The sequence below is a fragment of the Roseibium sp. R5 genome (genome assembly GCF_055755305.1).
The window spans coordinates 2,791,864-2,849,534 of sequence record NZ_CM146910.1 but is presented as its reverse complement, the minus strand read 5'-3'; the positions used below and the strand labels follow the sequence as shown (position 1 = coordinate 2,849,534).

Genomic DNA, 57,671 nt, shown 5'->3' with positions numbered 1-57,671 from the left:
GGCCCGCATTGATGTCGCGGTTCCGGGCAGACACGATACCAACGGTGACCGTGCCACCAAGGCCGAACGGGTTGCCGATCGCCATGACCCAGTCGCCGACACGGATACCGTCAGAATCGCCGAAACCGACCTCTTTCAGCGGGGTTTCCGGCTCCACCTTGAGAACGGCGATATCCGTTTTCTCATCAGTTCCAATTACTTCGGCACGCAGCTTGGTGCCGTCGTTGAAGTTTGCCGTGACTTCGTCGGCACCTTCGATCACGTGGTTGTTTGTGATGATGATCCCGGCTTCACCGTCCAGAACAAAACCAGAGCCGAGGGACTGGACACGGCGAGGCTGGTCATCGTCGCGGTTCTGGCGGTTGAAGAATTCTTCAAAAAACTCCTGAAAAGGAGAGCCCTCGGGAACCTGCGGCATCGGAACAGACCGCTGTCCCTGAACTGTTTGAGCCGTAGAAATGTTTACCACGGCATCTGCCAGGTTCTCGGCGAGGTCTGCGACACTTTCAGGTCCATGGCCGTCATGCGCATGAGAGCCTTGGAACGGGGTTACCGCAATCAAACCGCCGAGCATAATGCCCGCCGTTGCACAGACAACGCGCGGCATGCCTTGGCGTAATAGTTTCAGAGCCATAGGGCTTTATCCTCCATACCAGCCATCGTGACTGTCGTGAGAGTGCGAACGGGACTGGGCGATACCCAGGACTTAGCAGACAATATAGAACGGGCGGGAGGTTTTGGCCCCTCCCGCCCTTAAACTTTTCGCTATCCGCGGATGATCCACACAAGAAATACGCCAATAACGGCCGCGCCTAGTCCCGCGGCGCGAAGCGTTTGGTCCGGTGTTTCCAGAGCACTGCGCATGACATTTTTCATGCCACCTGGCGCAATTGCGTACAGAACTCCTTCCAACACCAGGACCAAACCGATCGCCGTTAAAAGCTCATTCATTGCGCGGCGAGCGAGGGTGACCGGATATCTTCCACATCGTCAGATCCACCACCGCCGGCCGGAGCATTCACGCCGGTCGGATCCTTGAAGAACCGGAAGAAGCTGGAATCCGGAGACAGGACCAAGCTCGTATCGCCAGACTGCAGCCCGGCTTCATATGCCTGCATGGACCGATAAAAAGCGAAGAACTCAGGATCTGCGCCGAAGGCTTCAGCAAAAATCCGGTTCCGCTCCGCATCGCCATCACCGCGAATGATTTCTGAATCACGGTTGGCTTCTGCGACAAGAACGGTTGCATCACGGTCGGCACGAGACCGGATACGGCGGGATTGCTCTTCACCCTGCGCGCGGATCTCTGTCGCTTCCCGCTGACGCTCGGTCTGCATCCGTGCGAAAATCGCCTGCGAGTTCGCATCCGGAAGGTCCGCACGGCGGATCTTCACGTCGACAACTTCAATGCCAAGCTCAGACGCCGCCTGGGAAACTTCCTGACGGATCTGCTCCATGAGGCCAGACCGGTCATCCCGGACGATGGCTTCGAAGGATGCCTTACCCAACTCGGAACGGAGTGAGGACTGAAGGAAGGTCGACAAACGCTGGTTCGCCGTCGTGATGTTGTTCACGCGCTGATAGAACAGGACCGGGTTTGAAATCCGGTAGCGTGCGAAGGCATCCACGACGAGACGCTTCAGGTCAGCTGCAATCACTTCCTGCGGGCTCATGTTCAGATCAAGGATCCGCTTGTCGAGGTAAACCACGTTCTGCACGAACGGGTATTTCAACTGCGGGCCCGGCTCCTGGATCACACGGTCGACACGTCCGAGCTGCAGGACCAGTGCCTGTTGCGTCGGATTGACAATGAAGATTGAGGTGTACAGCAGGAAGCCGATAACAACGACAACAATACCAAAAATACCGCTACGCATGATCAGTTCCCTCCCGTACGGGTGGACTGGCCGGCGCCACGACCGTTGAGGTCGTTCAACGGCAGGAACGGCAGGACGCCAGATCCAGCAGAGTTGCTGTCGATGATGATCTTGTTGTTATCACCCAAGACTCTCTCCAGGGTTTCCAGGTACAGACGTTCGCGCGTCACATCAGGCGCATTTCTGTACTCTTCATAGATTTTGGTGAAACGCTGTGATTGACCGGTCGCTTCGGCAATTGCCTGCTCTTTGTAGGCATTCGCACGTTCCAGAATACGGGCCGCTTCACCGCGCGCTTCCGGAACCATCCGGTTGGCGTAGGCTTGCGCTTCGTTCTGGATCCGCTCCTGGTCCGCACGTGCGGCCTGAACGTCACGAAATGAGTCGATAACCTGCTGAGGCGGGTCAACCTTCTGCATTTGCACTTCGGTGATCTCGATACCAGCCTGATAGGAGTCCAGAGTGCTTTGCATCAAGGTGGAAACATCATTCTGAATGGTCACGCGGTTCTGCGTCAGGATCGCGTCAATGTTGGACTCGCCAACGACCTCACGCATCGCGCTTTCCGCAACTGCCTTTACAGTGCCTTCCGGGTTCTGAATGTTGAACAGGAAGTTTGTGATGCCATCACGGGTGTTCTTGATACGCCACTGCACCTTGAAGCCGACGTCAACGATGTTTTCGTCACCAGTCAGCATGAGGCTCTCTTCCGGAACATCGCGGGAGCGGACTGCGCCGGTGTTCGTGAAGAGCTCTTCAACACCAACGGTGGTTTCGCGCTGCTGCTCGACCTGCGGCTTGTAAACCTCACCGATCGGATATGGCCAATTATAGTGGAAACCGGTGCCTGTCTGGTCTGTAACCTTACCAAGCACAAGCTCAACACCGACCTCACCGCGACCTTCGTCAACGATGTAGACACCGGTTGCGAGCCAACCAAGGACACCAAGGCCAATAACAATCAGAATGCCCAGGATGCCGAGACCACCGCCGCCACCTGGCAGGACGTTTTTCATGCGGTCCTGGGTGCGTTTCAGGAGTTCTTCAAGGTCAGGCGGATTGCCACCGCCGCCGCCACCGCCCCGATTGGGACCACCGCCCCACGGACCGTTGTTGTTTCCTCCACCGCCGCCCCATGGGCCGCCGTTGTTTCCACCACCCCAGGGGCCACCACCGCCACCTGACTGATTGCTCCAAGGCATCAAGACTTCCTTCTGTGAACTCCAGCCACGATATCCGCGGCTGGATTTGGGCTTTCGCCCGTTCTGACTCAACGTAGGTTATAGGGAGGTTACCTTGTGCTTTCAACGCAGCACCCGGCTTCCCACCATATGAACAACGTGATCTTCCCGGACCGCAGGTGGGCTATTTGCCGTCGATTTTCAAGCCCCATTAGGTATTGAACCGGACTTGAAAGGTCATCAGGCGATTCTAAAGCGCTGCGATCATGTCGATGTGGGGAATATCGTCTTCCAAATAGACTTCGGAAACCGTCTGAAACCCAAGGGATGCATAGAATTTTTCCAGATGAGCCTGCGCGGAAAGGTGCACTTCCCCAGTTGGCGCAATTTGCCGCGCCTTTTCCATGCCCGCCAGCATCAAGTCGCGGCCAAGACCAAGGCCGCGATGGGACTGCGCCACAACGACACGGCCAATCCGGATCGCGTCATCGCCGCTCGATGACAATCGGATTGCGCCCGCGAGAGCGCCGGTTTCCGCATCCCGCAGGAAATAATGCTCGGTGTCCGGGTCTTTGCCGTCAATTTCCGGAAAAAGGCAGTCCTGTTCCAGCATGAACACATCCTGCCGAAGCTTTAAGAGATCATGCACGTCCCTTGGGCTCAAAGCGTCAAATACGTTCCAGGCGCCGTTAAGCTTATTCTTCAAAATTGTCTCCACAGATCGCGTGAGTGCTCATTTGCGCCGATAGGTTACAAATGTGAACGGTGCACTGTCTTTTTCCGTTTGCTCTCCGGATACGCGGGCAGTTTCCGACCAGATAGCAGTATCAATCTCAGGGAACCGCGTATCTCCGATGGGGTCGGCAGCGACTTCTGTGATTTCCAGACGATCAGCCAGGTCCATCGCTTGAGCATAAATCTGACCACCACCGATGATTGCAATCTCATCTACAGACGTGTCTGCGGCAATTTCACGCGCGCGGTCCATCGCGCTTTCAAGAGAGGTCGCCGCTTCTGCACCATCGGGCTTATACTCAGGATCTCGCGATATCACGATGTGCGGACGGCCGGGCAAAGGTTTCCCGCCAAAAGACAAAAATGTCTTCCGGCCCATGATGACCGGTTTGCCCAAGGTCATGGCTTTGAAGCGCTTAAGATCGGATGACAACCGCCAGGGCATATCATTGTCGGCGCCAATGATCCCGTTTTTGGCCACAGCAGCAATAACGACAATTTCAGACAAAACCCACTCCCGCTCGATTCTCATGATCAACCGGCTCGTAACACGTGTACCAGCCGGAAAACGAGCGCTTTTTCATACGCAGCGCATTTGTACGGCACGGGCTTGACCTTCCTGCAACTGGAAGCCCCATAGTCCCACCCTATTATTCCGAAGACGACCGGCCCTGCGTTCTAAGCCCGACAGGCCCGGTCCCATCCTCGCTGACACTTTTATGGCCGTGAAGACACCATGAATAGAAGACAGTTCCTACAATCAGCATCGTCTGCTGCAGCGCTATTGAGCATGCCGCGATTTACAATGGCAGCCAGCGGTAATGGCTTTATTCAGCTTGAAGCCGTCAAAGGGCAAGGCAGGCTTTACGGCGAAGATGGCGGCCTGTCCGATCTCTGGCTCTATAATGGAAAGCTTCCCGGCCCTGAAATCCGGGTTAAACGCGGGGAGCGGGTCAAGGTTCGCTTCAAGAACCGCCTTGACGAACCGACCTCAGTCCACTGGCATGGTATCCGGATCGACAATGCCATGGATGGCGTTTCCGGGCTCACACAGCCAGCTGTCCAGCCAGGTGAGACCTTCGACTACGATTTTGTCGCACCGGATGCTGGAACATACTGGTATCACGCCCATCACATGAGCTGGAACCAGGTGCCACGCGGGTTGGCCGGTCCTCTCATTATCGAAGAGGACGACAATCCCTTCGCGCCGGATGCCGACATCATCCTTTCGCTGTCCGATTGGCGATTGGACGACAATGGCCTGCTTGATACGGCGAGCTTCGGTGCCCGGCATGATTTCTCTCATGCTGGACGGCTTGGCAACTGGTTGACCATCAACGGCACATCGCTGCCCGATATTCCGGTCACGAAAGGCCGCTGGCATCGTATCCGCCTGATCAACACTTCAGCCTCTCGTGTCCTTGATCTGGCCCCGTCCCGTTTTGGCGCCAAGGTCATCGCACTGGACGGTCAAGGCTTCGACACAGCCAGAGACATTGACGGCGTCATACAGCTCGCGCCCGCCCAGCGCATGGATCTTGTGATGAAGCCAGCAAGCGCCGGCCCGATCCCGTTTGAAATGATGACAGGCCAGCCTTTCACCTTTGCCAATTTCGTTGTGTCCGGTGAGAAAGCAGAGCCGGAGGAACTGAGAGTTCCAGCGCCCAACTCTCTTCCAGAACCCGATCTTGCAAACGCCCGGTCTTTCCCGCTCGTCATGGCGGGCGGCGCCATGGGCCGGATGCAATCGGCCACAATGAAGGGTCAAGAAATGTCCATGCGGGAGTTGGTACAGGCCGGAAACTTCTGGGCATTCAACGGCCAGGCGGGCATGGGCGACAAACCGCTTTTCTCAGCAAAACGCGGTGAGACAATCATATTGGAAAGCACCAACAACACCGCCTTCCCCCACGCGATCCATCTGCACGGCCATCATTTCCGGGTTCTGGAGCGAAACGGCGAGAAGCTGGCTCACCCAGACTGGCGCGACACGTTTACAACCCAGCGTGGCGAAACCGTGAAGTTTGCATTGGTCGCCGACAATCCCGGCAAATGGCTGGTTCACTGCCACATGCTTGGACATGCGGCCTCCGGCATGATGGACTGGTTCGAGGTAGCATAAGTCCGCCTCTGCAGTGGACCACGGTGCGAGACGGGTGGCGCGAGTGGGCTTGTTGCGGCTATGTTGGCCGCAGATCGATACTTGCACATCCTGATTGACTGCTTCTGTGACCACATCAATTTCAGTTTTCGCTGTGACCCGCAGCAGTTCAGCTCTAGCCCGGTGCTCTTTTGACTGACCCGGATCAAACGCAGATTTTTCCGGCGGCGATGACAGACGATATTGTCGCTTCATCCCGCGACGGTATCATCACCATTGATCCCCATGGGGTACTGACATCGTTCAATCCCGGTGCTGAAGCAATCATTGGGCTCACGGCAACCGACGTGGTTGGACTGACGGTTGCCGAGGTCTTCCTGCCGCTGGAAGATCTCGACGCCTTCACAGACTGTGTGCTTGAGGCTGTCCGGCAGCCGGACAAGGAACACGTTGCAACGATCAGCCTGGAACGGCCGGAGGGTGTGCTCCACCTCAGTGTCCGGACGGTTTTGCTTCACCGGAAAGGCTCCGATGAACGCATTGGTGTCCTGGTGATGCTTGCAGATGAAAGTGAGCGGGTGGAGCTTTTGACCCGAACGGCTGACCGCGAACGCGAGCGCGCATCAACGGGACGTTTCATCGTCGCGATCCTTACAATTTTCAGCGTGTTCACCCTTCTCCTGGAGCCGATTCAGAAACTCGCACGAGCCCATTTCTACGATCTTGGTCCGGTGATCGCGCTCCTGACACTCGTCATCATCGCGTTTTTCCTTGACCGCTGGTCCTCTCCGGAAAGCCGGACCCTGAAGCTCAATCTGCGCCCGGAACGGCGCTACGTGGTTGAGAGTATTGTCTGGTCGCTGGGTTTCTGTGTCCTGATGACGCTCGGCAAACTGATCTTCATTTCACTCGCCCGCGAGGATGGTGCCACGCCACCTGAGCTCTTCAGTTTCCTGGTTCTGGACGATGGAACCCGGGTCCGGGAGCCCGGGCTGTTTCTCATCGCTTTGGCAATCTATCTAGTTTCGGTGCTGTTTCAGCAATTTGCGATCCGCTGCGCCATCCAGGCACCGCTGCAGAGTTTTCTTACCGGCGTGATCGGCCCGGCGGGCTGGGTGGCCAATCTGGTATCGACACTTCTGTTCGCGGTTCTTCATGCCCACCTAAACCCGCTCGTGTCGCTCGCTGTCATAGCCCCGTCGCTTCTATGGGGCTGGTTGTTCATGCGCTCCGGCAGTGTCGTCCCTTCAATCATTTCCCACGCCATCATCGGTGTTTACGCGATCTTCATCTTGGGGATATTCGCTGGTCTGGACCAGGTATGAGCCGCAATCGGAATTTTTCATGATCAAGAACGCAGTAAAGGCCGGAAAACGGCCAAAGGTTTTGATCGTGAATGCCTATGTCGATCCGTGGCGGTCTGCGGCCCCGATGCGCTTGTTTATTCCGCGCGCGATGGCACCCTATTATCTTGCTGGAAGACTGGATCAAACCCGCGCGAACGTACGCGTCTATGACGAGGTCTATCACGGGGCGCTGCTCAATCCCCGTTTGTTTGACTGGCCGGATATGGTCATTCTGACCGGGTTGACGGCTGCCTTCGACCGGGCCCGGCAATTGTCTGCCTATTTCAGAAATGCCCGGCCGGATGTCACGGTCGCAATTGGCGGACCGATTGCCCGCGCACTGCCCGCCTTGTGTGCCGACGTCTTTGACTATGTCTGTCAGGGCGATGTCGAGACCTTCGATGATTTAATTTGCGAGACACTCGGGGCGGATTGCCGGGCAGAAAACCCTGCCCCCCGCTTTGATCTTGCAGGCTGGTCGTATGGCCTTGGATTTGTCGAGACAACGAAGAACTGCAATTTCAAGTGCGCCTTTTGCTCCCTCACCGGCGAAGGACGCGCCTATCAGTCTTATTCATCGGCCGAGATCACCAGCCAGCTCGAGGCTGGCGGCAAGACTTCCATGCTGATGGTGCTGGACAACAATTTCTACGGCAACAACCGCGCGGATTTCGTGCGCCGGACAGAGCTCCTCGGTGACCACTGGCGGCGCGGCAGATACCGCGGCTGGGGCGCGTTGGTCACAGGAGATTTCTTCAAGAACCCGGAGAACCTGGCCATCATCGCCGCCAATGGCTGTAAAGCGCTGTTTTCAGGCGTTGAATCGCTCGATCCGGCGGTCCTGAAAGCCTACAATAAAAAGCACAGTCTCTCGTCGGATCCGAGATCGCTCGCGCGGCTCTGCGCCGAGTACGGGATCCTGTTCGACTACGGCATGATGCTGGACTTTTCCCATCAGACAATTGCAGAAATCGACGGGCAGATCGACGGATTGCTGGCCAGTCCGGAAACACCGCTGCCCGCCCTGATGTCCTTGACCATTCCGATCCTCGGCACGCCGCATTTTAATGCCGCCGCCACTGAAGGGCGTTTGATGCCGAATGTGCGTTTGGCCGATATGGATGGTCAAAAACTGGTGGAATGGCCGAAGGAACCGCTGGAAGAGGTTGTTCCGTATCTTGCAAATCTTCTGCAGTTCAAAGGCCGGAAGCTCGCGTTTTCCCGCCATGCAGTGCGCCATGCCTGGTCACGGCGGCAGTCGTTCGACACGCTGCAAACCTTAATCAGCATGCTCGGCCCGATCGTCCGATATGCGGGCGGTGTCCGCATTGGAGATCACCGCCAAATGCGCCAGACATGGCGCGAACCCAAACGCACCTTCAATGCAATGACCGATCCGCTGAGTGTCGCTTACCAGCCATTGCACCGATTGGACGCAAAATTCGCTAAAGATTTCGAGCCGCTATTCCTGACCGATGCGAAGGGGCAGCTCACCCAGCCAATTGCTGACGCGACCCGCCCGCCGCTGCCACCGACAGCTCATGAATTGCTGAAAAGCGATGTGGCTTAAAGTGCAAATAGGCAGACGCAAACGTCAGGTGTCGTGCTCGCTCAGATCCTGAGGCGCGTGCAGCAGTGTGGTGTCGTATTTCGGCAAATCGTCCGTCATCTGGAGCCACGGCAGCTTGCTTTTGTAGTTCACATGAAATTCAGGTTTGAAGTTTTCAGGGTGCTCGAGCGTTGCTGCGTAGAGATGCATGCCCCCTTTGTAGTGTTCGGCCTCGAAGGCCATGGGCGTTCCGCACCTATCGCAAAAGTGTCTGTAGACACCTTTTGAACTTTCCAGGGTTTTTGGTGTCGCGCCGGTCCACTTGAAATTCTTTGATGGCACGCCGAGCCAGGCAACCACCGGTGCCGCGCAATTGCGGCGGCAATCATCACAGTGACAATAACAGCTCCAGGTAACTTCGCCGGTGAATTCCCAACTGGTCTTCTTGCAAAAGCAGTGCCCGCGCGTCGTCATGTCCCCTCCTGCACCCTCCAAACTCAGCAGAGCCTGCCTTGATGAACAAACCCCGCCAATTCTATTGCAGAATGAAAGGCACATAGAGCCCAAGAAGAGACAAGCGCTTTCGTTGATCCGGCATCTGACGCGCCCAGATCAAGCACTGGCCGTCGTTCTCAGACAGCAATCGGCGCGGCGATGTGCGGATGCGGGTCGTAGCCGGTCAGCTCAAAATCTTCATATTTGAACGCAAAGAGATCTGCCACGGCGGGATTGATCTTCATTTCAGGCAGTGCACGCGGCGTCCTCGTGAGCTGTTCGCGTGCCTGATCGAAATGGTTGGAATAAAGGTGCGCATCACCAAGTGTGTGCACAAAGCCGCCAGGCTTGAGCCCCGTAACCTGTGCGATCATCATCGTCAGCAGGGCGTAGGATGCGATGTTAAACGGTACCCCGAGAAACACATCGGCTGAACGTTGATACAGCTGGCAGGAGAGCTTGCCATCGGCGACATAAAACTGGAAAAGTGCGTGGCACGGTGGAAGCGCCATTTCGTCCACCAGTGCCGGGTTCCAGGCCGAGACAATGAGGCGGCGGCTCTCCGGGCTCTTACGGATCATCTCCAGAACGTTCGAGATCTGATCAATCGACTGTCCGTCGGGAGCCGGCCAGGAGCGCCATTGATAGCCATAGACCGGGCCCAAATCGCCGTTTTCATCGGCCCAGTCATCCCAGATCTTGACGCCGTTTTCCTTCAAGTAAGCAATGTTCGTATCACCCGCGACGAACCAAAGCAGCTCGTGAATGATTGAGCGCAAATGCAGCTTCTTGGTCGTGACCAGCGGAAACCCCTCAGACAGGTCAAACCGCATCTGATAACCAAAGATCGAGCGTGTTCCGGTTCCCGTCCGGTCGCCCCGGTCAATGCCGTCTTCAAGGATCTTAGAAAGGAGATCGTGATATTGCTGCACGGCGGGCGCCCTTCGTCATAGTGCCGGAAACGTATCGCTAACTTCGCAGATTCTGCCAAAAACACACCCCCTGCCCCGGACTTTCCCCAGCTCCGGCCACAGGACCGGCCGTCTGCCTGTGGATGATCTTAGCCAACCAAGCGCCGGTCCTTTGGCAAAGCCCTTTCAATTCAAACCGAAAGTGCCTATATCAGGGGTGCTGGTTCGCCAGCTATGGCAATAAATTGTCAGTGTAATAAACCTATCGGACCCGGGGGCGGTACCCGGCGCCTCCACCCAAGCCCATAAGGCTTAAAGCTTTGAGCCCATATGGGTTTCGGCGGGGGCGAAATAGGATCGACGAGGGCGTAAAGACTGTGCTTTTGCTCGGCATTGTACCACCGTTATCGGGCTATCTCAGTAGTTGCAAATGACAACACTGCTATGGACAACGCTGTAGCTGCGTAATGCGGTTCCGGTAGTCCACTAAGTCCTGTTGGTTAGCCCCTTCAGGCGGGGTTCGAAGGCACCTGGCAACAGAAGCCTTCACTTCACACTCCTGCCTGCGCAAAAGCGAAAGATAAGGCTCCGGTAAAGGCGAAACATTGGCACTGCCTATCGCCGCGCGCTCCATAAAGCGCTATCCTTGGAAAAGGGCCTTTCCTTTTTGAACCTTGCCCGTCAATGTGCTTTTCTGAGATGAAATTCAAAGCGAGATTCGACTGAACACGATGTCTGAAGACCTGTTGCGATACGATATCCTGATCCAGGATGCCCTGCGTGGTGCTGTGAAGAAAATCCTCGCGGAGGTTGGACGCACCGGCCTGCCCGGCGATCACCACTTCTACATCGCGTTTGAAACAACCGCACCAGGTGTGAAAATCTCCCAGCGTTTGAAAGAGCGCTACCCGCAGGAAATGACCATCGTCCTGCAGCACCAGTTCTGGGATCTGGCGATCGGCGAACATGCCTTCGAGGTTGGCTTGTCCTTTGGCGGCGTCCCGGAAAAGCTGCTGGTGCCCTTTTCCGCTATCAAGGGCTTCTTTGATCCTTCCGTTCAGTTCGCACTTGAGTTCGATCCGGGCAAGACAGCCGAGGAACTTCCCGAAGATCTGCTGGAAGCGGTCGAAGAGCTTGCGAAGGCGGAACAGGAAACCACCGAAAAGCTGATCACAGCCGACAACAAGCAGGATGATGTTCCTGCAGTCGAAGCTGAGAAAAAAGCCAAAAAACCGGATCAAGACACAGAAGACAGTGACGGCGGCGGTGAGGTAGTCTCGCTGGACGCATTCCGGAAAAAAACCTGACCCTCAGGAAAAGGCCATGAGCGCCGAGATCGTCAATCTGCGCCAGGCGCGCAAGCAGAAGCAGCGGCAAACCAGGGAAAAAACCGCTGAAAGCAACCGCCAGAAGTTTGGCCGGACCAAAGCCGAACGCGAGGCGGACCGCCGGCGCCGGGACATGCATGAAAAGCAGGTAGATGGCCACAAGCTTGACGGACCGGCCACCACTCCGCCAGGCGACAATTAACCCTCATGGCGCTCCAGAAAAGATCGGTTTCCCTGCACGGCCACCGCACCAGTGTGGCTCTGGAAGCGGAGTTCTGGGCGGTCATCGACGCAGCCGTAAGAGCCGAACACCGCTCCCTTGCCAGCTTGATCGCAGAAATAGACGACACGCGGGATCCGGATGATCCCCTGTCTTCTGCCATCCGCGTTTGGGTGCTCAAACGGGCGCTAAAAACACATTGAGTTTCCAAATCATATCAATTCTTTTAAGCTTTCATTTCCAGCAAATATAGTAAGGGGTATTTAATCAACCTATACAGGCACCCCATCTAATGCTCTATGAAAAAAATTCGTTCATAAAAGTGTCTCTTCTTATTGCAACGGCTATGGTTGCTATTCTCGCGGACAACCTTGCGTGGTCGCAGCAGAAGACAGAAAAAGACAACACTCAAAAATCATATGACATAATAAATAAATATCGCATAAATGAAAAAAACTATGCACGTAAATTAGAGATAACACATTTCGCAATAGACAAAAACGAAAATGGGATTGATAAAGACGACATTTATTTATTTAGAAAATTAGTATCCGCAAGAAAACGCAGCCAATTACTTTCTAGCATAGCTCAATATGACCTTAATAATGATCGTGTTATAGATACGCACGAAGTAGAAATAGTCGATTTCCGCAGACAACCAAAAAAATTCCCAGATGCGGATACCCTAAAAAAGCATTCAAAGAAATATATCGATTCAATGATAACCTCATTTAACCTCAACAAGGAAAATCTAAGTATTGATGATGTATTTCTTTTAAGCGAAGAATATTTAATTATGCGCAGCCGAGAAATTGAACAATTGGATTTAGCAACTTTTTTACTAAAAAACGATCCTGACAAAAACGGACAAGTAACCGATTATGAATCGGTATCAATACTTGCCTCAAGAGTTCAAGGTAAATTAAAGAAAAATATTAAAAATACAAAATCCAATATCGCTATCAAATCGAATTTGAAATGCAAGCTCCCACCCTTAGCAGAGAAATCAGAACTATTTCTAATTAAAGCGGGCAAAGGCAGCAATTTATCTTCTGTCTCTGTTGCTGGTCAAAGTTTCGAAACATCTACAGCTAACATTTTTATAGAAGACGGAACAACACCCTTATATGTTGTTTTGGCGTCAGATAACCCGATTATCTGGAAGTTCTCTGGAGCAACAGAACGTCTCAAAACCCTGGTGGTATCAGGGAGAGCCCGCACCAACAAAAACGTCAATGCAGGAGTTATGGGACTCGAAAGAAGTCGCGTCCACTTTGCCGCAAATTGCGGAAACGCATACTCAGAAACAGGTTTAGCCAGCCGCGTTGAAATTGTTAATCAACTGGGAACGCTGCCAACAGCAACGATTGATCTACCCATAGTCCATGAACTGCCTCTCCCCTCTGGTCTTCACCGCAAAGCTACTCAAACCCGCAATTGGCGGATTATGCACAGGGACGGTTTTATCAACACAGAGCAAGAAGCAAAAAAATACATTAAGAGCGAAGCACTGAGGTTCTTCTGGCGAGGTATCAATGACTACAAAGATACACCAGCGGGACGAAGCTATGCCGGATATAGTATCGTGAACTTTGACCCGGAGTTAATTATAAGCGGAAACAAGGCTGAGTATTATGAAACTCTACCGAGAAACGCCGGCCTATTGCAGTTATTAGCGGAAAAAAAACTGGAGCACCTAAGCGAAAATTTCTATTTGATTCAAGATCACATACGTCTTCCACTGGAGTTAGCGGGTGCCCGGGCTGCAACTTTTGTTTTGCCAGCGGGGATCCCAATTCCTGACGGTGACCAAGCCCATTCTTGCGTATTCTCTCAAGAACTAAATGCATTCATTGGTAGTCCTCGACGCTGCGAGCGCTTTGAAAAAGCGATAAAAATATACTTGAAATAGGTGAAAGTTACAAATCGCCTTGGAGGAACACACTCCAAACAACTTGGCGCCACAACCGTCACTGGCCCTCCGGGATACCGAACTGTCCGCTTAAAAGATCGTCGATGGTGATCGGGCCATCGAGTGGCGGGAGGTCCGAGGCGGGTTTGGTTTCAGGTGCAGCGGATGCACCGGTGAGATTCAGATTGTCGTTCGATGCATCAAGCACCGCCCGGATCCGGTCGGTCAGCGGGATCGGGTTATCCGCAGGAGCAATGGCAGGGCTGGCGGCGGTTTCAACAGGTTGCGTGTCAGGCACAACCGGCGCCTGCTTACTGTTCCGCGTTTGCTCCTGCTCCTGGTTCTCCTGCTCAAGCTGTTCTTGCTCCAAACGGAGACGTTCTTCTTCTGCCGCCTGTGCGGCTGCTTCTGCGGCAGCGGCGGCCTCAATCGCTTCCCGCTCGCGCCGCACTTTTGCTTCGGACTGGCGCTTGAGTTCACGCGTCAGGCGGTCCCGCTCCAAAATTTCTGCCTGGAGGCGTTCCACCCGCTCCACTTCCTGCTCAAACGCGCGCAGCGTCAGATATGCGGTGAAGGGCGTGATATCGACACTGCGCGCAGGTGCCTCGACCGGCCCTTCGAACAGCAACCCGATCTGTGGCTCGGCGCCGGTGACTGCATTCTCGCCCGGATCGACCTTGAGCGAGAAATCCGCATCGAGATCATAGGTGTTGAGATCGAGCTGCGCCGATCCGAAGACTTCGGCCTTTTCCGCATCAACCACAACGTTGCGGGCGGAAAGCCGGCCGCCGACCAGTGTCAGCGTTCCTTCCACCTTTTCAAACGGAAGGCTGCCAGCTGACATGTGGCTGAGGAAAACCTCTTCGATCTTGTTGTCCTGCAGATCGAGACCGGCATCGACCGCCCGGGTTACTTGAATAAAGGCCTGTGGGTTCAACCGCTGAACCGTGCCGTCTTGAAGCGTAAAGGACCCGCCACCATTCAATCCTGCAACGATTGCCGCGATCGAACGGCCAATGCCTTCAAATTCGAGGTAAAGATCGCCGGTCCCAGAGACAACCGCCCGTCCATCCGGGCGCCAGGACAGCTGGCGAAGATCCGCGCCGGTCAGCTTCACCCGGCCAGATGCGGCCCCTTCTGCCTCTGACCGGCGGAGGGAGAGGTTTCCGTCAAGCTTGCCGCCCGCATAGGTGCCATTCAGACCATCAAGACGCAGAAGCAGCGGCGTTAACCGGAATTCGGCCCGCGCGGACTGAAGGGCCACGTCTTCATCGAGGTAAAGGTCGTCTGCCCGCAGATCCAGCGTCACATCCAGATCATCCAGAAGCGGCGCGCCAAAGAAGGCCGTTGGCCAAACGCTTGATCCATCACCGAGCGCGTACCATTGGTCCGGCCCCAGCACCAGTTCGCTCAAGGCGCGCAAATCCATCTGGCTGACGTTGAGCTCTCCATTGAAACGGCGGTTCCGCTCGCCCGGGACCGGTGTCAGATCGCCTTCCAGCCGGCCGTCGAACCGGGTATCCCGGAACGTGCCGCTAAAGGACGGCAGTGCCAGACTGGTGCCGACCCCTTCAACAGCCGCTGTGAGCGTTGCAGGCAAGTCACCGGCCATGACCGGCAGAATACGGCCAGAAAGCAACGCAAGCGGTGTCAGATCGGGCGTTTCCAGCGTCCCGGTCAAGGCATAGGCGGCTTCCTCACCTGCCTTGAGGGTCAGTATTCCGGTGGTCTCAATCTTGGTATCGCCCAGCCCAACGGTGCCGCGGGCGTCAAGACCGTTGGAGGGAACGCCCGAGACTTCCGCCAAAATCCGAGCTTCGCCGATCGCCTCAACCGGAAGAACATCAAGGCCGAGTTGCTGCAAAACCGCGCTGCCATCCGCACCGGTCATGGACAGCGAGACGCCCACTTCGGCGTCGTGCCAAGCATCAATCCGACCCTCTAGATTGGACCGGACCGCAACTTCCGTCCCTCCGGCGGTGCCAGTTAATTCAACGGAAAGATCAGTGCCGTTAGCGCGTTCTGCAGCCTTCAGGGACGCATCGAACTGGGCCGGCACAAGGCTAGCTGCGGCTTTTTCCAGCCGGTCAATGAGCGCCGAATCGGGCACCACTCCCTTGACCAGAGCCATCAGACCAGACAGATCCCTGGCATCGAGCGTTCCGGAAACGGCCCCGTTTGGAGCGGTCAGAAGATTGCGGACATCGCCTGTTACATCAATCCGGGCACCGGCAAGATCTGCAGCGAACAAACGATCGATACGCATGTTGCCATCCGCATACTCGGCCTCAAACGCCAGCCCTTCCCCGGCAACGCCTCGGCCCCGCACCTCACGCGCCTGCAAGCGCAACGACACATTGGTAGATCGGCTCTCATCAGATGATGCTTGCGCCGTCGCCCCGCGGAACGGCCGCATCAGGGCCGTCAAAGTCTCCATCTGATCGAGATCCAATGTATCTGCATCAAGAGACAGGGAAAACTCGGCATTGCCACCGCCCCGCGGTTCTCGGTACGCAAGCCCGCCGCGCGCTTCCGAGCCGGCAACTGTGAGACGCAAGTTATCAAGTGCAGCGCCTGCCGGCATCAGGTTCAAACGTCCTTCAACAGCAACAGGCTCCAGAACCGCAGCGCCACTTTCCTGGCTCTGCCACCAGCTGAAAAAAGTTGCGGGCTGATCGGAACGGACGGAGACAGCACCCCGGTAGGTCAACGCCGGCTCAAGACCCAAATCGCCTTGTGTTGCGACCATGGTGCGGCCTGGCAAACGGCCAGCAAGCCGGGCAATCCGCCAGCCTCCCAGCATCGTTTCAAGATCAAGACGCACATTTTGAATGATGCCGCCCCCGGCAACAACAGCCGGGACATCCAGCGACAGGGCGCCATCGATTGTCGGCAGTGGTACGGCCCTTAAAGCACTGACGAGCTGCTGCCCGGCAGCATTGATTTCGACTGGTGCTTGTGGACCGCCACCCAAGAGGCGATCCAAATCCACTTGTTTCGACTGCGCACGAACTTCAAAACGCCGGTCACCGGTGTAAACCAGATCCGCCTCGCCGGTCATGCTGAGCCGTTTGTCTTCCGGTCCGAACCTGAATTCGAATTCGGGCACAGCCACTTCCGCGATATCAGCGGAGAACTGGCCATCGACCGACCAAGTATTCGTATCGCCTTCGTCTAGCGCCACGGAGGTTATGTCGAACGCTCCGTCAAAACGAGGCGCTGCATTCGTCTCGCTCAAGGCGCCATCAAAACTGAAGGTCACCGGTCGATCCGTGGGGGTCACGTCTCCTTTGAGGCGCAGGCTTTCATTGTCGCGAATGCGGCCCGAAGCAAGGCTGACCGTATAGGCGCTCCCGTTCAACGTCAGACTGCCATCGGCGCGGAAGGGACCGGCCAATGTGCGCGCACTGACCGCGAGGTTGCCGTTATCAAGACTGTGCGTCTCGCCCGTACGGGCGTCGATCACTGAGATCGCCCCATCGCGGATCGTGACCTTCTCAAGCGCCACGTCTTCGGGAGGCAGGTCTGCAAGGGCGCCGTCCGCTGTCACCGCGGTCAGCCAGTCCAACCGGCCGGCCTCATCCAGAGACAGCGTCAGATGTGGCCGTTCCAGGGCCATATCGACAACCCGGAACTCGCCTTTCAGGAGCGGCGGCAATTCAACACGCATGTCGAAACGGGAGACGACCAGCAGCGGGTCTTCGGCTTCACCGACACGGACATCGGAGAACCGGATATAGGGCGCAGGCAACAGGCGGAGATCCGCCTCTCCGAGAACGGTCACGCGGTGCCCAAGCACCCGGCTTGCGTAGGTTTCAAAGGTCGACCGGTAGATGGTCCAATCAATGAAAAACGGTCCCACCAGTGCCGTAATCAGCACCAGGACCACTGCAATCCCGAAAGTAATGTAGACCGAGTTCAGGCTGTATCTCCTTAAGGTTCAGCCAATCGTGCCAACTGTTGTTCGGTTTCGCACCTGCTTGTCAGGCCAATCCGGATTTGAAAACAGCCAGCCTCTTCCCCTGTTATTTATCCGATTCCCTACACTATCATGACTGCCGCACAACGTGATCTGCCAGAATCGCGTAAATTCGCGAATTACCTTTGTCCGGCAAGCCGCAGGCAGCCATTTTTGAAGCAGTTTCAAAGCCTCTGCAATTATGCACCAGAGCTTTATGGCAAGATCTTGCCCGGGTTCATGATGTTGTCCGGATCAAGAGCCTGTTTGATCGCCTTCATGAGGCCCAGCCCGTTGCCATGTTCGCGCTCCATGTATTTGCGCTTGCCCTGACCGACACCATGTTCACCGGTGCAGGTGCCGCCCATGTCGATGGCCCGCAAGGACAGCCGCTCAACAAACGCCTTCGCACTGCGCACTGCCTCTGCATCCTCCATATCAACGAGCACCTGAACGTGGAAGTTGCCGTCCCCGACATGACCGACGATCGGGGCGAGCAAGCCTTCTGCCTGAATGTCGTCCGCAGTTGCCTGAACGCAGTCAGCGAGCCGGGAAATCGGGACGCAGACATCCGTGACCATGATATCTGCATCCGGCTTGAGCGACTTGCCGGCCCAATAGGCATCGTGCCGTGCGGTCCAAAGCCGGGTGCGTTCTTCCGCCGCTGTAGCCCATTTGAACGGCCCGCCGCCGAGCTCTTCTGCAATGGCAGAGAACATTTCAGACTGTTCTTTCACGCCCGCTTCAGACCCATGAAACTCCAGGAAAAGCGTTGGGGTTTCGGCGAGATCCAGCTTTGAATAATTGTTGCAGGCCCGCACCTGCAAACTGTCCAAAAGCTCGATCCGGGCAACCGGCAAGCCCATCTGGATCGTGCTGATAACAGCGTTACAGGCCGCCTGGACATCCGGGAACGGGCAAACGCCGCCGGAAATCGCTTCCGGCTGGCCGTGAAGGCGCAAGGTGATTTCCGTGATGATGCCGAGCGTGCCTTCCGAGCCGACCATCAACCGGGTCAGATCGTATCCTGCCGAGGACTTTTTCGCTCTTCCACCGGTGTGGACGATCGACCCATCCGGCATCACAACGGTCAGGGCGACTACGGCGTCCTTCATGGTGCCGTAGCGCACGGCGTTGGTACCGGACGCCCGTGTCGCCACCATGCCGCCAATGCTGGCATCTGCGCCTGGATCAATTGGAAAAAACAGACCTGTGTCCCGAAGATAGCTGTTCAGCTGCTTGCGGGTCACACCGGCTTCAACGGCGCAATCCAGATCTTCCGGATGTACGTCCAGAATACGGTTCATTTGGCTGACATCAATGGAGATCCCCCCATATGGGGCATTCACGTGTCCCTCCAGCGAGGTCCCAGTCCCAAAGGGAATGACCGGCACCTTGGCTGCCGCGCAGAGTTTGACGATGTCGGCAACCTCTTCTGTTGTCTGCGCAAACACAACGGCATCCGGCGGCTGAGTCTCGATCCAGGTAGTGGTGTGCCCATGTTGCTCGCGCAGCGCTGCGGAGGTTGCACACCGTTCGCCAAAGCGGTCCTTCAGTGCCGAGACGAGTCCCTCGACCCCGGCACTCTCGGTTGAACTTTCAAGTGTTTGGGCCGCTCCCGCCAATTCCGGCATTGTCATTTTCTCCGTGGACACGTCTTTTCTTCGTGCTTTTTCATCGCCTATGTTAGCCGCACCTTACAGCAAAAAACCATTGGTCAACGGTCTGAAAATGCCGCAGGCCGATAATATTCGGAGGAGTTTTTCATGCCGATTGCCTGGAAGCCGGAGCCGGTGCGGTGCGATGTGATGACCGTTAAGGACGAATGGATCGACTATAACGGTCATCTGAACATGGCCTACTACAACGTCCTTCTGGATAAAGCCTGCGATCAGGTGTTCGAACAGCTTGGACTTGGGCCGGAGTATGTGAAGGAGCGCAATGCCTCGTTTTTCACCGCAGAAGCCCATGTTTGCTACGTCCGGGAACTCAGTGCCGGAATGCCCGTGATCGTCTCTCTGCAGCTGATCGATTTCGATGAAAAACGGGCTCATTTTTACGAGGAAATGCATCACGCTGAAGAAGGCTGGCTCTCCGCGACATCCGAACAGCTCTGTCTGCATGTGGACATGGGGGCCCGGAAGGTCGCGCCATGGCCGGAAGACATCACGGCAAACCTGCAAGCGCTTGCAGACGCGCACAGCTCGTTGCCCCGTCCGGAGCGGGTCGGACGGCATATCGAGATCAAAAAGAAGAACTAGAACGTAAATTTCAGCACAAATTGCAGTGATTTAGGTCGTTTATCGGTCAACTTGACCTGTATTTTGCGCCCGACTCGAGCGACACTGGTAGACGTAAAGAGTAATGTGCCGTTTCGCCAGCGGACCGACAGAATGCGCAAGATACTAGACGCCGCGAGCCACCTGCCCGACATCCTGATCAGCTGGATCACGCCCAACGTGCGCCAGTACCGATCCAGCCGTCTGCATATCGTCTGGTTGCTTGCACTTATCGTCGGCGTTCTCGTTGCGATTGCCGCCATCATCTTCCGGACTTTGATCGGGCTGATCCAATTGCCCTGGCTGGGAACGGCCACCGAACTCACAATGGAGGCCGCCGCGGCTCAACCCTGGTGGGTCATCTTGGCGGCCCCCACCATTGGCGGTCTCATCGTCGGCTGGATACTGCAGAAATACCACCCCTATCAGCGGGCCGGAGGCGTGGCCGACGTCATTGAAGCACGCGCCTATGGCGGCCGGGGTTTGCCGTTGAAAGCCGGGCTCTGGTCCGGTCTGGTAACTGCGATCTCGCTCGGCGCCGGCGCGAGTGCCGGACGTGAAGGACCCGTTGTCCACCTCGGCGCCACGATTGGCGCTGCCATATGTTCGAAGTTCTCGCTGCCCGATTCAGCGCGCCGGGTCCTTCTGGGTTGCGCTGTTGCCAGTGCGGTCTCAGCCTCGTTCAACGCGCCGATCGCAGGCGTTCTCTTTGCCCATGAAGTGATTCTCGGCCACTACGCCGTTTCCGCTTTCGTGCCGATTGTTCTGGCATCGGTCATGGGCACATTGATCGTCCGCTGGTGGTTCGGCGATGTCGCCGCCTTCGTGATCCCGCAATATGAGATCACGTCTTATCTTGAGATCCCGGCCTTCGCGCTTTTAGGCCTGACATGTGCGGCTGTGGCCATCATTTTCCAGTTCGCGCTGATTGGGACGGACTGGACTGCCCGCAACATCACCATGCCGCTCTGGCTCCGCCCGGTTCTGGGCGGTCTTGCCGTCGGCACGATGGGGATCTTTGTACCCGGCATCCTAGGTGTCGGGTATGAGGCAACTGACCTTGCTCTAAAGCACGAGTTGCCGCTTCAGACCATGCTTATCCTGCTGGTGGCGAAGACCGCGGCAACGGCCATCACTCTCGCCTCGCGGTTTGGCGGCGGAATTTTCTCGCCCGCCCTTTATCTCGGCGCGATGACAGGCGGCGCCTTCGGCTTGATTGCAGCGTCCGTGTTCCCGGAAATGGCCTCAAGCCACGGGCTTTATGCGATCCTTGGCATGGGCGCAGTGGCAGCGGCGGTTCTCGGCGCACCAGTCTCCACGACGATGATCGTCTTTGAGCTGACCGGCGGCTATGCCCTTTCAATTGCACTGCTTCTGTCTGTCTCCATAGCAACCGGGCTGACACAGGCCGTGCATGGCAAGTCCTATTTCCATTGGCAGCTCGGCATGCGTGGGTGTTTTGTCAATGAGGGCGCGCACCGTCTCCTCAGCGAGACTGTGAAGGTGCGCGACTTCATGGATCCGCCCCCGGAAAACGAAGACCCGGACGCCCTCAAGTTCGATCCCGGCTCCGACGGCCCTTACCTGCATGACACGGACAGCTTGGAAAGCGCGCTGAAGAGTTTTGATGCCTGCGGAAAGTCATCGCTGCCCGTGGTGCGCAAGGGCAATGCCACGCGGATCATCGGCACGGCACGGCACGTCCGGGGTCTGCGCTATTTCAACGCCGCCTTGATCAAGGCGACGAAGGAAGAACATGTTTGATCGGAGATCAATATCGGAAACAACCGGACCCGTGCGTCACTGCCGGTATACAATTGACCGCTACGTTTCATAGCGAAACTGATAGTCAGACAAAACTTGCGAGATCGCATCGCATTGTATACACATGCACACAATAATTATTGCATGTGAGAGAGCCGCGAAAAGGCTGTTTCGGACCGTCCCCTTCCTGACCTGACAAGAGGCCGACATTCCATGACCAAGATCAAGGTAGAAAATCCGGTTGTTGAGCTCGATGGCGATGAGATGACGCGGATCATCTGGGCATTCATCAAGGACAAGCTGATCCACCCCTATCTGGATATTGATCTGCACTACTATGATCTGTCGATTCAAAAGCGCGACGAGACCGACGACCAGATCACCGTCGATGCGGCCAACGCCATCAAGGAACACGGGGTCGGCATCAAATGCGCCACCATTACCCCGGACGAAGCCCGCGTTGAGGAATTCGGCCTGAAGCGAATGTATCGGTCGCCGAACGGCACGATCCGGAACATTCTAGGCGGCGTGATCTTCCGCGAGCCGATAATCATGCAAAACGTACCCCGCCTCGTTCCGGGCTGGACCCAGCCGATCATCGTCGGTCGGCATGCGTTTGGCGATCAATACCGCGCAACCGATTTCACCTTCCCCGGCAAGGGCAAGCTAACCATCAAGTTTGTTGGCGACGACGGCACCGAGATCGAACGCGAAGTCTTCGACGCGCCATCCTCCGGTGTCGCGATGGCCATGTACAATCTCGATGACTCCATCCGCGACTTCGCCCGCGCTTCTCTGAACTATGCGCTGGGCCGGAAGGTGCCGTGTTACCTCTCCACCAAAAACACCATCCTGAAAGCCTATGACGGCCGCTTCAAGGATCTGTTCCAGGAAATCTATGAAGCCGAGTTCAAGGAAAAGTTCGCCGAGGCCGGGATCTGGTATGAGCATCGCCTGATCGACGACATGGTTGCAAGCGCCTTGAAATGGTCCGGCGGTTATGTCTGGGCCTGCAAGAACTATGACGGGGATGTTCAGTCCGACACGGTGGCCCAGGGCTTCGGCTCGCTCGGTCTGATGACGTCGGTTCTGATGACCCCGGACGGCAAGACGGTGGAGGCCGAAGCCGCCCATGGCACGGTCACCCGTCATTACCGCCAGCACGAGAAGGGCGAGAGCACATCGACCAACTCGATTGCCTCGATCTTTGCCTGGACACGCGGGCTTGCGCACAGAGCAAAGCTGGACGGCAATGACAAGCTGGCCCGTTTTGCCAAGACTCTGGAGACCGTCTGCATCAAGACCGTTGAAAGCGGCTACATGACCAAGGACTTGGCGTTGCTGGTCGGTCCGGACCAGGGCTGGCTGACAACCACCGGCTTCCTCGACAAGATCGACGAGAACCTGCAAAAGGCGATGGCAGATCTTTAAAGGCCGACTCCGGCGGCGGGACACACCCGAAGCCGGGGCTTCCTTGCTTTCACAGTGAAACGCCTGCTTCGTCTATTTCGCCTGCATTTTTGAAACCATCTTCAAGACCGCCCGGCGCGGCAGCAGCGGGATCACCCAATTGAGCGAGAAGTCGAGCGCCTTCTCGTTGATGGCAACCAGCTTGCCGGCCATCATGGCGTCATAACCGATCTTCGCAACGCTTTCCGGTGTGGCGCCCGAGCGCGTCAATTGCGTGCCTTCAAGATCCGCAACCTTGGCAAACTCGGTCTCGACGTATCCGGGTGCTAGAACCGTCACTTTTACGCCGTTCGGCTTCAACTCTTCATTGAGCGCTTGCGAATAGGAATTGACGAAGGCCTTGGTGGCGAAGTAGACGGCCTGCGATGGCCCGGGCATGAAACCGGCCGTGGACCCGACATTCAGAATATAGCCCTTCCCGCGCTGGGCCATGTCGTGCCCGAACAGCCGGGTCAGTGTCATCAAGGACATGACATTCAGGTCGACCATCGCCTGCTCGCTGGCAAGCTCCCGCTCGATGTGATTGCCCCGGCCGCCAAATCCGGCATTGTTGATCAAAATGCCAATCTCAATCCCTGCCTTGGTGATCTCATCGTACAGCGCTTGAGCGGCTTCGCCTGATCCTACATCCCGCGCAAAGACATGCACCTTGACGCCATGCTTTGCCTCCAGCTCTGTTTTCAACTGTTCGAGAGCGTCTTCACGCCGGGCGACGAGAACAAGGTCTCCACCTTTGGCGGCGTGGTAACGGGCGAATGCGGCACCGATACCTGAAGAGGCTCCGGTGATCAGAGCGGTGGCGGTCATGGTCTTTCCTTTCAAGCTTTGCGATAAAAGTATACTGATGAGTTTACTTTTGCGCAAATGCCCATTGCCGACCGCAGTTTCAAATGTCTCTTATCAGATTTTCGTTTTCAGCCGAGTGCAAAACTGACGGCGGCTTCGGCATGCAGCGCTGTTGTGTTGAAGGCCGGAACGGAAAAGTCAGCTTCTGAAACCAGCAGCCCGATTTCCGTGCATCCGAAAATAACGCCATCGGCCCCAGCAGCGACGGCGCGGTCAACGACGTCAAGATAACGCGCCTTCGAGCGTTCCAACACGTCTCCCTGACAAAGCTCTTCGTAGATGATCCGGTGCACCTCCGCCCGGTCATCAGCCTCCGGGATCCGCACCTCAATCCCGTGTTGATCACGCAGATGACCTTTGTAGAAGTCCTGCTCCATCGTATAGGCGGTTGCAAGCAGCAGGGGCGCTGTGCTGCCTGCTGACTTGATCGCCGGCGCCGTCGCATCGGCAATGTGGATGAGCGGTATGTCGACTGCGTTTTGAACTTCTCCGGCCATTTTGTGCATGGTGTTGGTACAGATCACCAGACACTCTGCACCGCCGCGCTCCAGGTTCTGCGCTGAGTCAATCATGAGCCGCGTTGCCCGTGCCCAGTCGCCATCGGACTGTGCCTTGGCAACATCGGCAAAATCGAAAGACCAAAGCAGACACTTCGCAGAATGCAGGCCGCCAAGCCGATCCCGTGTCAGCCGGTTCAAAAGCTGGTAATATGTGACTGTGCTTTCCCAGCTCATACCGCCGAGCAGACCAATGGTTTTCATGACTGACTTTCATCTTCAAACGTCCGCGCCAGGCGGACAACTTCTTCCCATACGGAAGCTGGTTGAATCAATTTCTGAACAAAGCCGGTTTTTATATGCATTCCAGAGGTTTGTCAGCGCGCTCTTATGCGCCGTCTGCCTCTTGTTCCTCACCACGGCCGCACATGCCCAACCGGTCCAGGAGCCAGCACGAGGCACTGCAGAGCGCTCCGCCATCCTCAACGCGATCCGCCCGCTGGCCGAAGCCCATTTTGGTGCACCGGTCGAATTTGTGGTGAGCTGGCTTAGGGCTGGCGGCGGTTGGGCCTTTGCAGGCGTTGCGCCACAACGGCCCGGAGGCGCGCCAATCGACCTGCGCAATACCGTTTACGCCAGCGAGGCGGACTATATGGACGGTCTTCAAACCTACGTACTGCTTCGCTATCAATATGACCGCTGGAACGTAATTGATTTTGCCGTCGGCCCGACGGATGTCTTCTGGCACGGCCATCCGCTCTACCGGCAGGTCCCACCCGGGTTGACGCCCTGATTGTCATTTGCCGCGGACTTTAGGCAGCTGTTCAGCAGAAAACGGGTTTAGTCAGCCTTCACGGGCCGGCCGTCTTCGAACAACTCCGGCTGCAGATCGTTATCTTCATCGGACGGCACGATGCCCGCCTGTTCCAGTTCTTCTTCAGCGATTTCGCCAAGAACCTTCTTGCCCGCCTCCACCCGTTCCCGGGCTTCGTCCATGATTTTCTTCGCAAGAGCGGCATCCTGATCCATCAGCTGCTGCAAGGCGCCGGCTTCCAGTACAAGCAATTGGCAATCCCGGTAAGCAACGACTGTCGTGCTGCGAATTGCCTGATTGAGGAGTGCCAGCTCGCCAAAAAAATTGCCCTCCCCTAAGAACACCGTGCCGTGTTCCATGCGAATTTCGACTTCACCGCTCGTGATGAAAAACATCCGGTCAGCGATGTCCCCGGCTTCGGCAATGGTGGCCCCTTTGCGCACGTTGAAGGCTTGAAGAAGTTTTGAAACCGACGCCACTTCTGTCGCGCTCAGGTCCTCAAACAAGGGCACGCGGGCAACCATCGACCAGGTAACCACGAAATCCCGGCTGTGGATCTCGCGCGCGAAAGCGGAGGCAATGATACCGACCGGCAACGCGATCAATCCATACCCCATGAGCATCACGACTGCCCCGACCATCTTTCCGAGGTTGCTGATCGGCACAACATCGCCATACCCAACCGTGGTCACCGTGGTGATGGCCCAGTAAATGCCATGCAGGATGCTGCGGAATTTCTCCGGCTGGTGATTGTGTTCAATCAAATACATCAGCGTGGCAGCCATCAGGATCACGCCGAAGATGATCATGCTGGACCCGATGAGCGCCTTGCGTTCTGCGGCAACAGCGGAAATGAGGGAGCGCAGCGCCGGGGAATAACGGGCAAGCTTGAGAAACCGCAACAAGCGCAAAATGACAATCATTGTCACCGCCTGGTTCGGCAAAACCAGAACCAGAACCAAGGGCAAAGCGCCGATGAGATCGACAATCGCATCCGGATGAAGCGCATAGCGCAACCGGGCTCCGACCGGACCGTAGCGGCGCATCGGTGGGTGAAGATCCGCCACATAGAGTCTCAGGATGTATTCGACCAGAAAAATGACGCCGGAGCCGAGCTGCAAAAACCTTAGATGCGGGCCGAACGTGTCCCGGATTTCCGGCACTGTCTCCAAGACGGCAAACACGACATTTGCCACAATCAGGAAGATCAGAAAATTGCGCAGGCTTTGCGCGGCAAGACGGCGTTTACCGGTATCTTCAAGCACTTCGTAGAGTGCGCGTTTATAATCATGGCCGGGCACAGGCTGTCCTGTTTGCAGTGGACTGAACTTTCAAAAGACATAGCCGAAGTTTCGAATTGCGCAAAATAATCGTGTGGAAGCGCAAGTGCATATCTGCAGACCGGCAAGCTGCACCAAGAGCAATCACAAAAGGGGCGGAAGACTTTGCGCTCCCGCCCCTTTTTAAGTTCCGTGTGCTGTCAGGTCAGTTTCAAAGACCGGCCAAATGCGCCTCAATCGCAGAAACGGCACTGTCGGCTTTCGCCCCATCCGGGCCGCCAGCCTGTGCCATGTCCGGACGGCCACCGCCGCCACGACCGCCGAGCGCCTCAGAGCCGATCCGCACCAGATCCACGGCACTCACCTTTTCGGTCAAATCCTTCGTGACCGCGGTGACAATCGCCGCTTTCCCATCTTCCGCAACGTTGATGAGCACAACCACACCGGACCCGAGCTGGGTCTTGGCGTCGTCCGCCATGCCTTTCAGGTCCTTCGGGTTGATGCCTTCGACGGTGCGCGCCATCAGTTTGAAACTGCCGGCATCCTTAACCGGCGTTCCGCCGTCCGCGCCGCCGCCCATTGCGAGCTTCTTGCGCGCATCAGCCAGTTCTTTTTCCAGCTTGCGCCGTTCCTCGACAAGCTGAGCAACACGGGATGGAACATCCCCAGCACCCACCTTCAAGATCCCGGCAACTTCCCGCAGGCGTTTGTCCTGTCCATCGAGATAAGCCCGCGCTTCAGCGCCGGTCAACGCTTCGATCCGGCGGACACCGGCAGCAACGGCACCTTCTGAAACCAGCGTTACGAGGCCAATATCGCCGGTCCGCTTCACGTGCGTTCCGCCGCAAAGCTCCAGTGAATAAGGCTTGCCCTTCTTATCGCCATGAAGCGCTGTGCCCATGGAGACGACGCGGACTTCTTCGCCGTATTTCTCACCGAAGAGCGCCATGGCGCCAGCCTCGATCGCGTCATCGACCGCCATCAAACGGGTTTCGACAGACGCATTCTGCAGGACGATCTCGTTGGCGAAGGTTTCGACCGTTGCCAGCTCGTCATCACTCACCGGCTTCGGATGCGAGAAGTCGAAGCGCAGCCGGTCCGGTGTTACCAAAGACCCCTTCTGCGCAACGTGTGTTCCAAGCACCTCCCGCAAGGCTTCATGCACGAGGTGAGTTGCCGTGTGGTTGGAGCGGACAGACGACCGGCGATCGTGATCGACTTTGAGTTCGAGGGCAAGGCCCGGTGTTGCGGTGCCTTCTTCAACCGTCACCACATGCACAAAGAGGCCGTCCGCCTTCTTTTGTGTATCAGTGACGATGATTTTGACACCTGGCGCGGTCATCACACCCGTATCGCCGACCTGACCACCGCTTTCACCGTAGAACGGTGTCTGGTTGAGAACGACAAAACCGCTTTGACCAGCTTTCAGCTCGCTGGTCTCCGCGTCATCTGCCGCCAAGCCCGCGATGACACCTTCCGCAACCTCGGTCTCATAGCCGAGGAAGTCGGTGGCACCATACTTTTCTTTCATGGCGAACCAAACGGCTTCGGTTGCCGCACCGCCTGAACCGGACCAGGCCGCACGCGCTTCCGCTTTCTGGCGCTCCATGGCGGCATCAAAACCGTCCGTATCGACGGTGATGTCCCGGACCCGCAACGCATCCTGCGTCAGATCCAGTGGGAAACCGTAGGTGTCATAGAGCTTGAAGGCCGTTTCGCCGTCGAGCTGACCACCAGCGGTCAAATCTTCGGTTGCTGTGTCCAGCAATCCAAGGCCGCGCTCCAGCGTTTTGCGGAACCGGGTTTCTTCCAGCTTCAGCGTTTCGGTAATCAACGCTTCGGCCCGTGTCAGCTCTGGATAGGCCCTGCCCATTTCACGGATCAGCGACGGGACCAACTTGTGCATCAGCGGCTCGCGCGCGCCCAACAGGTGCGCGTGACGCATGCCACGGCGCATGATCCGGCGCAGAACATAGCCGCGGCCCTCGTTCGACGGCAGCACGCCGTCGGCGATCAAAAAGCTGGTGGAGCGCAGGTGATCCGATATCACCCGGTGGCTCGAAAGTGCATCACCGGACGCCTCAACACCTGTTTCGTGCTCCGAGGCGGAGATCAAGGCGCGGAACAGGTCGATGTCATAGTTGTTGTGGACGCCTTGCAGAACGGTCGCAAGACGCTCAATGCCCATGCCGGTGTCGATGGACGGGCGCGGCAAATCGAGACGCGCGTCCGGTGTTTGCTCGTACTGCATGAAGACGAGGTTCCAGATCTCGACGAACCGGTCCCCATCTTCTTCCGGCGTTCCTGGAGGGCCGCCCCAGATGTGGTCGCCGTGATCGTAGAAGATTTCCGAACACGGGCCGCATGGACCGGTGTCCCCCATGGTCCAGAAATTGTCGGAGGTCGGGATGCGGATGATCTTATCATCGGACAGACCAGCGATCTTTTTCCAGAACACGGCCGCATCATCGTCTTCTGCATAGACAGTCACCAGCAGGCGGTCCTTCGGAAGACCGTATTCCTTGGTGATCAGGTTCCAGGCCAGCTCAATCGCACGTTCCTTGAAATAGTCACCGAAGGAAAAGTTACCGAGCATTTCGAAAAATGTGTGGTGGCGCGCCGTATAACCGACATTGTCGAGATCGTTGTGCTTGCCGCCTGCGCGCACGACCTTCTGCGCGGTAACGGCCCGGCTGTAATCCCGCGTCTCCAGACCTGTAAAGACGTTCTTGAACTGGTTCATGCCCGCATTCGCGAACATCAGCGTCGGATCATTGCGGGGAACCAGCGGGCCGGAGTCGACCACCTCGTGGTCGTTGGCCTTGAAGTAATCCAGAAATGCGGAGCGGATTTCGTTTACGCCGGTCATTCACGTCTCGCTTAGATCCGGACCCGCGTCTGGGTCCTAAAGAAACATCGACAAAGGTGCGTGGCAGAGAAACTCCTTGCGCACCGGAACAGCCTTTTAACTTTCGGCACACGGTGTGTCCAGCGGTCTCAGCCTGAGTTTCTGCGGTCCGGATCGAACTTTTGAGTGCCGTCTGAAGACGCAAACACGCAGGTACCCCTGTTCGACAAAAGGCCCTCCCGGATCAACTCAGGGAGGGCCATTTATCTTCTTAGAACACCGGGCCATCGCTTCAACAAGCGAAAGGTTCCGGTATCAGCACGGCACGAACCTAATCGTCGTCTTCTTCACCGCCTGCCGGATCGATGATGGCCTCGGCAATGAGACCAGCGTTCTGGCGGATGGCCAATTCGATCTCGTCAGCGATCTCTTTGTTGTCGCGCAAGAACTGCTTCGAGTTTTCCCGACCCTGACCGAGCCGTTGGCTGTTATAGGAGAACCAGGCACCGGACTTCTCGACAATGCCGCCCTTGACGCCAAGGTCGATCAACTCGCCCATCTTGGAAACGCCTTCGCCATAAATGATGTCAAACTCGACCTGACGGAATGGCGGGGCAAGCTTGTTTTTGACCACCTTGACGCGGGTCTGGTTGCCCACAACCTCGTCCCGGTCCTTGATCGCGCCGATGCGGCGAATGTCAAGACGGACGGATGCGTAGAACTTCAAGGCGTTGCCGCCCGTGGTGGTTTCCGGAGAACCGAACATCACGCCGATCTTCATGCGGATCTGGTTGATGAAGATCACCATGCAATTCGACTTGGAGATCGACGCCGTCAGTTTCCGCAAGGCCTGGCTCATGAGACGCGCCTGCATCCCCGGCAGGCTGTCCCCCATCTCACCTTCAAGCTCAGCTTTAGGTGTCAGCGCGGCGACCGAATCGATGACCAGCACATCAATCGCACCAGACCGGACAAGCGTATCGGCAATTTCCAGAGCCTGTTCCCCGGCATCCGGCTGGGAAATGAGCAGGTTGTCGATATCAACACCCAGTTTGCGGGCATAAATCGGGTCAAGCGCATGCTCGGCATCAACGAACGCACAAATGCCGCCGGTCTTCTGTGCCTCGGCCACCGTGTGCAGAGCCAGTGTCGTCTTACCGGAGGATTCCGGTCCGTAGATCTCGACAATCCGGCCTTTCGGCAGACCGCCAATACCAAGGGCGATGTCCAGACCAAGCGAGCCTGTGGAGACGGATTGTACCTCCACGGCCTGCCCCTGGCCCATTCGCATGATGGAGCCTTTGCCAAAGGCCCGTTCGATCTGGCTGAGCGCTGCGTCGAGCGCTTTTGTCTTGTCCATCTGGCTGCTTTCTACGAGACGAAGTGTACTTTGCGACATGGCTGAACGCTCCTTATTCCATGATGGACGCGCTGTTTCAATCCGCTCCTTTGTACCTATTTTGTTCTCATTTTTCAAGTCACCAAAACCGATTGGTATATAATTGGATTTTGCCGTTTGTTTCCAATATGTTCTCACATCGACACTTAAAGAATAACGCAAGGTAAGTTAAATTTGGAACATTCGGAGACCGGGCATCTTGAGAGAATCACGGAGCGGCCGGCTGGTTGCGAACAAACACGCGATCTGCTAGCCCGCCGGTCTTCAAATTTTCTGCAGGGACGTCCAAGCTGAAATGGCACTCCCTCGCCTTTATCGATGTGATGATGACAAACGTGTCCCCTTCCTCTACCCTACCGGTCTTGTGTATCGGCGCGATCCACCACGATACGCTTGCCCATGGCAGCGAGGTCTATTGCCCGGAAACGTCAACACCGGCGAAGCTGACAGCAAAGCCCGGCGGAGTTGCGACTAACATTGCACGGACACTTGTTCGGCTGGACATTCCAACCGGGCTCGCCGGGGCAATTGGAGCCGATGGCGCGGGTGCGAGCCTATCGGAACAACTGACCGCCGATGGGATCGAACTTTACACTCTGGAACGTGCCGGATTTTCGACGGGTCAATACATAGCCTTTCACAATCCGGACGGATCGCTCGCGGCTGCAAGCGTGGATGACAGGGTGTTAAGTGAGGCTGCTGCTGATCTCTTTGACCCGATCTTCGTGGCAATTTCAGGACCGTTGAAAACCGGGCTGTGGTTTATGGATGCAAACCTGCCGGATCTGCTCTTGAAGTCCGTTTCTGATCGCGCGCCTGAAGGCAGACTGGTCGCAAACGCTGTTTCCAATGCCAAAGCCACCCGGCTGCTGCCGCTTCTACCGAAACTCCATTGCCTGATGCTCAATCGCGGCGAAGCGCTCGCGATGACCGGTAAGACCCCAGAGACATCGAGCGAAGACCTGCTCCGCGACCTTCAACGCCGCGGCGCGAGGCGCGTCGTCCTGACCAATGGCAAATCCGATGTGCTTGTCCTCAACGAAGAGGCAATCACCGCCCATGAGACCCTTGCAACCCAAATCGTTGACGTGACCGGTGCCGGAGATGCTTTGACCGCCGGCACAATTGCCGGTCTCAGCCGGGGGTATCCTTTGAACGATGCCGTTCCGCTCGGGCTTCGGGTCGCCGCCATCACACTGAAAAGCACCGGAGCCCTGGCAGAGGGATTATCATGGGACGCCCTGGCAACCCTGGATAAAATTTGACCAGATGGACAAATGCCGCACTTGGCGGCTTCAATTCCAATGTCTATAAGGCGCAAAATTCTCCCGGCTCCGGCCGACTTGCCACACATCTAAAAGGCTTTTGCTTGTGACACAAACCGCCCAATCCGCCGCTTTGAAAAGCCTGATCGTCTACAGCGACGAAGTCCGTGATGCGCTCGCCGCCAACAAGCCGCTCGTTGCGCTGGAATCGACCATCATCACTCACGGCATGCCGTTTCCGCGGAACGTGGAAACAGCCCGGCAGGTCGAAGCTGATATTCGGGACAACGGTGCTGTTCCGGCAACGATTGCCATTATGGACGGAAAGATCCATGTCGGGCTGTCCGATACGGATCTCGACCGGCTTGCCCAGGCCGAAGATGTCATGAAGTGCTCACGGGCGGATCTCACTTTTGCACTTGCCACTGGCCGCTACGGCGCAACAACGGTGGCCGCGACGATGATGGCGGCGCACGCAGCTGGCATCAAAGTCTTCGCAACCGGTGGGATCGGCGGTGTGCACAAGGGCGCAGAGCAAAGCTTCGATATCTCGGCGGATCTCGATGAACTCGCCCGCACGCCTGTCTGTGTCGTATGTGCTGGCGCCAAGGCGCTTTTGGACATTCCGAAAACCCTTGAAGTTCTGGAAACAAAAGGCGTTCCGGTTGTTGCCTACGGGACTGACGAATTGCCGGCCTTCTGGTCCCGCGAAAGCGGCCTCAGCGCTCCCTACCGTCTTGATACGCCAAACGAGATCGGTGCGCTTTTGAAGGTGCGGGAGAACTTTGCAGATCATGGCGGTGTGCTGATCACCAACCCGGTCCCGGAGACAGATGAAATTCCCCGCGATGAAATGTCAGGTTTCATCGACGCGGCCATCAAGACAGCAGCTGAGCAGAATGTGACCGGCAAAGACGTCACACCATTCGTCCTCGGCAACATCCTTGAGCTCACCAATGGCCGCAGCCTCGACACCAATATTGCGTTGGTGCACAACAATGCGCGTCTCGCCGCAAGAATTGCCGCCGAACTGGTCTGATCAGGCTTTACGAAGAGGCCGGTGTTTCATTGGCCTCTTCCCGTTTTTCCAGGGCTGAAATCAGCTTTTCCATATCCCTGAAATGAATATCCTGTTGCGGGAACGGGATTTCGATGCCCGCTTTTCCAAGCTCATTGTAGATCGTGAAGTAAAGGTCCGACTGGGTGGTCAGGATATTGTTCACATCCTTCAAATAGCAACGCAATTCCAGATTGAGCGCACTGTCTCCCATCCCGATGAACAGGACGAACGGATACGGATACCGCGCAATCGTGTAATGCGCCCGGGCAGCACCAATTAGAATTTCTTTCACTTCTTCCAGATCGCTCCCGTAAGCGACCCTGATCGGCAGAATCAGACGGCCAGTCTTGTTGCTCAGGGTCATGTTTCGCACCGTGCCGGCAATCAGATCCGAGTTCGGAATGATAACATCGTGACGATCAAACGTTTCGATCCGCGTCGACCGAACAGAGATTTTCCGCACATAACCCGACTGCCCTGAGACTTCGATCCAATCGCCTTCCTTGATCGGGCGTTCGACCAGCAAAATGATGCCGGAGACAAAGTTGGAGACGATTGTCTGGAGGCCAAAACCAATGCCAACAGACAGCGCACCGGCGACCACTGCGAGGCTGGAGAGATTGAGACCAGCGGTGGAGACCGCAATCAACGCCGCCAGCGTCAAGCCGACATACCCGGTTCCAGTGACGATGGCTGTCTGCGCACCGATGTCCATACGCGTTTGCGGAAGAACGGACGTCCGCAAAAGCCGTTTCAGCCAGCGCGTGACCAAAACCCCAGCACCGAAGACCACGATCAAGATCAGCAGCGTGTCAAGAGACAGCCGGATGTCACCCAGCTGGACGCCCCCCATAAACAACCGCCAGGCATCTGCAATATCGGTTGGCCGCGCGCCCCAAGTCATGGCGATCAGCGGAGCAAACACAATGACCAGAGCGATAATCAAGCCGAGCGAAATGAGGATGGGAACCGGCTCCGTTGCATCCCTTTTTGTCGCCGTCCGCACCAAGGCAAGCGCGAGGTGATAGAACATGAACCCAAGCCCGAGTTGAGCGAGTGTCACGATCATCGGGATAATTGCCGCCCGGGCCATCAAGACATACCCGGCCAGGGTCAAAATGAAGGCAATCACAGCGGATGCCTTCATCAGCACGGACATTGAAAACAGAAAACCGGAGTCCCGCGGATTGACTGAGGCTTCTTCCACCCCGGCCTCATCCTCCTCGTCAGGGTCTTCTGCTTCAGGCTGACCCGCATCCGCGGCGGGCGTGTTCGGTCTCAAAACCCCAGCGAGCGACCAAAGAAAAATGGACGCCGCAGCGATGAGGGGCAACGAGATCACAGACAGCGCAGCTTCGCCAAACGCATTGTCCCTCTGCAGCGCTTCCAGAGTGATTTCCAGCATCAGGAAAATGCCGAGACCCAAGCAGAACCACAGCCCGCGTTTCGCGCTTCGCTCTTCAAGATCCAAAAGACGCCATCGGGTTTGCTCCGGCGCGAACAGTGTGTGTCCGAGCCACATGGCAAGCACAACGGCCAATGCAGACGCAGGCGCTGCGATCAGTGCGGTTCGGGCCGCATTGGGTTGAATATCAAGGATCCGGATGACGGCCAGGAAGGAGATCAGGCCGATCGCGGGCAAGATGAGATAACTCAGATTGTATAATACCGCCGCCAGGATGACCCGAAAGCCCCCTTCCTGCTGCAAGCTAAATCTCAGAAGAAAGCGATGGATCGGAAACCGGAGCCAGAACAAAAAGGCCAGGCCAAAAACCACAAGTGCGATTGAAATCGGCACCGTCTGCCCGAGCGATTTGGAAACACTCGGCCGAGCCAGCTGGTTCTGAATGTCCCGCTCAAGCCGTTGTTGGTACTGCTGAATTTCGGCAACCGCCGAACTCCAGGTCGAAGGAAAGACGGGAGATGGAAACCGCTGGGTGAGTTGGTCGAGGGTTTTGGAGCGTATATGCCGATCAATGGCGTGGATCAGAGCAGCGGCCCGAAATTGAATTTCTTTTGCCTGAATGACCGGCGCGTTGGCGTCGGCAACAGCATTTATCAGCTCCGCGCGGCGCGCCGCAATATCATCGGCTTCCTTTTGGCCGCTCGGGGGCACGGGCCCGAGAGCATCAAGCTGGGCCTGCAAGGCATCCGCCTCAATGCTTCCGAGATTAACGATGGCAGCATTGCGGTCCCGAACCGAGACCAACTGGCTGCGCAACAGCTCCAACGTCCGGATTGAGACTGTCCCTTGCTCAAGCGCATGGGTTGCCCGGGCAAAAAGCTCATCCGCCGAAGACGGCAACCCCAATGCATCGGTTTGTTCGGCATCGCCATTTTGCGCTGAAGCGGGTGCAATGGGCAGCGCAGCCGCTGTCCAAAAGATCAAAAGTGTGCCCAGAAGCTGGATAAAACGCATCAATGAATGCCGCCTGACAAACTGCTTTGTATCGTTTTCACACTGACCGCCTTTGGTGACCAGTCAATAGAAAGCCGCACGTAACCGGCTATCGCCCACTGTTGCTTTCGATCTGGTTTGTTGTTGCCCCTTGCGGAGACGTCAGGGATTGGTCTTTCCTAATCTCATCTGCCATTTTTTACGAAAGGCAATGGCATGACGGATGAGAAGACCGGCCCAGACACCGCGACCGAACATATGGTCGATTACGACCGGAACTCTTACATGCAGAGCAATCTGGTCAAAAGTAGAGCAGACTGGATAGAAAGAGCTGTTCGGGACATCGGTCCGCAGAAAACGGAATTCCGGCATCTCGATCTCGGCTGCGGCCCGGGTCATACGGCAATAGAGGCAGTCAAACCTTCTATCGTGACCTACCGTCGAACTTCTCCAAACGGCCGCATCGCCATCTGTCACGGCGATCAACCACACAATGACTGGAAGGGCTTGTTTGGTCTCGTATTCTCAGAATCTGGTTATCTACAAGACCAAAATATCCGGACAGAGGCCTCGATCGGATCCTTTTATGACGTTTTGGCCGCCCCGGATTCGGTCTCGTTGGCGACCTGTTTTGTGGCCAGCCATTGGCTGTCGCGCCCCCTGCTAATCTCGTCGCCCGGCACGGTCTGGTATGCCGACCTTGAGGGCGAGGCCCGGGCCGCCTACGAAGATCTCGCAAGATCCGACTGGACCAGATTCTTGAGAAGCCGGGCAATCGAACTTGCACCCGGCGGCTATTTGATCGTCTCGACCCTTGGAAGCACGCCGGACCTTGAGGAGATCAACGGCATCCGCGGATCAGCCCGCCACCTTTACCGGGCCATTCACAAGGTCGCCGCGACGATGGTCACCGATGGGCTATTATCCGAAGAGGCTCTTGACCGGTTCATATTTCCGCTCTGGTTTCCCTCAGTCAGCGACGCTGTTGGTCCGCTCATTCAAAACGAGGATCTGGAGGCTGCGTTCGAAGTGATTGAGGCCTCCGTCACCGACGCTGCAATAAACCCGCAAGACGCTTATCAAGACTGGCTGGCGGACCCTGAAAAATACGCTGAGCTCTACACTGGGTATGTCAGAGGCTTTGGAGAATCGTCTCTCCGCCTGCACCTGTTTGAAAAATCGGTCAAAACCGTTGATGAGGCGGATGCCTTGACTGCAACGTTTTTCGAGCGCTTCGAAGAGCTCTACCGAGCCGAGCCCGGCCGGTATGCATCCGAAACACTCACGATGACCCTCGTATTGCGTCGGCGATGATCTTATGTCCAAGGTCCGCTCAAAGGCCAAACAAGGCTGACCCGTAATGCAAAAAGACTGTCATCTCATAGCTGTAAGGCTAAGTGACCTAACGGGATGGGTTTTCATTGACAACATGCCCGTTGGCAGTCCTATGTGAAGCGCTGTAGTCATTCGGACCGCGCAAAACTCGTGCGGCTAAACAAAAGCAAACAGGTATCGAGGTGTTTTAAATGGTTGAAGAAAACTCCCAAGGAACAGCTGTCCAAACCCCAGCCCCGGCCGGTGGATTTTCGCCCCTTCAATACCTCGACCGCGCTTTGACGACGTTGCGCGACATCGGCATCACACCCGAAACAGAAGCGGACGCCCCGATCAACGCCCTTTTGGAACAAATCTCGGATCTGTCTCCGGACAAGGTGCTGATTATTTCCCGAACGCTGGGCCAGGCTTCGAACTTCAACGAGGTGGTCCGCAATCAGGTCCAGCAGATGGACATTGGCGAGCGGTACGAAGAAATCACCGACGCGTTCAATTCGATCCGGGACGACGCCAAGACTTTGGTCGACCAACTCGCAGACGGCAAGATCTCCTTCACCGAGAATCTCTCAAACAAGTGGCGGGACATGCGCCGCGGCACCATATCCGACCGCTTCACCGACATCCGCACCACCTACAAGGATGTCGCCAGGGCGACCAAGGACCAGATTGAACGGGAACAGACAATCCTGGAGGCCTACCGGGACTTCCGGGGCGCCCTGAAGCAAGCTGAAGTCACGGCGCTCGAGCTGCTAAACATGGCCACCGCCAAGCTGGATGCAGCGAAGTCAGCACTTGAAGGCGCCTCAGCAGAAGTTGAAGCCTACGCCGGCGATGATGCTGCCCAAAAGGCCCGGCTGGAGCTTGCTCGCGATGAGCGGCTGCGCGAGATGCAGGACGAGGAAAAACGATACCAGATCGCCAAGGATCTCTCAGACAACCTGACCGTTGGCTACAACACGTCCGAAGTGATCATGGCACGGCTCGTCCAGACCACCAACGCCAAGGAGCGGGTGTACGCCCAGTCGGTCAGCTTCTTCTCGACGAACGAGTCTGTTCTGACTGCGCTCAATGCCTCCTTCACAGGTCTGCAAGGCCTGCATGAATCCACCGAAACGCTGAACGCCATGAAGGACGGCATCAACAAGAGCCTGGAGACGCTGGCGGAGATCGGCGACGCCGTCCAGAAAGAGGCACTCAAAGCCGGCTATGGTCCAACTGTTGCGGCGGCTTCAGTCAAGAAACTGGTTGATTCTGTTGTGAACTTTCAGGTCCAGTCCCGTGAAATCATTTCAGAAATGCGGGATATGTCGACCAAGAACTCCGAAGAGATCCGCAACGCAGTTGAGGACGGCAAGCGCCGCCTTGCCAAGTTGACGGCCGAAGGCCAAGGGCTCTAACTTCGGATCAAGACTTATTAGGAGCCGGGTCTGCCCGGCTCCGGCAATTTGGGAAGACCCAAGTCCATGGCTGCACAGCCCGACACGCCGCTCGATGATCTGATGATGGCGATGGACGTGGTGGACACGCTCCGCCACGAAGAAGGCCAGGTCGCGCGCGAACTGAAAGCCGACGAACGCGATACCGCCATGGTGGAGCGGCTGCGCAAGGTATATGCCGCGCAAGGGATCGACGTCCCCGACCATATTCTGAAAGCCGGTGTTGAAGACCTCAAGCGGGACCGGTTTGTATACAATCCGCCGGCCGCTGGCTTTCAGCGCACGCTGGCCATGGTCTACATCACGCGCTCGATCTGGTCCAAGTGGCTTGCCGGACTGGCCGTTGTCCTGATTGTCGCGACGACGGCCTGGTACATGCTGGTGACACTGCCGGCACAGCGGTCTGAAGCTGCCCTTGCAGAGCGGCTTGAGAACATGCCGCAAACCTATTCCGAACTGCTTCAACGTATCGATGGCCTGACCGGAAACACTGCTATCGAGGCCGATGCCCAGCGCCTTGTGGACGATGGAACCATCGCGCTGTCAGACGGCAAGACCGATGCGGCCTTCAAGGCGGAGGCTGACCTCAGGGATTTGGCCAGCCGCCTTGCCGAAGTCTTTGACGTTCAGATCATTTCAAGGGAAGGCGTACCAACCGGCATTACCCGGATCCCTGACGCCAATCAGGATGCGGAAAATCACTACATCGTGGTTGAAGCGGTCGATCCGGACGGCAACATCTTGGAGCGCGACATCGTCTCGGAAGAAAACGGCGAGACGGTTCGGGTCAACAAGTGGGCACAGCGGGTATCGGATACCATCTACACTGCAGTCCGGCGCGACAAGGTCGATGACGGCATCGTCCAAAAAGGAACCTTGGGCCAAAAGCAGCGCGGTGAGCTGGACATCACCTGGCGCAGCGGCGTCCAAAACGGAGCGATCACCGAATGGTAAGACTGCTTTGCCGATTTCCTGACATGCGGAACAGACAATGCTGACAGGCCGGCAGACCCTTGGAACCATTGAGCAGGCGCTTAGCGACTTGCGCCGCGAAGAGGCAGAGCTCAGCCAGCGGATTGAACGCGCGACCCGCGGGCTGACCGACCTGCAGGAGCGGCAGACCGAAGCCTATCGGGACCTTGCCCGCTTTCATCTGGACAATGATGCGGCCGGCGCTCTCAACACCCGGCTGGACAGCGCCGCACGGGAAGCCCGGCGGCTTTTGGAAAAACGCACGGCCGACTACAAGGTCCTGAGCGACCAACTGCGGCAGTGCGAGAGCGAACGCAGCACGCTTCATGCCCGCCGCCAGCAGCTGGATGCGGATCGGGATACCGCCGAAAACCAGATGGACGACCTTCTGGAGGCGGTCGACACGCGCCTGGAGGGCGATGACGCATTTCAACGCCAAAAGGCTGCAGTCGAGCGCGCTGAAGAAACGGCAGCTGCGGCAGCTGCAAAGGCAGAAACATCAGAGGCTGACCGGCTCGAAAAAGGCAAAGCCTACGAAGCTGATCCGCTGTTTCTCTACCTTTGGGACCGGGGCTTTGCGACACCTTCATATGACAAACGCGGTTTGACCCGGTCGTTGGACCGCTGGGTTGCCGGGTTGATCGGGTATAATGACGCCAGAGCCAACTACGCGATGCTCACCGGGATCCCCGAGCGCATGGCAAAACATGCCGCACGCTGCGCCGAGATCGCAGACCAGGAACAGGCGAAACTGGCAGAGCTCAGCCGCAACGCCATGACCGATGCCGCAGGCACGGATCTTGTCGGAAGCATTGAAACGCTGACCGGCGAGATCGACGGCATCGACGGCGATCTGGATCAACTGGACCGGCGGATCGAGACCCTCGCCGGTGCCCTGGCAGAGTTCGCAAGCGGCGAAGACAACGATTTCCAGAAGGCCGAAGAACACCTCGCGTCTTCGCTGCAGATGGATGCCCTCAATGATCTGTGGCGGGCGGCCATCGAAACGCCATCTCCGGAAGACGAGAAAATTGTCCAACGCATTGAAGACTTCAAGGACCGCATTGAGCAGGTCGCCCGGGAGGTCCGCCAGGACCGGGAACTACAACGCGATATCGGCCGCCGCCGCGCCGAGCTTGCAGATGTCGTCAAACGGTTCCGCTCAAATGGGTATGGCAGCTGGGAAACGACGTTTTCCGATGATCGTTTGACAACTGTGCTCTTGGGCGAACTCGTAAAGGGCGCGATTTCCGGCGCGGAGTATTGGGATAGGGCACAAAGGTCCCACAAGCGCCGCCGTCCCAAAGGCCGCCGGGTGGCATTTCCAAAGGGCAAAGGCCTTCCCCGCTCCATGGGCGGTTTCGGCGGCATTCCAGGCCCCGGCGGGTTCGGCGGGCCGGGAGCCGGTATGCCGGGCGGCAATGACGGGTTTGGTGGCGGCGGCTTCAAGACCGGCGGCGGATTTGGCGGTGGTGGCTTCAAGACCGGAGATACGTTCTAGGGTCATATTTGTGACACTGGTGCAGAAACCGGCCCTTACGACACGGCAGCTTCCTTGCACTGGCGAAAAACCTGTTTTAGACCGAACCGATAGAGTCATTCATACAAGCTCAGGCGATCTCATGCGGCATCTCATTCTTGCAGGCCTTTGTGCACTCACACTTGCAGCGTGCCAGTCCAGCAACACCGAACAAGCGTCCCTTGGGAACCAGCCGCAGCTGACCGTGCCGCAGGGCGCGCAAAGCGTTAAGGTCGCCGCCGACCCGATGACCGTTCGCTCAGCGCTCGTTTCCAGCGCCCAGGAACGCGGTACCATCGTGATCCAGGACCAGCCGAATATGGTTGTCATGGAGCGCCAGCTCACTGGCGAAAACCCGGCGCTGGACAGCCAGTTTGGCCCCTCAGACAACGGCAACCGGGTTATCCGCATCCGGCTTCGCTTCACGGGCACCCCGTGTGAGACGCTCGTTGTTCAGGATCTTGCCGTGATCAACAACGTCCGCACGGCGCTGGAACAGAGCTTCGTTCTGCCGGGCAATCCGAACACCATGCAAAGCCTGCAAGGCCTGAAGAGCCGTGCCGAGCAGAGCAGTTCCTGCCCACCGGTCGCGTCTTAACCACATCAATTTGACGCCGTGTTTTCCCACGCCTATTCACGCACCTTCAAAATATAAAAAGTATTTTCTTGTTTAATCGTGCTTCATACCCACCTGTCGCCAGGAATTGACGGCTGCAACGACAGGCGAAGGAGCGGATGAAACATGAGCACGCTAGATGGCAAGACAGTGGTTATCACCGGTGCGGGCCGATCAACCGGCCGGGCACTCGCGGCAGCTTTGGCGGACCGAGGCGCAGATATTCATCTGTCCGCACGAGACAAGGCACAGGCCCAAGACACGTGCCGCTTTATCAAAGATGTCACCGGCTCCTCTCCCACTGCCTACAGCTGCGACATCGCAGATCCGGACAGCATCCAGCAGTTTATCTCGGATCTGAGGGCCAGGACGCCCAAGATCGACATTCTGATCAACAGTGCGGCCATGTGGCTGTCCGGATCCTTTCACGCGACAGACGACGATCATTTGATCGCCGCCGTGAATTCTACGGTGACCGGAACGATCCTCCTGACCAAACACTGCCTTCCGCTGTTGGAAATGTCAGAAGACCCTGACATCTTGACCATTGTTTCAAAGTCAGGTTTGGCATTGGAGGGCCAATCGGAACCCAATGCCGCATACCATGCCACCAAGAGCGCTCAGACCGCGTTCATGAACCGGCTTCGCCAAACACATCCCCATATTCGGGTGATGTCGGTCTTTCCGCCCGATTTTAAAAGCGATCTGGAATATAAGAGCCCAGCCTGGTTCGAACGGCCCTCCCCAGGCACAGGCAAAACAATGACCGCCCGGCATGTCGTGGAAGCGATCCTGTTCGCACTGGAACAAGATCGCATCTGTACGGTGGAATCACTCGTGCTCAGCAATTCCGCATCAGGTTAGCCAACCTCACACACGATGCCTTTCGGGCCGGCTACGAAACTTGGGGTTCAGGCCGGCACGGCCTCGGGCGCGAACTGTTTCACGAACTCCGGGCTCGGAGGGATCGGTTTGATCACATCGATCATGATGCCGTTCGGGTCTTCGGTGATGAAATGCCGCTGACCGAAGGGTTCGTCCTTCAGCGCCAGCAGGATTGGCAATCCGGCGCCCTTGGCACGTTCATAGATCTGATCAACATCCTCCACCTCAAAGTTCAACAGCATGGCGCCCGTGCCCTGGCCCCGGCGGACTTCCGGGATGGTTTCATGGTCCTGATCGAGAATGGCGAGGTTCACGGCCTCGTCTTCGATAGATTGCAGATGCACATACCAGTCTGCCTCGAACACAGCCTTGAACCGGAAGTGATCTTGATAAAACCGGGCAGTCTTGGTCACGTCCTTTGTCGTAAGGACAGGGTAATACTGGGTGCATTTCATCACGCGTCTCCTGCAATCAAACACGGTCATCAACCCAATTGAGCTGATGGGGCTTTTCAGCCGCAACAAATAAACATACAGTATGTATGTAAATTTCAATTAACATACAGGCTGCACGTATGCAAGATGAAAAACCGCGCCGATCCCAGGCCGAGCGCCGTGCTGAAACCCGGAAAGCACTTCTGGACGCTGCCCGCGCACTCATTATTGAAAAGGGGTATGCGGAAACCGGGACCCCGGAGATCGTCAAACGGGCGAACGTTACCCGGGGGGCGCTCTATCATCATTTTGAGGACAAACCGGACCTGATGCGCGCCCTGGTGCAGCAGGAAGCCGAGGCGGTCGCAGCTGAAATTGCCTCTGATACCAACACCGGCCAGTCTCCGCTTGATGCCTTCATGGCGGGAGCCAGTGCCTACTTTTCCGCTCTGTCCGTGCCTGGACGGGCAAAAATCCTGCTTCTTGAAGGACCAACGGTGCTCGGCCTGGATGAAATGGCCGAGATCGACCGGACAACCGGCGGCGCAACGCTTCTTGAAGGATTGCAGCACAGTGTGGCGCACGGGTACTTGCAGGACGTTCCCCTGGAGCCGCTCGCAGAATTGCTGTCCGCCGCCTTCGACCGGGCGGCGCTGGAAATCGCGAATGGCGCAGACCGCTCAGCTTACGAAACAGCCATCAAGACACTTCTGGCAGGTGCCCTGGCAACCAAGTGAGGTGGTAATCAAAACAAAACGGGACTAAGAGGACCGCACCTTTCCAGTGCGTCCGGCCAGCCCTATCCGGTCCGTCCGCGCCTTTTTCCAAAGATCGGGTCTGATTTGGCCGAAGTTGCATTTGATATTCTGCTGCTGCTGTTTGTGGCCGCTTTTATTGCCGGGTTTATCGATTCCATTGCAGGCGGTGGTGGATTGATCGCCATCCCTGCCCTCCTCATGGTCGGGCTTCCCCCGCTGGAAACGCTCGGAACGGCCAAGCTGCAGGCGCTGTTTGGCTCCGGTTCCGCCACCCTTGCTTATTCCCGCCGCGGGCTTGTTGATTACAAAGTCATTCTGCCGATGGCCGGATTGTCGGCCGCCGGAGCGGTCTGTGGAGCGCTGGTTGCCACAATCCTGCCGACAGACGTGCTCCAGACAGCCCTGCCCGTCGTCTTGATTCTCATTGCCGTCTATTTCGCGCTGAAACCCAATGTCGGCGCCGTTGAACAGGTGCCGCGGATGACCAGTTTTGCCTTCGGCGCGACCATTGTCCCGGCGATCGGCTTTTACGACGGCATATTCGGCCCGGGCACCGGGTCCTTTTTCATGCTCGCCTTTGTCGCCCTGATGGGCGCAGGTCTCTTGAAAGCCACTGCCCATACGAAGGTGCTGAACTTTGCGTCGAACCTTGCCGGATTTCTCGTGTTTATGGTCAGCGGAGCCGTGTTCTGGAAGATCGGCCTGCTGATGGGAGTGGGTCAGTTTCTCGGAGCACAAGCCGGATCCAAGCTTGCCATAAAGAACGGCGCGAAGATCATCCGCCCACTCCTGGTGTGTTCCTGCATTGCCATGGCCGTCAAACTGCTTCTTGATCCGGCAAATCCGGTCCGCATCATGCTGGCGTTGTGAGTTGTCGATCAATGATCTGAACAGGTTACCGCGCGCCCAACTACCGTTATAGTGTCTCCATCCCTTTCCGAAGCGCTGGTTCTCATGCCTACCATTTATCAGCTCAAATCCCGCTTTCAGGATCTGCTGCGCCCGCTCTGCAAAAGGCTTGCCTCTGCTCGTGTGACTGCGAATCAGGTGACACTGTTGGCTCTCGTGCTTTCGATTGCGGAGGGTTTGGCGCTTTGGATATTTCCGGGCTCCTTTTGGCCGCTCATTCTGTTGCCCGTAATCCTGTTTGTCCGGATGGGCCTAAACGCTATTGACGGCATGCTCGCCCGCGAACACGATCAGAAATCGGATCTCGGCGCGATCCTGAATGAACTCGGCGATGTGCTGTCCGATGCCGCTCTTTACCTGCCCTTCGCCGCACTGCCGTTTTTTCCGGGCGAACTGGTTGTCGGATTGGTGGTCCTGGCGATCATCGGCGAGATGACCGGTGTCATCGCCGTCCAGATCGGGGCAAGCCGGCGGTATGACGGACCGTTCGGCAAAAGCGACCGGGCCGCCGTATTCGGCCTGTGCGGCGTTCTGGTGGCCTTTGGGCTGACCGCGGAACTCTTCTTCACAATCCTGATGGGTCTTTGCGTTCTTTTATCGGCCGTCACCATCTGGAACCGCGCCAAGAACGCACTGGGTGAACCGGAGATACAATGACCCTGCACGCCATCCACTGGGCCTTGATCGGCATCTGGGGGCTGCTGATCGCAGCTAGCCTCATCGTTTTCATCCTCTCCAAACGCTCGGAGAAAAACCTTTCAGAACTCGTTCAACGCACCCAAAGCTGGTGGGTGATGGTGGCGATCTTCACCGTCGCCTTTCTCGTCTCCAACACGATTTCGATCATCGTTTTCGCCCTGATCAGTTTCCTGGCGCTGAAAGAGTATTTCTCGATGATCCCGACCCGGCGCGCAGATCGGCGCGTGCTGTTCTGGGCGTATCTGTCGATCCCGGTTCAGTATTTCTGGGTCTATGACAGTTACTACGGGATGTTTGCCGTGTTCATCCCGGTCTACATGTTCCTGTTTCTGCCCTTTGCCAGCCTGCTCTCCCAGCAGACCGAAGGGTTTCTGAAGTCCGTCGGCACGCTCAACTGGGGCCTGATGCTCTGCGTGTTTTCAATCTCCCACGCGGCCTTCCTCTTGATCCTGCCGCCGACCGAAGGCAACTCTGCAGGCGGTGCAGGCTTGCTTTTGTTCCTGGTGTTTCTGACCCAGTTCAATGACGTTGCCCAGTACACCTGGGGCAAGTTGTTCGGACGCAGGAAAATCATTCCGGGCGTCAGCCCGAACAAGACCTGGGAAGGGTTCCTGGGCGGCGTCGGCACAACCTTTGTGCTCGCCATTGTAACCGCGCCTTTGGTCACGCCGTTCAGCCTTGCGCATGCGGCGGCAGCCGGGCTCTTGATCTCCGTGGCCGGGTTTATCGGCGATGTCACCGTCTCCGCGCTCAAGCGCGATCTCGGCGTCAAGGATACCGGAAGCCTCATTCCCGGCCATGGCGGCATTCTCGACCGGATCGACAGCCTGACCTTCACCGCTCCGCTGTTTTTCCACTTCACCCGCTATTTTTATTATTAGGCCGGGATGATGCTGCAGAAGGTCTTTTATATCTTCGTCAAGATTGCGGTGCTGTTTCTGCTCGGGCTGAATGTCAGGCGCAAAGACCTGCTGCCCTCTGAGGGACCGGCAATCATCGTTGCCAACCACAACAGCCATCTCGACACGATGGTGCTGATGGCCTTGATGCCGCTGTCAAAGCTGAAGAACATCAAGCCGGTTGCCGCCGCCGACTATTTCTTTTCCTCGTCCTGGAAGTCTTGGTTCTCAGAAAATGTGCTCGGGATCATCCCGGTCGAACGCAAAGGCGCGGACCGGACCTCTGATCCGCTGGAAGGTTGTTACCAGGCGCTGGACAAGGGCCAGGTGCTGATCCTTTTTCCAGAGGGCTCCCGAGGCGAACCGGAAGAAATGACCGGCCTGAAGAAAGGCATTTCCTATCTCGCCGAACATGCGGCCAGCGCCCCAGTCGTTCCAGTGTTCACTCACGGCCTCGGCAAAGCGCTGCCAAAGGGTTCGGTCCTCCTGGTACCGTTTTTCTGCGATATTTTTGTCGGCAAACCAATCACTTGGGCGGGTGACCGGATTCAGTTCATGAACACCCTGCAAGACCGGTTTAACGAACTCTCATCGGAAAAAACCTTTGCGCCTTGGGAGTAATTCCCTGGGGTTCACTCCCCCCGCAAGGGATACCGGTACGGCTCTTCAAAGACATCAATCACCTTGGTGCCGGCCTTGATAACAGCGCCATGCTCGACATTTGCCGGAATGTTGTAGATAGCGCCGGGGCCCATAGTCTGGGTTTCACCGCCGATGGTAAACTCGATCTCGCCGGACAGTACGGTGCCCCACTGTGCCAGATGAGAATGCGGCGGCAGGACCATGTCCTTCTTGAAATCAAAGAAAACCACCAATCCCCGGTCCGACTGGACTGCGTAGGAAGAGACAACGTCCTCAGGAAACGGCACATCCAAAGCGGGGAAAGACTTGATGAAATCAGGCAGGTCCACGGGCGACTCCTTTATCTGCACAGGGCATACCTAGCGCAGATCCCTCGGCCATGACTAGCCGTCCAACACATCCTTCACGGTTGTCGCGAGCTGTTTGAGGGTAAACGGCTTGGGCAAGAAGAAGAACTTCTCGTTGGCGGGCAGGTTTTCCTCAAACGCGTCTTCCGCATAACCGGACACGAAGATGATCTTCAGATCAGGCCGGGTCTTGCGCAGCTCGACCAGCAGCGACGGACCGTCCATTTCTGGCATGACCACGTCGGACACCACGAGATCGACATCGCCGCCCGTTTCTTCCATGACCTCGAGCGCTTCCATGCCCGTGCCAGCCTCGTGAACCGTGTAGCCACGCGAAGCAAGCGCGCGCGCAGCAAAGGCACGCACTGCCTCCTCGTCCTCCACCAGAAGGATTGAGGCAGACCCGGTCAGATCCGCAACCTTTTCCTTCTCAGGTTCCTTCGCTTCTTGCTTCGGCTCATCGACAACGGCCGGGATGTAGCGCGGCAAGAACAGGCGGAAGGTGGTGCCCTCATCAATTTCCGAGGTGCAGAAGATGAAGCCGCCGGTCTGTTTGACGATCCCGTATACGGTCGAGAGCCCGAGCCCCGTGCCTTTGCCGACTTCCTTGGTGGAAAAGAACGGATCGAAGATCTTCTCCATCACATCGGGTGGAATGCCGTGGCCTGTATCTTCCACCTCGACCAGCATGTATTCACCCGGCGGCATGCCGCGGGTGTTTTCAAACTGGGTCGATTCAGATTCAGAGACATTGCGCGTGGAAATCGTCAGACGGCCGCCATCCGGCATCGCATCTCCGGCATTCACGGCCAGGTTGACAATCACCTGCTCCAGCTGATTGAGGTCAGCCATAACCGGCCACAGATCCCGCCCGTGAATAACCTTCAGATCCACCTTCTCACCAAGCAACCTGTCCAACAGGATCGACAGATCGGCGAGAACGTCATTCAGTTCAAGCTGCTGCGGACGCAAGGTCTGGCGGCGCGAAAATGCCAGCAGCTGACGCACAAGTCCGGCGGCGCGGTTGGCGTTCTGCTTGATGTTCATGATGTCCTGGAAGGACGGATCGGTTGGGCGGTGGCTTGCCAGAAGCAGATCGGAAAAGCCGATGATCGCAGTCAGAACGTTATTGAAATCGTGTGCGACACCACCGGCCAGCTGGCCGATCGCCTGCATCTTCTGGCTTTGCGCAAACTGAGCCTCTAGGGCGCGTTGCTGGGTCGTTTCCAGCGCATAGACAATGGCGGCCTCACCATCACCCTCGCCTTCCTGAACCGCGGAGACGTAGAAAGTTGCCGAGCGCGGGTCATTGCCTTCCACAAGCGGAATATCGATCGGTGCGATTTCGCTGATCCCGTTCGCTGCTGCGCTCAAGGCCTTGCGGAGATCTTCCTGACCGTTATCGGCGACATACGCTTCAAGTTTCGGCGCCTGATCATCCGTATCGACGGCACCAAACAACTTGAGGAATGGCGCGTTTGTGCGCAGCACGCGGCCTTCCTTGTCGAGGGAGGCGATGGCAATCGGCGTATTGTTGAAGAAGCGGGCGAAACGCACTTCCGCTGCGCGCAGCGCTTCTGAGGCTTCTTCACCCCGTGACCGGTTCAAAACAAGTGTGCGGCTGTCACCTTGTGTGCCGTTTTCGCCGAATGGAACCCGATGCAACAAGCGAACCGGAAGCCCGAGGCCATTGCGGGTAACAAAATCCAGATCGAAGGTCTCGCTTTTGACCTCACCGGCCTGCCCCTTGACTGAGCGGATCAGCTCAGTGCCATCACCTCGCACAATATCGGAGAGCCCGAGATCCCCAGCGTCAAACTGCGCCAGGTCATAGCCGAGCCAATCGGCGAGGGTCGCGTTGAGGTATACGATCCGTCCCTGAGCGTCTGACGACAGGAACCCTGCCGGGGCATGATCAAGGAAATTGATAACGCGCTGAAGTTCCTGGAAGGAATTCTCCTGCTCTGCCCTATCACGGGTGATATCCGACAACTGCCAGACTGCCATGACCTTGCCGGACGCGTTGCCAGACACTTGGAGCGGCCGCACAGAGACGCGGTACCAGCGCGCTTTTCCCTCCGCACGGCCGAGCGGGAACGGCATACGGATTTCTTCCTGCGCCTTGCGGCCATCGCGCATCGCCTGAGACAAACGGAAAATCGCGTCGGTCGCGTCTGGATCGGAGGAAAACACGCGTTCAACGACCCGTATATCGGCAGCCGTTTCCGCGCCAGTTAGCTCGGCATAAGCCTTGTTGGCGTAGACCAGACGGCCATCGATGTCGGTTATGAGCGCACCGTCTTCCAGCGTATCGACAAATGCAGAGGCAAGCGGATTGGCTTCACCAGGCCTTGCGGAAAGGCGCAGAAACCCAATCGCACCGGCAAAAAGGCAGAAAACGCCGACAACAGCGAGAATTCCGAGCAAAGCGAGAATGAACGGCTGTGCGACGGCCCGGTCCATGACCGCAAAGGCAGCCGCAGCCCCGGCAAGCACAAGCGCAAGCCCGATCAACAACCCTATGTTTCCGGATCGCTCCGGCCGATTGATCATCGGCCCGCCTGGCGCTCCGTCAAGGTCACTCATACAATCCGTCTCCTCGGCCCGATTCGCTTAGTTTAGGCCGAATTTCAGCATTCTGTTGTTGGCCGGTAATTTCAACAGAGCAAGCGCTCAGTCCTGTTGAAATTCACCCGTTAATCCGCATTCCCTGCGATATCGTTACTTTTTGCCTTAATCAATTGGCCCGCCACGCTGCCCTTTTGCGCATTCTGAAGACGAAACCGATGACCTCTGCAACGGCCTTGAAGTGTTCTTCCGGCACTTCCTGTTCGATCTCAACGCTGGCATAAAGCGCGCGGGCGAGCGGCGGATTCTCGATGACCGGAACCTCGTGTTCCTTGGCCACGTCCCGGATCCGCAAGGCCAATGCATCCGTTCCCTTGGCTACACAGAGCGGCGCGCCCATCCCCTCTTCATACTGAAGGGCGACGGCATAGTGCGTCGGGTTGGTGACAACGACCGTCGCTGCCGGCACCGCAGACATCATGCGTTTGCGGGACCGCTCCATGCGCAATTGCCGGATCTTGCCTTTGACGTGCGGATCACCTTCCGTCTGCTTGAATTCTTCCTTGACCTCTTTGAGGCTCATCTTCTGTTTGTTGAACCATTTGTTCTTTTGGTAGACGAAATCCGCAGCGGCAACGACTGTCATCACGGCAAGGATTGCGGCCAGAACCTGAAGGATCAGAATGCGGGCTTCTTCCAGGATGATCATCTCATCTGCGAAGATCATGATTTCAGCTTCGTCCCGGTGCGGCCACAACACGGCCACCATGACCGCGCCAACGACCATGATCTTCACCATCCCCTTGGCGAAATTGACCAGGCTTTCGGAGGAAAACAGTCGCTTGAAGCCAGAAAGCGGAGAGACCTTGGAGAGTTTGGGCTTGATGGTCTCAGCAGTCAGCAATGGCTGATGCTGGATCAAATTGCCGAACACCGCCATGATCACCAGCGCCAGCAAAGGCAAACCCACAATCAGCGCTACCGATTGTCCGGTGTCCCGCCAAAGGGCTTTGAGCGCATAGCCATCAACCGGGATCTGGTGAGCGTGCTCTATGTAGCCCTTTAGCAAGTTTCCGAGCGACGCAGCCGCCCCCGGCGCCATGATGGCAATCATCAGGGTCGCGCCAGCAAGCGTGAACCAGGTGCTGACTTCTTGCGATTTCGGAACATCCCCTTTGTCATGCGCGTCTTTGAGACGTTTCTGCGTGGGGTCCTCAGTCTTTTCTGAGTCGTCGGTTTCGTCAGCCATAACGCACCGCTACCCCGCGATAAACTTGCCCAGAGCCTGCTGGACGTGCTCAAGATAGAACATCATCAGCGTGCTTATGAGCACCATGAGAAGGAAGAACCCGATCGCAATGTTCACAGGCATGGCGATGAAGAAGATCTGCATCTGCGGCATCAGTTTGTTCAACAAACCAAGGCCGAAATAAAAGACCAGACCAACGACAAGAAACGGTGCGCTCATCCGCACCGCTATCGAGAACACCATCGCCACTGTCTCGGCGAAATTCTCGGAAAAATCGCCAACCGGCGGCATGCTGCCAGGTGGGAATAACGTAAAACTGTCGTGAAGGGCAGCGATCACCAGATAATGCGTGTCTGTGGTGAAGATCAGCGTAATACCGACAAGGGCGAGAAAGTTTCCAAAAAGCGCGCCTTGCTGTCCTTCATTGGAGATGTCAGTGCCAAGCGCGAAGGCAAGGCCGGATTGGTTTGCCATGATCACGCCGGCAATCTGCACGGCAGACGTCACCAATTTTGCGCAAAGCCCGATGGCAACCCCGATCACAATTTCGCTGATCAAAAGGACACCGAGCTGTGCCGGGTTCGATACCAGATCCGCTGGGTAGAGCTGGGAGCCGACCGGGTAGAGCACCAAGGTCAGTGCCAAAGCGATGGTTAGGCGAAACCTGGTTGGGATCGAGCTTTCCCCAAGAGCTGGAAGCAGCATGATCATCGTGCCAAGACGCGCAAACATCAGCATGAATGCGGCAGCAACGTCTGGCAGGAAATCAAGCTCGATCGTCATCCCTCAGGCCTCAAACCGGACCAGTGGCGAGGATCATCTCGGCAATTTCACCCATAAACCCTTCCAGAACCTGGCTCATGAACGGAAGGGAAAGCAGAAGCGTCACAAAGATCGCGAGGATCTTTGGCACGAAGACAAGTGTCATTTCCTGGATTTGGGTCAAGGCTTGAAACAGGGCGATGATCACACCGACGAGCAAACCGATCACCATGGTTGGCCCGGCAATCAGGATCATCGCCCACACCGCAGACCGGGCCAGATCAAGCACTTCAGGACCGGTCATCACACCACCTCCGCGCTACAGCGCCTTCAAACAAGACCAAGACCAAGACCAGATCAGATCAGATCGGCATCCGCATGATTTCTTCATAAGCCGAAATCACACGGTCGCGGACCGCAACCATAGTTTCCAGTGTAACCTCAGCTTCGGCAACGGCCGTCACCACATCTACAACATCGGCCTTGCCTTCAATCAAGCCGACGGCCTTGGCGTCCGCCACCCGGCCCTGGTCAACGACATTTTCGACCGCGCTTTGCACCATTTGCCCAAAATCAACCTGCTCACGAACAGGTGTCGGATCTTCAATCGCTTTTGCCTGCTGCTGAAGCTGGGCCGCCATCTGGTAGGCATTGTTGGCAATGGACATTGTCGACATGGGTTACTTCCTTAATCCGGTTGCTTCAGGCGATGGCGCAAGTGCCCTCAGGCCCGCAGGATATCGATCGTCCGCTGCAGCATTTTGCGCGTGGTTTCGATGACGTTGAGGTTGGCTTCATAGGAGCGTTGGGCTTCCCGCATGTCGGCCGATTCAACCAAGGTGCTGACATTCGGCTGCAGCACATAGCCGTTTTCATCCGCCGCCGGATGCCCGGGCATATGGGTCGACTTGAAAGCAGACTTGTCTTCGACAATCCGTCCGAGCTCCACCTTGTCAGCGCCAAGTTGCTTGTCGAATTCGGACTGAAAGGTCGGAATTTTCCGCCGATACGGCTCTTCGTCCGGGGTCCGGGCGGTCGAATTTGCGTTGGCGATGTTTTCCGCAATCACCCGCATCCGTCCGTTCTGCGCTTTCAGGCCGGAAGCGGAGATGAACAGGGACTTCATCAGATCCATAGGATGTCACTCCTCATTGCATTGCCGTTCTGTTACGCGGTCTTCGAAAGTGCGGTACGGATCAACCCAAGCCCTTTTGTGTAAAGGGTCGTTGCTGCCTGAAAATCCATCTGGTTCTGCGTGATTTTCATCATCTGCTCTTCCAGGTTGACCGCATTGCCGCTGGGCGTGATCTCAAAACTGTCGCGGCGCTCGGCCTTGCCGCCGATACCCGATCCGATCATTCCGGATATGTGGGCAACGGAGGTGCGTTCCGTTGTCAGGCCGAAAGCCTCACGCCCTATGTGATCATCAAACGAGTAAGCTTTGACATCGCGCGCTTCGAATTCAGGCGTATCCGAGTTCGCAATGTTCTCAGCCAAGACCCCCTGGCGCGTTTGGTGCCATTGCATCTTGGATTTCAGCGCCTGGAACAGAGGCAAGTCCGTAAAAGCCATCCGATTCACTTTCTGTTAACCAACAGGCAAACATTGCCGATGAAATGGTTAACGAGTGGTTAACTATTCTTAACGTGGGCAGGTCCGGCGTTAATTTTTCGCCAAAGCCCCGCATGTTTTCCGTGCATTTCGCGAATTACCGCGCCCCGACCACAGGCAAATTCTGCCTAGCTCTGTTAACTTTGAGACTAAGAGAGATTCGAGACGGAGCATCAAGCGGCAGAAATTGCCAAGAGCAGCCAGAACAGGTGCGGCACTGATCGAAAACGGCAGGCAATTACAGCCGATTTGAATGAGCACGCCCCAACGCGGTGATGTTCGGAATTACTGGGGATAAACGCCACAAGCCGTCATCAGGAACACATTCAACAGTAAACGCTGTCTCCCGGTTTGGGCGCCAAGGGACGGCACGAGGTAAAGATGTACAACTGGATTCAAAACACATTTCAGGTCGGAGAAAGCGTGGCGCAGGGACTGGCGCTGATCATTTCTCTGGCGGTTGTTCTGGCCCTGTTTGGATTGTTCATATTCATTATCAAACGGCTGATGGGCGGCCGGATCACACAGTCGCGTGGGCGCCAACCACGCATCGGACTTATGGACAGTGCCGCGATAGACAATCGCCGCCGGCTTTTGCTGGTGCGCCGGGACAACATTGAGCATCTGATCCTTGTCGGCGGTCCGACAGATGTTGTGGTTGAGCAAAACATCATCCGCAACACGCCGCTCGCTGCCGGGCAAACCAGAACTAGCACACACCAGGCGGCAGCGCAGGCAGGGGGCATCAAGGCACCGCTCGCTCCTGGTCCTGATATTCCGCTGACACCGGAAGACAGCGCGGCTGCACAGCAACCTCATCAAGCCCCCGATCTGAAAGCGCCAGCGCAACCGGCACCATCAACGGCAGTGGTCACGGCATCTGTACCGGCGCCGGCCACACCGGTAGAGAGCGCGTCCAAAGCGCCGTCTACCTCTGCTCTCCCTCCGCGCCAAGTACCACAGCCCTCCTCGCCTGCGGCACCCGCGAAGCCACAGACCCTTGCCGGCAGCCCTCGCCCCTCCATGGGCTCAATCAGCCAAAACAAAAGCGCTCAGCCGGCAAGTCCTCGCCCCGCTGAACAAACAACAGCACCGAGTTCGGCAAATGCGCAGACGCCGCCGGTCACCGTTGCACCTGCAAGCCCGGTTTCGAATGACAAGGCACCGCCGCTCTCCGCTTCAACGGTCACCGCGACGAAACCAGAACCGGACAGTTCTGCCCCTGTTTTGTCTGCGACCAAGGACGAGGCCCCAAAACCGGCTTCCCGGCTCAGCAACTCTTTGAGTTCATTGGCGCGGCCGTTCTCTCCAAAGGACCGGCCGTCCTATGGGTCTGCAAAAATATCGCCGCCAGCTTCTGGTCCAGCAGCCCGGGCAAAAACGGCGTTGGTTACACCGGTCGAAACGGACAGCTCGCAAAAACGGGTTGAGCCTGTCCTGACCCCAAACACCAACACCACACCCCAATCTCAAGAAACTCTTCAAGGCTCAAACCAACAGGCAGAAAAACCGAAACTCGGTGCGGAAGCAGAACATGCAGTTGAACATGCGTCAGATCCGGAAAAGCCGAAAGACATCTCCTCTTCGGCAGAAAAGGCCGATCTGACAAATGCCATGGCCGAGAGCATTGAAAAGGAGTTGTTCGACGAGCCCGCCACGACCACAACCGGCACAGAACCACATAGGGTTGAGGCATCGGCATCAGAGCCAACTGAGGAAAAGCCAGCCGGCATCGTTGTCGAGACCAAAGAAACAGACGAGAAAAAAGACGCACACGACGTGAGCGAGCCGGACAAGACGGCCGCAGCTGCCGAAAACACCGGCGAAGACAAAAAAGAGATCGGTACGGGCAAGCAGACCCAGACCCAGCATGACCAAGGCATTGGAGACCGAAATCCGATCGAGGCAGAGATGGCTAAAATTCTGGATGAATTGGGTGGACAGCCGAAACAATGACGGGCCGCATTAGCCGCATCCACTGGCTTAAATACCTGACAGCAAGCCTGGTGTTTGCACTGGGTGCCATTGCACTCACCTTGCCGACGCAGGCGCAGGAAATCTCCGTTGGGTTCGGGGATGACGCGAACCTGACTGAGCGTGCGGTTCAACTCGTGATCCTTTTGACGGTGCTGTCTTTGGCGCCGTCCATCCTTGTGATGGTCACGAGCTTTACCCGGATCGTGGTGGTTCTGTCGCTCTTGCGGTCGGCGATCGGCCTGCAGACCGCACCGCCCAACATGGTGATGGTGAGCCTCGCCCTGTTCCTATCTGCCTTTATCATGATGCCGACGCTTCAAGCGGCCTATGACGCAGGTATCCAGCCCCTGATCGATGGCGATATCGAAATCGATCAGGCCTATGAACGGGCGTCCGAGCCGTTCCGGGACTTTATGCTGTCACAGGTGCGGGAAAAAGATCTGATGCTCTTTCAGGAACTGTCCGGCCGGGACGCTCCTGAAACACCGGAAGATCTCGAGATGGCGGTCCTCATTCCGGCCTTCATGATTTCCGAACTCAGGCGGGCGTTCGAGATCGGTTTCCTGCTTTATCTGCCATTCCTGATCATTGACCTTGTGATTGCCTCGGTCCTCATGTCGATGGGTATGATGATGTTGCCGCCAGTGGTGATCTCTCTACCCTTCAAACTGATTTTCTTTGTTCTAGTCGATGGCTGGAACCTAGTGGCGGGATCCCTGGTCAAGAGTTTCGGAGGCGGATAGCGGGTATTGCTGTGCAATGCCCAACCTCCAGATTCGCGCATACGCTACAATTCTGAGCGATCTTGTTTCACCGGAAACATTGGCTTGTGCTAATGGTCGCCAACCATTGGCGCAAAATGCCAAATCGTGGATGAGCCCCTGCACTTTTCTGATGCTGACAAGTAGAGAAAAATTAACACAGTATTTGAAATAATACCGATCATTGCAGAACGCCACTCCAAAAGAAGTTTGGTTTTTAGGTGCTCATAGAACAACTTGAACAACTCGCGCGCATCAAAGAACCTGAAGCTCGCTCAAAATTGATCCGGACCCTTGTGGGGGAATATGCGCGTTCGGAAGACCACGACCCTACGGAAAATGAGCGGGAACTCTTTTCCAGGATTGTGCTGTCCGTCTTCGATCAGCTGGACCGCAGCGCGCGCTATGAACTGGTTGTCCGTCTCGCCAAAACCAACCGGATCATTCCGGACCTTGCCGACCGTCTTGCCCAAGAAGATTTTGCCCTGTCCGAACCTGTCATCGAATGCTCCCCGGTGATCAGCCAGGACGCCCTGATGGCAATCGCCACCAAAGGCGGAAACGACAAGCGGGCGGTTATGGCACACCGGGACGATCTCAGCGAAGAGGTCACCGACAAGCTGATTGCCAGAAGTGCCCGGCCAGTGGTGCATGCGCTCCTGGAAAATCTCGACGCCCCCTTCTCCGTCCGCGGCGTGTTGGCGCTTTTGATCTTTGCAAACACGGAAGTTGAAGTGCTTGGCGGCCTTGCCCGGCGCGCCTTGCGCGACAGCGAGTTCCTGGAAACCCAGATGCAAATCCTGGAGACCAACTGTCCGATCTTTCCGGCGCCTCTAAAGCGCGCCATCGAGGAAGACACCTTGGAAAAGCTGGCCGCGCAGATCAACAACATCAAACGCGGCGAAGGCGACATCGAGATCGATGGGGTCATTTACTCCCGGCATGAAGCAAGCGTACAGATCGCCAATGGTGAGCTGTCCTTTGATGCAATCCTAAGAACCCTGTTCGAGGAACAAAGGCTGGATGCAGCGATCTGGTTGATCAGCCGCAAGATCAATCTCGCCGACGATGTGGTGTCAGACACGCTGAAGTCAGATGCGGACGGCGCAATCATGCGCTTGATGCTGCAGACCGGCATTCACGAGAAAACGTACCGTGATTTCCTGAAAGCGCGCTGCGAGTGGCTGGACCGAAGCACCCGGAGCATTCCGGAACTCGTCATGCGGTACAAGAAAGAACTCAAGAAGCCTCGGAATGCCGCCGCCACAGCAGCGGCCGCAGCAGCGTCGACCCTGGGCGCGACCGTCACGGCGCACTGAAGCGTCTCCCCCTTAGATGTTAAGTCAATTGGCAGCGGCTAGCTTCCGACGCTCTAACGCCTTGCGTTGCTCGCACAAAGAACAACGCACGCGCTACCAGGCGCGTTCCGCATTTAATCAATATAGATAGATATCAGGCCTTAACCCGCCGGTTCAGCTTCAACCGGTGGGCCTTCCGCGCGGTTGGAACTGCGGTCCGGGGACATGTACTGACGGCGGTACTCTTCCAGGAATGTTTCCAAGGAGTCGACGTCCGCCAATTGGCTGGCGACTTCAAGGAACTCGACACCCTGTGCCTGGATCGGCCGGGTGACCACTTCAAATGCCAAAGCTTCCGGACTGTCGGCCATCTTGGCCATATACTTGTTCTGCAAGCGCTCCAGGCTCAGCTGATCACCGGCGAGAGAATAAGCAATCCCGGCGCGCAGAATGTCCCGGCG

At 56.8% G+C, this 57,671-nt stretch carries 53 protein-coding genes and 1 other RNA gene (2 of these 54 only partly in view); 28 read left to right on the top strand and 26 right to left on the bottom strand.

Annotated features, from left to right (window positions below; translation table 11 throughout):
• The 6 genes from AC0J4F_RS13245 to AC0J4F_RS13220 all read right to left on the bottom strand — a co-directional run.
• Positions 1–634, bottom strand: partial view of a Do family serine endopeptidase gene (locus tag AC0J4F_RS13245; RefSeq protein WP_473023698.1) — the start only. It extends 860 nt beyond the left edge of the window; the window shows 634 of its 1,494 coding nt (coding positions 1–634); its start codon is at positions 632–634; its stop codon lies beyond the left edge, outside the window.
• A 131-nt stretch (positions 635–765) separates the two neighbouring features.
• On the bottom strand, positions 766–951 hold the full coding sequence (locus tag AC0J4F_RS13240) for a DUF2065 domain-containing protein (protein WP_008190419.1): 186 nt from the start codon (positions 949–951) through the stop codon (positions 766–768).
• Positions 948–1,877 carry a protease modulator HflC gene (hflC, locus tag AC0J4F_RS13235; protein WP_473023697.1) on the bottom strand — a complete coding sequence of 310 codons (930 nt, stop codon included), beginning with the start codon at positions 1,875–1,877 and terminating at the stop codon, positions 948–950. The genes AC0J4F_RS13240 and hflC overlap by 4 nt, the downstream gene beginning before the upstream one ends.
• Positions 1,878–1,879: 2 nt before the next feature.
• Positions 1,880–3,079 (bottom strand): FtsH protease activity modulator HflK, encoded by a 1,200-nt coding sequence (gene hflK / locus AC0J4F_RS13230; protein WP_133946646.1) that lies wholly within the window; start codon positions 3,077–3,079, stop codon positions 1,880–1,882.
• A gap of 229 nt (positions 3,080–3,308) precedes the next feature.
• Positions 3,309–3,764, bottom strand: a complete 456-nt coding sequence (locus AC0J4F_RS13225; RefSeq protein ID WP_473023696.1) for a GNAT family N-acetyltransferase — start codon at positions 3,762–3,764, stop codon at positions 3,309–3,311.
• 27 nt (positions 3,765–3,791) lie between these two features.
• On the bottom strand, positions 3,792–4,325 hold the full coding sequence (locus AC0J4F_RS13220; RefSeq protein WP_133946644.1) for a dihydrofolate reductase: 534 nt from the start codon (positions 4,323–4,325) through the stop codon (positions 3,792–3,794).
• Positions 4,326–4,583: 258 nt separating this feature from the next.
• Between AC0J4F_RS13220 and AC0J4F_RS13215 the strand changes: the two genes are divergently transcribed.
• The 3 genes from AC0J4F_RS13215 to AC0J4F_RS13205 all read left to right on the top strand — a co-directional run bounded on the left by AC0J4F_RS13215 (position 4,584) and on the right by AC0J4F_RS13205 (position 8,810).
• On the top strand, positions 4,584–5,915 hold the full coding sequence (locus AC0J4F_RS13215; protein ID WP_473023695.1) for a multicopper oxidase family protein: 1,332 nt from the start codon (positions 4,584–4,586) through the stop codon (positions 5,913–5,915).
• 209 nt (positions 5,916–6,124) lie between these two features.
• Positions 6,125–7,219 carry a CPBP family intramembrane glutamic endopeptidase gene (locus AC0J4F_RS13210; protein ID WP_473023694.1) on the top strand — a complete coding sequence of 365 codons (1,095 nt, stop codon included), beginning with the start codon at positions 6,125–6,127 and terminating at the stop codon, positions 7,217–7,219.
• A gap of 19 nt (positions 7,220–7,238) precedes the next feature.
• Positions 7,239–8,810, top strand: coding sequence for a B12-binding domain-containing radical SAM protein (locus AC0J4F_RS13205; protein WP_473023693.1), 1,572 nt, complete (start codon positions 7,239–7,241; stop codon positions 8,808–8,810).
• A gap of 24 nt (positions 8,811–8,834) precedes the next feature.
• Here AC0J4F_RS13205 and AC0J4F_RS13200 read toward each other — a convergent pair whose 3' ends face one another.
• Together AC0J4F_RS13200 and AC0J4F_RS13195 are read right to left on the bottom strand one after the other, a co-directional pair.
• The gene (locus tag AC0J4F_RS13200; RefSeq protein WP_473023692.1) at positions 8,835–9,263 is read right to left on the bottom strand and encodes a GFA family protein; all 429 of its coding nucleotides are present in this window, start codon (positions 9,261–9,263) and stop codon (positions 8,835–8,837) included.
• A 158-nt stretch (positions 9,264–9,421) separates the two neighbouring features.
• A complete protein-coding gene (locus tag AC0J4F_RS13195; protein WP_473023691.1) occupies positions 9,422–10,216 on the bottom strand; it encodes a thymidylate synthase in 795 nt (264 codons plus the stop codon).
• A 159-nt stretch (positions 10,217–10,375) separates the two neighbouring features.
• On the opposite strand from AC0J4F_RS13195, the gene ssrA reads away from it, so the two are divergent.
• From ssrA to AC0J4F_RS13170, 5 genes are all read left to right on the top strand, one after another.
• Positions 10,376–10,746: a transfer-messenger RNA gene (gene ssrA / locus AC0J4F_RS13190) on the top strand.
• 180 nt (positions 10,747–10,926) lie between these two features.
• Positions 10,927–11,502, top strand: a complete 576-nt coding sequence (locus AC0J4F_RS13185; protein WP_306150109.1) for an SspB family protein — start codon at positions 10,927–10,929, stop codon at positions 11,500–11,502.
• 16 nt (positions 11,503–11,518) lie between these two features.
• Positions 11,519–11,725 (top strand): DUF4169 family protein, encoded by a 207-nt coding sequence (locus AC0J4F_RS13180; protein WP_473023690.1) that lies wholly within the window; start codon positions 11,519–11,521, stop codon positions 11,723–11,725.
• Positions 11,726–11,730: 5 nt separating this feature from the next.
• The gene (locus AC0J4F_RS13175; RefSeq protein ID WP_473023689.1) at positions 11,731–11,946 is read left to right on the top strand and encodes a ribbon-helix-helix domain-containing protein; all 216 of its coding nucleotides are present in this window, start codon (positions 11,731–11,733) and stop codon (positions 11,944–11,946) included.
• An 89-nt stretch (positions 11,947–12,035) separates the two neighbouring features.
• Positions 12,036–13,655, top strand: a complete 1,620-nt coding sequence (locus AC0J4F_RS13170) for a hypothetical protein (RefSeq protein WP_473023688.1) — start codon at positions 12,036–12,038, stop codon at positions 13,653–13,655.
• A 58-nt stretch (positions 13,656–13,713) separates the two neighbouring features.
• Here the strand turns inward: AC0J4F_RS13170 and AC0J4F_RS13165 are convergent, their stop codons facing one another.
• Positions 13,714–17,535 (bottom strand): AsmA family protein, encoded by a 3,822-nt coding sequence (locus AC0J4F_RS13165; RefSeq protein ID WP_473023687.1) that lies wholly within the window; start codon positions 17,533–17,535, stop codon positions 13,714–13,716.
• A 293-nt stretch (positions 17,536–17,828) separates the two neighbouring features.
• Positions 17,829–19,253, bottom strand: coding sequence for an FAD-binding oxidoreductase (locus AC0J4F_RS13160; protein ID WP_473026430.1), 1,425 nt, complete (start codon positions 19,251–19,253; stop codon positions 17,829–17,831).
• Between the two features lie 126 nt (positions 19,254–19,379).
• Here AC0J4F_RS13160 and AC0J4F_RS13155 point away from each other — a divergent pair, with 126 nt between their 5' ends.
• The 3 genes from AC0J4F_RS13155 (at position 19,380) to AC0J4F_RS13145 (ending at position 23,087) form a co-directional block, all read left to right on the top strand.
• Entirely contained in the window at positions 19,380–19,874 is a 495-nt protein-coding gene (locus AC0J4F_RS13155) for a thioesterase family protein (RefSeq protein WP_306150113.1), read from the top strand.
• A 132-nt stretch (positions 19,875–20,006) separates the two neighbouring features.
• On the top strand, positions 20,007–21,656 hold the full coding sequence (locus tag AC0J4F_RS13150; protein WP_133946634.1) for a chloride channel protein: 1,650 nt from the start codon (positions 20,007–20,009) through the stop codon (positions 21,654–21,656).
• A 213-nt stretch (positions 21,657–21,869) separates the two neighbouring features.
• Positions 21,870–23,087 (top strand): NADP-dependent isocitrate dehydrogenase, encoded by a 1,218-nt coding sequence (locus AC0J4F_RS13145; protein ID WP_473023686.1) that lies wholly within the window; start codon positions 21,870–21,872, stop codon positions 23,085–23,087.
• Positions 23,088–23,159: 72 nt separating this feature from the next.
• Here the strand turns inward: AC0J4F_RS13145 and AC0J4F_RS13140 are convergent, their stop codons facing one another.
• Entirely contained in the window at positions 23,160–23,933 is a 774-nt protein-coding gene (locus tag AC0J4F_RS13140) for an SDR family NAD(P)-dependent oxidoreductase (RefSeq protein ID WP_473023685.1), read from the bottom strand.
• A 107-nt stretch (positions 23,934–24,040) separates the two neighbouring features.
• Positions 24,041–24,733 carry an aspartate/glutamate racemase family protein gene (locus tag AC0J4F_RS13135; RefSeq protein WP_133946631.1) on the bottom strand — a complete coding sequence of 231 codons (693 nt, stop codon included), beginning with the start codon at positions 24,731–24,733 and terminating at the stop codon, positions 24,041–24,043.
• A gap of 142 nt (positions 24,734–24,875) precedes the next feature.
• On the opposite strand from AC0J4F_RS13135, the gene AC0J4F_RS13130 reads away from it, so the two are divergent.
• The gene (locus tag AC0J4F_RS13130) at positions 24,876–25,262 is read left to right on the top strand and encodes a hypothetical protein (RefSeq protein WP_473023684.1); all 387 of its coding nucleotides are present in this window, start codon (positions 24,876–24,878) and stop codon (positions 25,260–25,262) included.
• Positions 25,263–25,309: 47 nt separating this feature from the next.
• Here the strand turns inward: AC0J4F_RS13130 and AC0J4F_RS13125 are convergent, their stop codons facing one another.
• The 3 genes from AC0J4F_RS13125 to recA all read right to left on the bottom strand — a co-directional run bounded on the left by AC0J4F_RS13125 (position 25,310) and on the right by recA (position 30,810).
• Positions 25,310–26,584 (bottom strand): cyclic nucleotide-gated ion channel, encoded by a 1,275-nt coding sequence (locus AC0J4F_RS13125; RefSeq protein WP_473023683.1) that lies wholly within the window; start codon positions 26,582–26,584, stop codon positions 25,310–25,312.
• A 190-nt stretch (positions 26,585–26,774) separates the two neighbouring features.
• The gene (gene alaS, locus AC0J4F_RS13120; RefSeq protein WP_473023682.1) at positions 26,775–29,432 is read right to left on the bottom strand and encodes an alanine--tRNA ligase; all 2,658 of its coding nucleotides are present in this window, start codon (positions 29,430–29,432) and stop codon (positions 26,775–26,777) included.
• 310 nt (positions 29,433–29,742) lie between these two features.
• The gene (gene recA, locus AC0J4F_RS13115) at positions 29,743–30,810 is read right to left on the bottom strand and encodes a recombinase RecA (protein ID WP_133946627.1); all 1,068 of its coding nucleotides are present in this window, start codon (positions 30,808–30,810) and stop codon (positions 29,743–29,745) included.
• Positions 30,811–31,136: 326 nt separating this feature from the next.
• Here recA and AC0J4F_RS13110 point away from each other — a divergent pair, with 326 nt between their 5' ends.
• Positions 31,137–32,075 (top strand): PfkB family carbohydrate kinase, encoded by a 939-nt coding sequence (locus tag AC0J4F_RS13110; protein WP_473026429.1) that lies wholly within the window; start codon positions 31,137–31,139, stop codon positions 32,073–32,075.
• Between the two features lie 100 nt (positions 32,076–32,175).
• Positions 32,176–33,114, top strand: a complete 939-nt coding sequence (locus AC0J4F_RS13105; protein ID WP_473023681.1) for a pseudouridine-5'-phosphate glycosidase — start codon at positions 32,176–32,178, stop codon at positions 33,112–33,114.
• A 7-nt stretch (positions 33,115–33,121) separates the two neighbouring features.
• On the opposite strand, the gene AC0J4F_RS13100 is transcribed toward AC0J4F_RS13105, so the two are convergent.
• Positions 33,122–35,554 carry a DUF3772 domain-containing protein gene (locus AC0J4F_RS13100; protein WP_473023680.1) on the bottom strand — a complete coding sequence of 811 codons (2,433 nt, stop codon included), beginning with the start codon at positions 35,552–35,554 and terminating at the stop codon, positions 33,122–33,124.
• A 195-nt stretch (positions 35,555–35,749) separates the two neighbouring features.
• Between AC0J4F_RS13100 and AC0J4F_RS13095 the strand changes: the two genes are divergently transcribed.
• The 6 genes from AC0J4F_RS13095 (at position 35,750) to AC0J4F_RS13070 (ending at position 42,275) form a co-directional block, all read left to right on the top strand.
• Positions 35,750–36,847 carry a class I SAM-dependent methyltransferase gene (locus tag AC0J4F_RS13095; RefSeq protein ID WP_473023679.1) on the top strand — a complete coding sequence of 366 codons (1,098 nt, stop codon included), beginning with the start codon at positions 35,750–35,752 and terminating at the stop codon, positions 36,845–36,847.
• A gap of 212 nt (positions 36,848–37,059) precedes the next feature.
• The gene (locus AC0J4F_RS13090; protein ID WP_286183255.1) at positions 37,060–38,265 is read left to right on the top strand and encodes a cell surface protein; all 1,206 of its coding nucleotides are present in this window, start codon (positions 37,060–37,062) and stop codon (positions 38,263–38,265) included.
• Between the two features lie 66 nt (positions 38,266–38,331).
• A complete protein-coding gene (locus AC0J4F_RS13085; protein ID WP_409692598.1) occupies positions 38,332–39,258 on the top strand; it encodes a DUF6384 family protein in 927 nt (308 codons plus the stop codon).
• Between the two features lie 37 nt (positions 39,259–39,295).
• Positions 39,296–40,777: a coiled-coil domain-containing protein gene (locus AC0J4F_RS13080; RefSeq protein ID WP_473023678.1), complete on the top strand. Its 1,482-nt coding sequence runs from the start codon at positions 39,296–39,298 to the stop codon at positions 40,775–40,777.
• A 121-nt stretch (positions 40,778–40,898) separates the two neighbouring features.
• Positions 40,899–41,393, top strand: a complete 495-nt coding sequence (locus AC0J4F_RS13075; protein ID WP_133946610.1) for a hypothetical protein — start codon at positions 40,899–40,901, stop codon at positions 41,391–41,393.
• Between the two features lie 144 nt (positions 41,394–41,537).
• A complete protein-coding gene (locus AC0J4F_RS13070; protein WP_133946608.1) occupies positions 41,538–42,275 on the top strand; it encodes an SDR family oxidoreductase in 738 nt (245 codons plus the stop codon).
• A 47-nt stretch (positions 42,276–42,322) separates the two neighbouring features.
• Here the strand turns inward: AC0J4F_RS13070 and AC0J4F_RS13065 are convergent, their stop codons facing one another.
• Positions 42,323–42,751 (bottom strand): VOC family protein, encoded by a 429-nt coding sequence (locus AC0J4F_RS13065; protein WP_133946606.1) that lies wholly within the window; start codon positions 42,749–42,751, stop codon positions 42,323–42,325.
• Positions 42,752–42,870: 119 nt separating this feature from the next.
• On the opposite strand from AC0J4F_RS13065, the gene AC0J4F_RS13060 reads away from it, so the two are divergent.
• The 5 genes from AC0J4F_RS13060 (at position 42,871) to AC0J4F_RS13040 (ending at position 46,616) form a co-directional block, all read left to right on the top strand.
• Positions 42,871–43,467 carry a TetR/AcrR family transcriptional regulator gene (locus tag AC0J4F_RS13060; RefSeq protein ID WP_473023677.1) on the top strand — a complete coding sequence of 199 codons (597 nt, stop codon included), beginning with the start codon at positions 42,871–42,873 and terminating at the stop codon, positions 43,465–43,467.
• 105 nt (positions 43,468–43,572) lie between these two features.
• Positions 43,573–44,358, top strand: a complete 786-nt coding sequence (locus AC0J4F_RS13055; RefSeq protein ID WP_473023676.1) for a TSUP family transporter — start codon at positions 43,573–43,575, stop codon at positions 44,356–44,358.
• Between the two features lie 84 nt (positions 44,359–44,442).
• Positions 44,443–45,054 carry a CDP-alcohol phosphatidyltransferase family protein gene (locus AC0J4F_RS13050; RefSeq protein ID WP_133946601.1) on the top strand — a complete coding sequence of 204 codons (612 nt, stop codon included), beginning with the start codon at positions 44,443–44,445 and terminating at the stop codon, positions 45,052–45,054.
• Positions 45,051–45,977 (top strand): phosphatidate cytidylyltransferase, encoded by a 927-nt coding sequence (locus tag AC0J4F_RS13045; RefSeq protein WP_473023675.1) that lies wholly within the window; start codon positions 45,051–45,053, stop codon positions 45,975–45,977. The genes AC0J4F_RS13050 and AC0J4F_RS13045 overlap by 4 nt, the downstream gene beginning before the upstream one ends.
• A 6-nt stretch (positions 45,978–45,983) precedes the next feature.
• The gene (locus tag AC0J4F_RS13040) at positions 45,984–46,616 is read left to right on the top strand and encodes a lysophospholipid acyltransferase family protein (protein ID WP_473023674.1); all 633 of its coding nucleotides are present in this window, start codon (positions 45,984–45,986) and stop codon (positions 46,614–46,616) included.
• A gap of 11 nt (positions 46,617–46,627) precedes the next feature.
• Here AC0J4F_RS13040 and AC0J4F_RS13035 read toward each other — a convergent pair whose 3' ends face one another.
• The 8 genes from AC0J4F_RS13035 to flgB all read right to left on the bottom strand — a co-directional run bounded on the left by AC0J4F_RS13035 (position 46,628) and on the right by flgB (position 53,135).
• Positions 46,628–46,966, bottom strand: a complete 339-nt coding sequence (locus AC0J4F_RS13035) for a cupin domain-containing protein (protein WP_473023673.1) — start codon at positions 46,964–46,966, stop codon at positions 46,628–46,630.
• 54 nt (positions 46,967–47,020) lie between these two features.
• The gene (gene cckA, locus AC0J4F_RS13030) at positions 47,021–49,570 is read right to left on the bottom strand and encodes a cell cycle histidine kinase CckA (protein WP_286183260.1); all 2,550 of its coding nucleotides are present in this window, start codon (positions 49,568–49,570) and stop codon (positions 47,021–47,023) included.
• Between the two features lie 151 nt (positions 49,571–49,721).
• Positions 49,722–50,801 carry a flagellar biosynthesis protein FlhB gene (gene flhB, locus AC0J4F_RS13025; protein WP_473023672.1) on the bottom strand — a complete coding sequence of 360 codons (1,080 nt, stop codon included), beginning with the start codon at positions 50,799–50,801 and terminating at the stop codon, positions 49,722–49,724.
• Between the two features lie 9 nt (positions 50,802–50,810).
• The gene (gene fliR, locus AC0J4F_RS13020; protein WP_133946586.1) at positions 50,811–51,584 is read right to left on the bottom strand and encodes a flagellar biosynthetic protein FliR; all 774 of its coding nucleotides are present in this window, start codon (positions 51,582–51,584) and stop codon (positions 50,811–50,813) included.
• Positions 51,585–51,594: 10 nt separating this feature from the next.
• Entirely contained in the window at positions 51,595–51,867 is a 273-nt protein-coding gene (gene fliQ, locus AC0J4F_RS13015) for a flagellar biosynthesis protein FliQ (protein ID WP_133946584.1), read from the bottom strand.
• A gap of 58 nt (positions 51,868–51,925) precedes the next feature.
• Positions 51,926–52,240 carry a flagellar hook-basal body complex protein FliE gene (gene fliE / locus AC0J4F_RS13010; RefSeq protein WP_133946581.1) on the bottom strand — a complete coding sequence of 105 codons (315 nt, stop codon included), beginning with the start codon at positions 52,238–52,240 and terminating at the stop codon, positions 51,926–51,928.
• A gap of 47 nt (positions 52,241–52,287) precedes the next feature.
• A complete protein-coding gene (flgC, locus tag AC0J4F_RS13005; protein ID WP_008193086.1) occupies positions 52,288–52,698 on the bottom strand; it encodes a flagellar basal body rod protein FlgC in 411 nt (136 codons plus the stop codon).
• 32 nt (positions 52,699–52,730) lie between these two features.
• Positions 52,731–53,135, bottom strand: coding sequence for a flagellar basal body rod protein FlgB (gene flgB / locus AC0J4F_RS13000; protein WP_133946579.1), 405 nt, complete (start codon positions 53,133–53,135; stop codon positions 52,731–52,733).
• Positions 53,136–53,555: 420 nt separating this feature from the next.
• On the opposite strand from flgB, the gene AC0J4F_RS12995 reads away from it, so the two are divergent.
• The 3 genes from AC0J4F_RS12995 (at position 53,556) to AC0J4F_RS12985 (ending at position 57,231) form a co-directional block, all read left to right on the top strand.
• The gene (locus AC0J4F_RS12995) at positions 53,556–55,130 is read left to right on the top strand and encodes a hypothetical protein (RefSeq protein ID WP_473023671.1); all 1,575 of its coding nucleotides are present in this window, start codon (positions 53,556–53,558) and stop codon (positions 55,128–55,130) included.
• Complete coding sequence (gene fliP, locus AC0J4F_RS12990; RefSeq protein WP_133946575.1) at positions 55,127–55,894, top strand: flagellar type III secretion system pore protein FliP; 768 nt, start codon at positions 55,127–55,129, stop codon at positions 55,892–55,894. The genes AC0J4F_RS12995 and fliP overlap by 4 nt, the downstream gene beginning before the upstream one ends.
• Before the next feature lie 239 nt (positions 55,895–56,133).
• Positions 56,134–57,231: a DUF2336 domain-containing protein gene (locus tag AC0J4F_RS12985; protein ID WP_473023670.1), complete on the top strand. Its 1,098-nt coding sequence runs from the start codon at positions 56,134–56,136 to the stop codon at positions 57,229–57,231.
• A 140-nt stretch (positions 57,232–57,371) separates the two neighbouring features.
• Here the strand turns inward: AC0J4F_RS12985 and AC0J4F_RS12980 are convergent, their stop codons facing one another.
• Positions 57,372–57,671, bottom strand: partial view of a tetratricopeptide repeat protein gene (locus AC0J4F_RS12980; protein ID WP_473023669.1) — the 3' portion only. 3,978 nt of this gene lie beyond the right edge of the window; only the last 300 of its 4,278 coding nucleotides appear in the window; the start codon falls outside the window, past its right edge; its stop codon occupies positions 57,372–57,374.

Bases quoted from the DNA above. Each gene is read 5' to 3' on its own strand.
- AC0J4F_RS13040 (WP_473023674.1), top strand. From the start codon at position 45,984: ATGATGCTGCAGAAGGTCTTTTATATCTTCGTCAAGATTGCGGTGCTG.
- AC0J4F_RS12995 (WP_473023671.1), top strand. From the start codon at position 53,556: ATGTACAACTGGATTCAAAACACATTTCAGGTCGGAGAAAGCGTGGCG.
- AC0J4F_RS13090 (WP_286183255.1), top strand. From the start codon at position 37,060: ATGGTTGAAGAAAACTCCCAAGGAACAGCTGTCCAAACCCCAGCCCCG.
- AC0J4F_RS13240 (WP_008190419.1), bottom strand. From the start codon at position 951: ATGAATGAGCTTTTAACGGCGATCGGTTTGGTCCTGGTGTTGGAAGGA.
- AC0J4F_RS13145 (WP_473023686.1), top strand. From the start codon at position 21,870: ATGACCAAGATCAAGGTAGAAAATCCGGTTGTTGAGCTCGATGGCGAT.
- AC0J4F_RS13045 (WP_473023675.1), top strand. From the start codon at position 45,051: ATGACCCTGCACGCCATCCACTGGGCCTTGATCGGCATCTGGGGGCTG.
- AC0J4F_RS13170 (WP_473023688.1), top strand. From the start codon at position 12,036: ATGCTCTATGAAAAAAATTCGTTCATAAAAGTGTCTCTTCTTATTGCA.
- fliE (WP_133946581.1), bottom strand. From the start codon at position 52,240: ATGTCGACAATGTCCATTGCCAACAATGCCTACCAGATGGCGGCCCAG.
- AC0J4F_RS13140 (WP_473023685.1), bottom strand. From the start codon at position 23,933: ATGACCGCCACCGCTCTGATCACCGGAGCCTCTTCAGGTATCGGTGCC.
- AC0J4F_RS13080 (WP_473023678.1), top strand. From the start codon at position 39,296: ATGCTGACAGGCCGGCAGACCCTTGGAACCATTGAGCAGGCGCTTAGC.
- AC0J4F_RS13070 (WP_133946608.1), top strand. From the start codon at position 41,538: ATGAGCACGCTAGATGGCAAGACAGTGGTTATCACCGGTGCGGGCCGA.
- AC0J4F_RS13200 (WP_473023692.1), bottom strand. From the start codon at position 9,263: ATGACGACGCGCGGGCACTGCTTTTGCAAGAAGACCAGTTGGGAATTC.
- AC0J4F_RS13210 (WP_473023694.1), top strand. From the start codon at position 6,125: ATGACAGACGATATTGTCGCTTCATCCCGCGACGGTATCATCACCATT.
- fliP (WP_133946575.1), top strand. From the start codon at position 55,127: ATGACGGGCCGCATTAGCCGCATCCACTGGCTTAAATACCTGACAGCA.
- AC0J4F_RS13085 (WP_409692598.1), top strand. From the start codon at position 38,332: ATGGCTGCACAGCCCGACACGCCGCTCGATGATCTGATGATGGCGATG.
- AC0J4F_RS13155 (WP_306150113.1), top strand. From the start codon at position 19,380: ATGCCGATTGCCTGGAAGCCGGAGCCGGTGCGGTGCGATGTGATGACC.
- AC0J4F_RS13075 (WP_133946610.1), top strand. From the start codon at position 40,899: ATGCGGCATCTCATTCTTGCAGGCCTTTGTGCACTCACACTTGCAGCG.
- fliR (WP_133946586.1), bottom strand. From the start codon at position 51,584: ATGACGATCGAGCTTGATTTCCTGCCAGACGTTGCTGCCGCATTCATG.
- AC0J4F_RS13215 (WP_473023695.1), top strand. From the start codon at position 4,584: ATGCCGCGATTTACAATGGCAGCCAGCGGTAATGGCTTTATTCAGCTT.
- AC0J4F_RS13095 (WP_473023679.1), top strand. From the start codon at position 35,750: ATGACGGATGAGAAGACCGGCCCAGACACCGCGACCGAACATATGGTC.
- flgC (WP_008193086.1), bottom strand. From the start codon at position 52,698: ATGGATCTGATGAAGTCCCTGTTCATCTCCGCTTCCGGCCTGAAAGCG.
- AC0J4F_RS13050 (WP_133946601.1), top strand. From the start codon at position 44,443: ATGCCTACCATTTATCAGCTCAAATCCCGCTTTCAGGATCTGCTGCGC.
- AC0J4F_RS13175 (WP_473023689.1), top strand. From the start codon at position 11,731: ATGGCGCTCCAGAAAAGATCGGTTTCCCTGCACGGCCACCGCACCAGT.
- AC0J4F_RS13135 (WP_133946631.1), bottom strand. From the start codon at position 24,733: ATGAAAACCATTGGTCTGCTCGGCGGTATGAGCTGGGAAAGCACAGTC.
- AC0J4F_RS13205 (WP_473023693.1), top strand. From the start codon at position 7,239: ATGATCAAGAACGCAGTAAAGGCCGGAAAACGGCCAAAGGTTTTGATC.
- AC0J4F_RS13110 (WP_473026429.1), top strand. From the start codon at position 31,137: ATGACAAACGTGTCCCCTTCCTCTACCCTACCGGTCTTGTGTATCGGC.
- AC0J4F_RS13185 (WP_306150109.1), top strand. From the start codon at position 10,927: ATGTCTGAAGACCTGTTGCGATACGATATCCTGATCCAGGATGCCCTG.
- hflC (WP_473023697.1), bottom strand. From the start codon at position 1,877: ATGCGTAGCGGTATTTTTGGTATTGTTGTCGTTGTTATCGGCTTCCTG.
- AC0J4F_RS13100 (WP_473023680.1), bottom strand. From the start codon at position 35,554: ATGCGTTTTATCCAGCTTCTGGGCACACTTTTGATCTTTTGGACAGCG.
- AC0J4F_RS13160 (WP_473026430.1), bottom strand. From the start codon at position 19,253: ATGACAATGCCGGAATTGGCGGGAGCGGCCCAAACACTTGAAAGTTCA.
- fliQ (WP_133946584.1), bottom strand. From the start codon at position 51,867: ATGACCGGTCCTGAAGTGCTTGATCTGGCCCGGTCTGCGGTGTGGGCG.
- hflK (WP_133946646.1), bottom strand. From the start codon at position 3,079: ATGCCTTGGAGCAATCAGTCAGGTGGCGGTGGTGGCCCCTGGGGTGGT.
- recA (WP_133946627.1), bottom strand. From the start codon at position 30,810: ATGTCGCAAAGTACACTTCGTCTCGTAGAAAGCAGCCAGATGGACAAG.
- AC0J4F_RS13065 (WP_133946606.1), bottom strand. From the start codon at position 42,751: ATGAAATGCACCCAGTATTACCCTGTCCTTACGACAAAGGACGTGACC.
- AC0J4F_RS13180 (WP_473023690.1), top strand. From the start codon at position 11,519: ATGAGCGCCGAGATCGTCAATCTGCGCCAGGCGCGCAAGCAGAAGCAG.
- AC0J4F_RS13220 (WP_133946644.1), bottom strand. From the start codon at position 4,325: ATGAGAATCGAGCGGGAGTGGGTTTTGTCTGAAATTGTCGTTATTGCT.
- flhB (WP_473023672.1), bottom strand. From the start codon at position 50,801: ATGGCTGACGAAACCGACGACTCAGAAAAGACTGAGGACCCCACGCAG.
- alaS (WP_473023682.1), bottom strand. From the start codon at position 29,432: ATGACCGGCGTAAACGAAATCCGCTCCGCATTTCTGGATTACTTCAAG.
- AC0J4F_RS13060 (WP_473023677.1), top strand. From the start codon at position 42,871: ATGCAAGATGAAAAACCGCGCCGATCCCAGGCCGAGCGCCGTGCTGAA.
- flgB (WP_133946579.1), bottom strand. From the start codon at position 53,135: ATGGCTTTTACGGACTTGCCTCTGTTCCAGGCGCTGAAATCCAAGATG.
- AC0J4F_RS13150 (WP_133946634.1), top strand. From the start codon at position 20,007: ATGCGCAAGATACTAGACGCCGCGAGCCACCTGCCCGACATCCTGATC.
- cckA (WP_286183260.1), bottom strand. From the start codon at position 49,570: ATGAGTGACCTTGACGGAGCGCCAGGCGGGCCGATGATCAATCGGCCG.